Source organism: Paenibacillus sp. FSL L8-0340 (genome assembly GCF_038593145.1).
Lineage (GTDB): Bacteria > Bacillota > Bacilli > Paenibacillales > Paenibacillaceae > Paenibacillus_AQ.
Map to the genome: position 1 here is coordinate 576,717 of NZ_CP151967.1, position 56,801 is coordinate 633,517.

Consider the following 56,801-nt stretch of genomic DNA (forward strand, 5'->3'; position numbering starts at 1 on the left):
ATCTCATGGTACAGCAGGCTATAGAGCTGCGGAATGTAAGCAAGAAGCGGCGCAGCAGGACGATAGGGCCACTTAATCTGAATCTCCCGCAAGGCTATATTACCGCACTGGTGGGCCAGAACGGCTCCGGCAAAAGCACGTTACTTCATATGCTGCTGCAGCTGACCTTTCCGGAGGAAGGCGAGATCCTCTGGTTTGAACAGCAGCACAAGGCAGGTCTGCCGCTTGAACTGCGCCAGAGCATTGCTTATGTGCCGGAAACCTCGCTAACGGAGGAGAATTACTGGACCTCAGATGAGGCTGCCGAATTCCGCCGGCATTGGTACCCTTCCTGGGATCATGACTATTTTCAGGAGCTGCAGGATAAATTTGAAGTGCCGAGGGGAGCCAAGCTGGGCAAGATGTCCAAGGGTGAACGCCGTAAATTCGAGATTGCCGCTGCGCTGGCTTCCCGGCCCCGGCTGCTGCTGCTGGATGAGCCCTCCTCGGGTCTCGACCCCTTCGCCTGGAAGAGTATGATTGAGTCGATCCGCAAGTATATGGATGAGAGCGATGCGACCGTTGTTATCTCCACCCATATCGTCGAGGAGGTTCGGCGGCTGGCTGATTTTATTGTGCTGATGCATCGGGGACAGCTGCTTGGAATGGCGGAGAAGGACAGCCTGTTTGGTTCATGGAGCGAGGTGTGGGTGGGCGTGCAGGATGAGGAAGAGCTTAGGGAGCTGGCGGCTGAATTGCCGGGGGCTCAGCAGTTAGCACTGGAGACACCGGGAGTCGCTTCATTTATAACCCAGCAATTTAATCAGAATGAGAAACGCATTCAGGACTTGGGCGTAAAGGTTATCAAGAGCCGCAGTCTGGAGCTGGATGAGATTTTAAGCTTATGGACACAAGGACATCGTCCGATCCTGATCGACCAGAAGAGAGGGGACTAACGAATGGAAGCTTTGAAGCTTGAACAGGTAGTAAAGCAGTACGGAGACAAAACCGCAGTAAACAAAATCAGTCTAAAAGTAGAGCAAGGTGAGATTTACGGTCTGCTCGGAGCCAATGGCGCCGGCAAAACAACAACAATGCGCATGGTGCTTGGCCTGATCTATCCCGACGAGGGCAAGATTCTTTACAACGGCAAGTCCTATAGCAATGAACTGCAGCATCTGATGGGCTATCTGCCGGAAGAACGCGGACTGTACCCGAAGGTGAAGGTGAGCGACCAGATTATTTATCTGGGCCGCCTGCGCGGCATGGCAGCAGCCGATGCGGACAAGAGCCTGCGTTATTGGCTGGACCGCTTTGAAGTCCCGGAGTATTACAATAAGAAGATTGAAGAGCTCTCCAAGGGAAATCAGCAGAAAATGGGCTTTATCGCCGCGGTTGTTCATAAACCGCAAATTCTGATTCTCGATGAAGCCTTCAGCGGGCTTGATCCCGTCAATGTGGAACTGCTGAAGGATACCGTCCGCGAAATGCGGGATCAGGGCACCAGTATCCTGTTCTCTACACACCGGATGGAGCATGTTGAGGAATTATGCCGTAACATTACTATTCTTGACCGTTCCAATACAGTGGTCCAGGGAGATATCCGCGAGATTAAGAAAGGCTACCCGCGCGAGGAGGTTATACTCCGCACAACGGGCGAAGTGGCTGGCCTGGAAAGTATCGCCGGTGTAACTGCCGTCCAGCGGCAGGAACGGGGATATGTTCTTTCGATCCGCGAGATCGGTGCGGCCCAGCGCATTTTACAGCATGCTGTTGCACAGGGTGAGGTAGAGCATTTTGAGATCAAGGAACCGACGCTAAACCAAATCTTTATTAGAGCGGTAGGTGAATCCAATGAATAAGATGGGGACGATTATCGGTTTTACATTCAAGAATAAAGTAAGAACCAAGGCATTTCTGATTACTACGCTGATTCTGGTGGTTCTGCTGAGCATCGGGATGAATATTCCGTATATGGTGAAGCTGTTCCAGGGAGACGACGGGTCCGCAAAGAACCAAGTGCAGATCGGAGTCGTGGCAGAGGATGGCAACCGAGTAGCTGAGCTCCTCCAGGCTTATAGTCCGCCAGAGGGCGTGGCACCGGTAACGATCAGTCCATATGCTACTGCTGACGATGCAGCGCTCAAGAAAGGTCTGGATGAGGAAAACATTGAGGGCTATATCACATTGGGTGCACAGAGCGGTGAAGGCATTCCCGCGGTTACCTACTATAGCAAGAACGGTGAGATTGATTCGGATGTGCAGAGCTATCTGCAGAATGCACTGCAGCAAGCCAATACTCAGCTGATCGTAGGTGATAAGCTGACTGCGGAACAGGTAGCTGCGATGTACACCCCGGTATCCATCGGTACCCAGCAGATCAGCTCAGAAGGTGCCGGAAATGAAGGTGCGGCAAAGGAATCACCGCCAATTATCAACTACGTGATTGTATATGCCCTGCTTATGCTGTTCTTTATGTCGATTATGATGACAGGCAATATGATCTCCGCCGAAATCACTTCGGAGAAAAGCTCACGTATCATGGAGATCCTGATTACGAGCGCTGCACCGCTGACGCAAATGTTCGGCAAGGTAATCGGCATCTTCCTGGTCGGCATCCTGCAAATTGCGGTTATCTCCGCAAGCGTAGCTGCGAACCTTATGCTTCCGCATAATGCCAGTATCCTGACCGATTTTGATCTTGACCTGGGGCAGCTGGATATCAGCATTCTTTTATACGGACTGATATTCTATATTCTGGGATACTTCCTGTACGCCATGATGTACGCAGCTGTAGGTTCCATTGTCAGCCGTACCGAGGACCTGGGTCAGGCGATCATGCCGATTCTTATGCTGGGCTTCGTCAATTTATATCTTCCAATGTTCAGCATCTCTGTCCCGGATACCCTGCTGGTTAAAGTAGCAAGCTTTGTTCCGTTCACTTCTCCGCTCAGCATGCTGCTGCGCATTGGTGTTGGCGAGGTAGCGACCTGGGAGATTCTGGTCTCGCTTCTCATCTTACTGGCAACCACCTTACTGTTCGGCTGGCTTGCCGCCAAGATCTACCGCACGGGAGTGCTGATGTACGGCAAACGCCCAAGCATCAAGGAGATCAGAAAAGCAATGAAGGCCTACAAAATTTAATTGGAATCATCAATATATACCTTTTGAGGAGTGGCAAGGATGAATAAAAAGCATGAACAAACATTCGGGTTGCTGTTTGCAGTTTCTTCGTTAATCGTACTGGTCGCCAGGTTAATGCCGTCCAATGGATCGAATCTGCTTGATTTCATTCAAGGGCTTTTGACAGGAATGGGCATTGCCGGTATGATTGCGTCATTAATCATTTTTGGCAGACATTCTAAACGCGCACACTAAGAAGTGATCATAGGTTTTACTGAGGAAGCCGCGGTTCGGAAACCGCGGCTTTTTTGCGGCTCCCGGGGGAGTTCAGAGCCAAACTGGATCAGTGAAGGCTTATGGTGTATGTTATTGAATAAGGAGTGGTAATCTTGAAAAAAAACAATCAAATCCCCGCGATACTCGCAGCTTCAATTCTGCTGATTCTGCTCAGCAGCATGCTTAAGCCGGAGGGCTCTACCCTGCTGGGTGTGCTGCAGACGTTAATGCTCGGAGTGGGCTTGCTGGGCTGCTGTACAGCGGCCTGGAGATTCGCCAAAGGCGGCAAGGGCAAGAGCTGAGTATAAATAGAAAAGGCCGCGGCATTATGCTGCGGCTTTTTCATGCGCTTCGACAAGTTGCCCATTACATCAGCGGAGATAAGAGAGGGGCCCACAGTGCTTCTTTAATCTATGTGAGCAGCTATACAACAAATAAATTTGCTTCAGGCCGCAATGTTTCTAACCGGCACATTTGCTCGCGCACATGTCTCAGCCGGGTTTTCAGCACCGGCACGCTTTGCTCAAGAATGGTGCTGATTGCAGGCAGGGGCAGCAGCATGCCGTACCATAACACCTGGACAATCTGATCCTCCCAGGCTAATCCATTGGAAACAAAGAGGCTGCACTCCTCCGCAGCCCGGGAGCACTGCTGAATGCACTCCCGGTAGGCAACCAGCGAGAAAGGCTGCGGTATGAAATCATCATGAAGGTACCGGGTGTAAAGCTCAGTGAAGGTCTTCATCGCAGTCTTTTCCGCAACGGCACCCTCTCCCAGCAGCAGACTGGTGAGTGCATAAATATTTCCGGTGTTCTTTTGGACATATTCGGCAAACTCGCTGGCAGCTGTCCATTCCGGGGATAATGGGTCTGGCATGTCTTCACGTTCCTTTCTGAATAAGAAATTATAAGATGGAGAAATAAGCGATGGATCTGTCCATTAGCTCGGCTATGTCCGGTTCCTGCCAGCTGCCTTTATGCAGCAGGGAACTTGAAGGTTTATAGTACATCCGTCTGAAGGGGGGCGTACCGCCGGCCCCGGCTGTACGGGAATAGGGGACCATTTGCAGATGTGACGTGACGACCTTGCCTTGCAGCTTGGCTTTTAAATCCAGCAGGGCCGTTTGCACGATTTCTTGCTGATCTGGCTCCCACTGCGCACCTAGCTGCTGTACAATTTCTATGGCTTCTTCCAGCCTGTGATTGCGTATACTTCTCAGGAAGCTGCTCCATTTAATGACGTCAAAATGATCGCCTTCCGCAGACAGTATCCCCGCTCCCCAGCTGCACCCAGCCTTGCACGTAAGCTTCAGCACACCATACCGGCATTTGCCGGACGACTCCGTGGCCTGATGGAATGGCCAGGGGGCATCGAATACAAACACTTCTATACGTAACAGCCTGCGCTGGTTCATTTCGTTTTCCCTCCTACCCATTTATAAGCTGCAGCCTCAGCACAAAAAACCGCAGCAGAGGAGGACCTCTGCTGCGGTTTTGGTACAGGCTTAAATACACCTGGCGCAAAAACGTGGCGGATCAAGGTTCTCTCTAGTCGCTTACGGGGTTAGCTGTCGGATTCGGACGGTGAGAGTCGCCCTACCTAATGAGACCACAGTCTCCTTCGGATTCACCCCAAGAAAGATTCTTATCTTCCAGGTAAGGCCCCTGCGGGCCTGATGGTTCCCCCGTTTCCCGCATTGCGGGAATTCAGCGTTTATATCGCATTTCGTGCATTGGATTCAAACCGAATCATACTCTTTTCGCATGAGCTTTGTAAAAAGGAAAAAACATTCTTCTGAGCCGAATTTCAGGGAATTCTGGCAAAGGAAACGGTAGGATGTGCTAAAAGGGTGTTTATCAACGGTTTTCGGCTTTTTATCTCGTTCATACGACTGCTTTTGATTTAGGGTGATCAGAGCATAAAAGGCAATTTGCTCAACATCGGGTGAATATAATCACAATGCTGAATGCTTTTTCGCAAATCGCTGATAAGCCGAGTAAATAAGAGGAATGATGAGATTGAGGCTTAAGTAAGCGCTACCTGATCTGGTTTGGGTTTACTAAATACATTATTTTGGCAGGTTTGGCGGTTTACAAGGTCGTGATCGCCAGAGTATGATTACTTCTGTTTACTACACAATCGAATACGCAGTCCGCTTAATTTCCGTTATGGAAAGCGGGGGAACCAACAATCGGCAGCCGATGTGAGAGTCGGAGCCGGTTATGGGGTGAATCCTGTGAAAGTGCGAGAGAATGCTCGCATGGATACAGGTAGGGCGACTCTCACTGCCCGAATCCGACAGCTAACCTCGTAAGCGTATTAGAGAGGATGAGCACAATGTGACCGTTAATTGGACCACAGAGGGAATTCCTTTGTGGTTTTTTGCTGTGTTCGTATGGCAAATGAATGGAAGTCCTAAGCCGGAGGAGAGGAAGATATGGCGAATTCGGAAGAATATGTACTCATTAACGCTCCGACTAAAGCGGGGGAGCATTTTATCAAAATCTTAAAGTTTAGAGGCTATAAGATCGCAGGAATCGCCAACAATGCGGCGGAGAAGCGGCGTCTGGAGGAGCTGGGAATCGAGGTCAATCTCGTGGTGGATACACATCATCAGAATACATGGTTCCGCCCCTCTTTTCCGGTAGGCAGAGTATTTCTGTTCGAGAGCAGTGTGACCTTATGCTGCCGGTATATCCAGATGTGCCGGACCTGGACGACAAAGCCAATATACGTAATTACGACTTCGATGAATCCCAGACTGGTCTATAAAGGGCTTGGAGCGGATTCCGTCATCTATTCCCACAGCGGAAATGTCTCTTTTCTGGCGGATGTCTCAACGAATCCAGGATAAGGCCAAATAAAAGGGCAAATAAAAGGCATCCCCTGGACAGAGGTCCAAGGGGATGCCTTTTTCAAAATATAAGTATTCATATGCTTCATGCTATAAATTATTCAGCGGTTGCTCCAATAAGCTCCTTAAGCTCGGAAACATTGAAGCCCTTGACTGCGCGGCCTTCGTACACGGTAACAGGCACACCCATGAAGCCCAGCTTCTCGACTTCTTCCTGATACACTGTACTTGTCATAACATCACGCACCTCGAAGCTAACGTCTTGCTCGGTCAGCCACTGCTTCACTTGATTGCAGTCGCTGCACCCTGTGGTGGAATAGACAATTACCGGCTGGCTCATTGGCTCACAGCTGCCTTGATGGCGTCCCGGGTGATTTTCCAATGGGAGGTGTTCCAGCGGACTTCGCCGTCTTCCAGGAGGAAGATCTGCGGAGATTCATGTTTGATCCCGAAATCTTCGGCAATCTGATTGGACAACGGACGGTCTTCAATCACATGGACAATGGCAGCTGGAGTCTCGGAGCCTTGCGCATAGGCTGTGAATTCCTCGTTGGCCTTGGCGCTGATCGGGCAGGTAGTGCTATGCTTGAAAAGCAGTTTTTTACCTGGTTGCGCAACATATTGCTGCAGTTCTTCCAGAGTATGAAGTTGTTGGATAGACATCGGTATCTCACCTTCCTATAAGTACTTGTAACTACGATTGTAACATAGTTCAAAATTAAATCAAAAAGGAAGTTAGAGCACCCCTTTCAGCGGAATTACAGTCCCATGAAGGACGTTGAAAAAACGTGACTGCCATGCTAATGTGAGAGAGATGCCGCGTGTATCCTGAAGAATCGTAAAGGGTGTGTCCATAATCATGAAAAGGGTTGCTTTTGTTACCGGTGCTGACCGTGGTTTAGGTTTTTTTCTGGCAAGCTGGCTTCTAGAGAACAAATATTCCGTATTTGCCGGTCAGTATATGAAGGAGTCGGAATCGCTGGACGCACTGAAAAAGCAGTACCCGGACCGATTAACTCTGATCCCGCTGGATATCGGCGACCGTGAGAGTGTCAAGCAAGCGGCACGTAGTATTTCGGGCAGTACCGCTCATGTTGATATGATTATCAATAATGCCGGTATTATTCATAGAGCCGATGATGCCACGATGCTTGTTGATATGGACGATGAAGCCATGGCTCACATTTATAATGTAAACACGCTTGGTTCTTTGAGGGTCAGTAATGAACTGATGGGCCTGTTGATGCAGAGTAAGCAGAAATTGATTGTTAATATCTCCTCAGAAGCCGGAAGCATTGGCCGGAACAAACGGATTAATATGTACGGATACTGTATGTCCAAAGCAGCGCTTAATATGCAGTCCTCCCTGCTGCACAACCATTTGAAGGTGATGGGCGGGCAGGTTATGGTCTTTCACCCCGGCTGGCTGCAATCCTATATGAATGGTGAGAAGGCTCTGGAGGCACCTATTCCTCCTGAAGAGTCGGCGCGTAAGATTATGAATATCGTGCAGGGGCACAAGAAGTATATGGGTGAGGAGCCGGCTTATCTCGACCTGGACGGAAATGCCTGGCCCTGGTAACTATACACTAAGAGAAGCAGGAAGAGAGGCGGGAAGAACATGTCTGAATGGAAAGCACTAGCACTTGGCAGCTACAGTGAGGTGAAATACCATCCTTTTACCGGTGTGGATCACGAGATTAAGCGCATTCTGTCACCTGATCTGCAGGTGGAGGCTTCCGAAGATTACAGTCTCCTGAGCAAAGACAACCTTGAGGGCTTGAAGCTGGTTATCGCCTATACCGAATTTTCCGAACAGAAAATAGCCCCGGAGCAAAGTGCCGCTTTGCTGTCTTATGTAGCGGGGGGCGGAGGTCTGCTCGTTGTACATAACGGAATCTCCCTGCAGCGGAATCAGGAGCTGGGCGCTATGCTAGGCGCGCATTTCACCCACCATCCGGAATACACCTCCCTGCATATGAAAATACCGGCACACGGGCATCCCATTATGCAGGGGATTAGCGAGTTCGTCATTGAGGACGAGCCGTACTACTTTGAAATGCATCCTTATTTTGAGACGACTGTGCTGGCAGAGTACCTTCATGAAGGGGCCATGCGTCAGGCAGCCTGGTGCCATGCGTTCGGACTTGGCCGTGTAGTTTATCTGATGCCGGGGCATCATCTGCCTTCCTTCTCGGTAGAGCCGTTCCGCCAAATGATCCGCCAAGGCGGAATGTGGGCAGCGGGTCTGCTGTAACTCCTACCTTTGAATCGTTTTCGCACATCATAACAGCTGCACGTTCCCCAAGAGGAGCATGCAGCTGTTTTTTTTGATGTATGAATGTTCCAGCTTCGGTCAAAATAGGGTTACGAATAAAAAGGGGGGCGCATGGAATGTGGAAGATGCTATGGGATCTTGTGCCCGGCTGGAAGGTGCTGTTTCAAGGTTTTGTCATCTTCATCGTTCCGGTTGTCTTAACCCGCCTAATGATCTGGCTCCGAATGAAAGAGGGCAAGGCGAGCACCCGGGGAATGCGGGCTGAAGGCAAAAAAGGCGGGGGGGTTCCAAGTTCCGAAGATACTGGGGAGGCGGATCAGACCAGCATCGCTGTGCAGAATAAAAAATCCGCCGCACCCGCACCCCCTGCTCAAAACAACGCTTTACAGGCCACTCCTTCCCTGACCTATACCGGAGAGTTCCAACATGATGTTCAGTCCTTCAGGGAGATAAGTACCGATATGTCCGACGTTAATGTCAGAGAGCTGCGCATCGGAAGTCTGGAAATCAAGGCAGCGCTGTTTTTTGTGGATGGACTTACGGACAAAGAAGGCATGGATCAGAACATCCTGATGCCCTTGATGAACACGGTGAGGCCTTTTGAAGGCATGAATGCAGCCCCGCGAGCAGAGATATTGAAAGGGATTATCGTGCACCAGGTAGTACAGGTCTCGGAAATTGAATTTACCGACCAGTTGAGACTCTCGCTGCAAAAGGTATTGTTCGGCTCTGCGGTATTGTTAATTGACGGAATGTCGGAGGTTTTTATACTAGGTACCCCGAAAGGCAACACAAGAAGCGTGGAGGAGCCGATATCGGAGGCGCTTCTGCGCGGTCCGCGGCTGGGCTTCAATGAAACGCTCAGTGATAACACAGCGATGCTGCGCAGACACGGGCAGAGCACGGAGCTGGCCATGATTTCTTTTACGGTGGGAGAGCGAATTGAGAAGGAACTGGTGCTGACCTATTTGAAAGGCGTCGCCAACGATGAGCTGATTAAGGAAATCACCCGGAGAATCAAGACGATCAATATAGATGATGTGCAGGAATCGGGATATTTGGAACAACTCATGGAAGACAACTACCTCAGCCCCTTTCAGCAGATCCAGAACACAGAACGGCCGGACCGGGTCATGGCGGCGCTGCTGGAGGGAAGGGCGGCCATTCTTCTGGATGGCACACCGTTTGCGCTGATAATGCCGACTACCTTCGGAATGCTGCTGCAGTCACCGGAGGATTATTATGACCGCTGGTTTTCGGGTTCACTATTGCGGCTCCTGCGTTTTTTCAGCGCATCAGTTGCGCTGTTTGCTCCGGCGCTCTACATCTCTTTTCTCTCGTTTCATCCCGGACTGATTCCTACCAAACTGGCGATTTCAATCATCAGCTCCCGGCAGGGCGTCCCCTTTGCTACATTAATTGAAGCGCTGATTATGGAAATCTCTATCGAAATATTACGTGAGGCCGGCCTGCGCCTGCCCAAACCCATTGGACCGGCCATGGGCATTGTCGGAGGTCTGATTATCGGCCAGGCGGCGGTAGAGGCGGGGATTGTCAGTCCGATTCTAGTCATTGTCGTTGCGGTTACAGCGATCTCCTCTTTCTCGATTCCCATGTATAGTGCGGGGATTACCTTGCGCTTTCTCCGTTTCATAGCGATGTTTTTCGCAGCTGTATTCGGGCTTTACGGTGTTGTTATGTTTTTCCTCCTGCTCAGCAGCCATTTGATTAAATTGAAGAGCTTCGGGGTTCCCTACTTAAGCATGGTTACTCCCTACAGGATGAGCGATTTGCGCGATTTCATTATCCGCATCCCCCTGCAATTGATGAAGCGCCGTCCGGCACTGCTGCAGCCCAAGGATCCAATTCGTAAAAAATAAACTTGAATTCAGGAGACTGAGGTGAGAATCATGAATGCAAAAGTACAGGATAGCATCACGACGAGCCAAGCGACCATTATTATGGTCAATTACATCCTCGTAGCAGGCGTATTCACCCTTCCCCGGACAACTGTACAGGCCGCCGGCACTCCTGATGTATGGATATCACTTATTGTAAGCGCCCTGTTATCCATGGTGGCCGGGATGGTAATTGTGCTGCTTAGCCAGCGGTTTCCGGGCAAAACCGTTTATCAATACAGCAGGAGTATTATCGGCAAGCCGCTTGCGGCGATTCTGGGAGTGGTCATCGCCGCATTTTTTCTATGTATTTCCGGATATGAGCTGCGTTCGATGCAGGAGGTCACCGGATTCTTTCTGCTGGAGGGGACGCCCTATTGGGCGGTATCCTCTGTATTCCTATGGATTGCGCTTTATTTATGCAGAGGGGGAATCAATGCGCTGTCCCGGTTGTGCAGGCTGATTGCCCCTATGGCCGGGGCGATTTTTTTCGGTGTCTGTCTGCTTAGCCTGAAAATATTTGATATAGACAATCTCCGCCCTGTGCTCGGGGAAGGGCTGGGTCCGGTATGGAGAGGCGTTAAGCCGACAGCGCTGACTTATACGGCAGGTGAAGCACTGCTGTTCCTGGTAGCCTTTATGGAAAAACCAAAAAAAGCAGGGCGGGTGCTTGTTGCAGGGACATTGATCTCTATGATCTTTTATATTGTTGCTGTTGTCATGACGATAGGAGCATTCTCTGTAGAGGGTGTAGTCACCCGCACATGGCCCTTCATCGATCTGATACGCAGCTTTGAGGTGAACCTGCTGTTTGAACGTTTCGAATCTCTGCTCCTGGTCATCTGGATTATGCAAATTTTTTGTACCTTCTGCATTTCCTTCTATGGGGCAGCGCTGGGAATATCGCAAATCTTCAACAAAAAGCTCGACCATTGTCTATTCGCCTTGCTTCCGCTTGTTTTTTTTATTACGGAAACTCCTCCGAATATCAATGGCCTGTTCGCATTTGGTACCAGCCTTGGCAATTGGGCTATTCTGCTGTTCGGATTACTGCCGCTGCCGCTGCTGCTTATTGCTCATTTCAGGAGAGCCGGATCATGAAGCGAATTGTACTGCTTGCCGTGCTTCTAATTCAAAGCATAGGGTTATCCGGCTGCTGGAGCAGCACGCCCATTGAGAACCTAAATATGGAAGTGGCCGTTGCGCTCGACATAGCGGATGAAACACCAATTGAAGAGGATTTTGAGCAGAGGGGCGGGGGGTATCCGAAGAAAAAACGAATGTCCTGCACCTATCAGTTTATCGTACCCCAAGGTTCAGTGGGTTCAAAAAAAGAAGGCGCATCCTCCAGAAATTTCTATAATATGACTGAAACTGGAGACTCCGTTTTCGAAGCGATCCGTGAATTGTCGCTGCGTACAAACAATCCTCCCATTGGACATCATCTGAAGATCATCGTGATCGGCGAGCAGCTGGCACGTTCTACCAAGCTTTCAGAGCTGATCGATTTTTTCAGCCGGGATAATGATATCCGCCCCAGTGTGCTGCTTCTCGTCAGCAAGGGAAAGGCCAGTGATGTGCTGAACAACGTGCTGCCGGGCCAGACACCGGCGTTTGTGCTGGAGGGGATATTTGACAACCGGGACCGGAACCTGCGGATCTGGGATCCAGTGTCTATCGCCAAGGCTGCAGGTCCCCTGCATGGAAAAACCACCTTTATGTTGCAGAATGTAATTGCTGCTAAGAATGAGATGAAATTTGCCGGAGCCGGTGTGATCAAGGGGGAGACGGGCAAGCTGCAAGGCTTCTTAAACGAAGAGGAGCTGGAAGGTGTGGTCTGGCTTACGGGAAAAGGAAAGGGCGGCGTACTTAAGACCAATGAGGATGGCAGCGGCAGGCTGATTACTTATGAGATTAAGTCCATGGACAGCAAAATTAAAGCCAAGGTCGAGGAGGGCAATATCTCTTTCGCCGTGAAGATCGAGTCTACAGGCAGATATGCCGAGACTTTTGCGCGTGGAGGAGAAAAGCTGGACGCTGTTTATATGAAGCAGGATGAACTGGTGCTGCAGGATAAGGTAAAGGAAATGGTCGGAGCCTCTATGGAGACAATGCAGCAAAAGCTGCATGCTGACGCCGCAGGATTCGGCAAAATCCTGCGTATTCAGCATCCTACCGTATGGAGAAAGGTGAAGGAGAATTGGGATGATACCTTCAGCCGGGTTCCGATAACCATTGATGTCAAGCTGCATATAGAGGAATACGGAGCTTCCGGGACCTCCACCGAATAAAGCAAGGTTATTCAAGAAAGTCCTTGACCCTTACACTGGTGTCAGGGTTTATACTTGGAATAGAAGTTCTCATGAACCCCGGGGAGAATGAATGCTATGAAAATAGGTGAACTTGCAGCACAGACGGGCGTCAGTGTCCGATCACTGCGTTATTATGAGCGTCAGGGACTTATCGCTCCCCTCCGCCAGGCGAATGGATACCGGGAGTATTCAGCGCTTGCTGTCGAGACGGTGGAGACGATTAAGCTCTATTTAAATTTGGGCTTGTCCACGGAAGAGATTTCCGGTTTTCTGCACTGCGTGCTGAAGAATAAAGAAGCGTTCTGCGCGGAAGTGATGCCCCTATACCGCAGCAAGCTGGAGGAGATTGAGCGCCAGATTGTGCAGCTCAGCCAAATTAAGCTGAACCTGCAGCAGCGGATGGCTTCCATCCACCAGGAACGGCTGGAAGCGGAGGCACCCGATAACGTGCTGTCTGAATGAAGACGGGCCAAAGAATGCACTTTTGTATTATTCAAGATATATGGGAGGAACTAACGATGGCTATTATCAATGCAGAGAAAACTGAGGATCTGAGAGCCAAGCTAAGCGGCAGCGGGACTGTACTGGTTGATTACGGAGCACCGTGGTGCGCGCCCTGCAAGATGCTGCTGCCTGTTCTGGAGGAGCTGAATGACGAGTATGGAGACAGTGTGGCTATCGTTAAGGTGAACTGTGATGAACTGCCGGAGCTGGCGGGGGAGGCCGGAGTCATGGGCCTGCCTACGGTGATTGTGTATAGTGGAGGTCAACCAGTGGAGAAGCTGGTCGGCCTGCGTCCTAAATCGGCCTACCAGGGTGTATTGAACAAGTATGCGGCTGTAAACAACAGATAAGAGAATAAGAGGCAGGGAGCGGCATGCCTAGCATGCGCTTCCTGCCTCTTCCTATGTCTTATTATGAATTCAAAGTGACTTGGCTTTCTCTGTAAAGGGAACAACCTCATTATGATGCAATGCCTCCAGCACTTCGGTCCGAAGAGCATCTGTGAACTCATTCCACGTCTTTTTGCCAACACCCAGCTCATCGCGTCCGATAGAATTCAGTGTTTCCAGCCACACGCGTTTGTCATTAATTTCGCCAAGCTGCTCCTGGATCTGTCTGTAAATCTCCTCATGGGCATGGAATTTCTGGCTGAGTGCGAATGCGGCCGCATTAGCTGTATAGCGCAGTTCCTTGGCGGCGATCCGTAGCTCATGCAGTGCGTCGAAGGCTTCCTTGGATTCTGCCGCGGCACCTTTGAATAGGGTTTTGCATGTTTTTTTCTTCTGCTCAAAAGCTACTTCAAGTTCGCGCATGACGACGTTTACATCTCTTTTTGCTGCCAGCGGCTCAAGCGTGCTGCTCCTAAAAGCTTCCCATAACCCGTCCAATTCCTTGCCGGCCAGCTTTGGGAGCTCCGCCTCCAGCTTCTTGCGGTATTCTTTCCGCTTATCCTTCTGGTGTTTGATGACCGCCTTCAGCAGTTCGGCAGTTTTCGCCTCGCCGGCTTCCTTGGCGCTCTTGCGTCTTTCCTTGAAAGATTCAATAAGAACATCTGCATCCCTGACCTTGCCCAGCCTTTTCTGGGCCTGCTTGAATACGTTGTACAGCTCGGCTGCTGCGGAATGATCCGGATCGAGAATGGACAGCAGGGTCAGCAGCTTGCGGCTGTTGATTCTGGCTTGATGAATATCCTCGTCATCAAAGTTTTTGAGCGCGTCTTTGCTGTAGTCTCTAAAGTTGATATACAGCTTGTGCATCGCCTGTTCCCATTGCCTGGTCTTGCTTAACTGCCTGTCCTTCGCAAGTTGTTCGACTGTCATGCGGCATCACTCCTCAAGGTTGTGTATAGCATGAGCTTCAGCGCTTAATCTTGCCGCTGATTGAAACTTGTTATGGTATTAGGATAACGGTATCCAGCAACTATTTCAAATGCTGAACCCACGCTTTGCCTTCGCGCCAGGCTGCGGATCGGTTACAATATGACTATTGGTTCGGACAGCGGTTAACATTCAATAGGTACTCGGGGGATGAATGATGATTAATAAAGGAATTAACATAGTAGAACCGGGCGCGGAGCGCGCTCTTCCGAATGTAATGGTGTTGTTTGAGCATTTGTCAGATGATGACGGGAAGGCAGCAAAATATGGCGGAAGTGGGGCTGCTGAAGGTGGAGTGGTGGCGGAGCATGCTGTGATTGCCAGAGAAGCAGGAGAAGCGGAACATGTTACATTGGCAGGAGATGCCGGGAAGACGGAACATGCTGTGATGGCAGGAGATGCTGGAGAGGCGGAGCATGCTGTGATTGCCAGAGAAGCTGGAGAGGCGGAACATGTTACATTGGCAGGAGATGCCGGGAAGACGGAACATGCTGTGATGGCAGGAGATGCTGGGAAGACGGAACATGCTGTGATGGCAGGAGATGCTGGAGAGGCGGGAGGCATGCTGGTTCCCTTTGCATTTGAGGAGACGCTGTGCCGGGACATTGGAGCGGGACTGGCCCCTCCAGCCCTGCATCTCTGGAGTCATCCCGCAGGTGTTGCGCTGGGCTTGCGGGACAGCAAACTGCCCCGCGCAGATGAGGCGATGGCCGGGCTTGAGCGGCGCGGGTTTCGTACAGCGGTCCGTCACTCCGGGGGGGCTGCCGTGCCGCTGGATGCCGGGATCGTCAATGTGGCGCTGGTCCTTCCCAAAACTCCGGGCAAGCTGGATTTTCATGACGATTTCCGGCTGCTGGCTTCCCTGATTCAGGAAGCTGTAGCGGTAAGCCATCCGCAGGCTGCGGCGTTGATCCAGGCCGGAGAAATCACCGGTTCCTATTGTCCCGGTGATTTCGATCTGGCTATCGGCGGCCGCAAGTTCTGCGGCATTGCCCAGCGGCGGCAGAGCAGCGCGTATTTCGTTCACGCGTTCGTTGTGGTCTCCGGCTCCGGGCAGGAGCGCGGGGAGCTGATCCGCGGATTCTATGAGACTGCGTCCGGCGGGGACGAGTCTTTGGCTTATCCGCGGGTCCGCCCGGAGACCATCGCCGCGTTAAGCGAACTCGGCGGGCCGGCTTCGGCGGCGGTGTTCGTCTCAAGCATCCGGCAGGCGATATCCGGGCGCGGAGTGCAGCTTAAACCGGCTGCCCTCTTAAGGGAGGAGACAAGTTATGACCTGCAGTATGCGGATCAGCGTGTGCTGGAAGCAGCACGGGTGCTGCGGGAACGGTATGCCCGCTGAGATTTGTGCGTCTGCAGGGGTTGAGCTGGATTCTGAGCTAAAGCTTGAGTTTGAGTTGGAACTGGGGTTTGAGTTTGGGGTTTGGGTTGGGCGATTCCGGCTAAATCCCACAAAAGGTGCTGCAAGACAGCTGCTTTAAGCAGCTGCGGCAGCATCTTTTGTTATGAGGTGATAAGGAACCGCAATTTTACGGATATATGCAGAGCTGAACGCAAGTTTGCAACTAATCCCGTGCCCATGTTAACCCGCACAGTGTCCACGATAATAAGAGGCACTGCTAAGCGGATAGCTGCACTCCATACAACTAATCCCGTGCCCATGTTAACCCGCACAGTGTCCACGATAATAAGAGGCACTGCTAAGCGGATAGCTGCACTCCATACAACTAAAACCTGGCCTTTTAGGCCCTGCAAGGAGATAACTGCACTCTGTACACTTAAAAAGTGTCGAACCGGCCCAAACATAGCTTTCCGGCATTTTTAATTGCAGAAAATACACTTATTCCCAAGAAATCTCCATTTTGGACCTAATTAGTTGCAGTAAATACATCTATATGGTGCGGTGTAATGAGTATATGGTGCGGTGTAATGAGACCGCTGTTTTGTTCAAACTATATAGTTTTTGTTTCGGCTTTTCTGCAGGCAGCGGCTACGTATACAGCTCTGGCCGTCTGTCTGAGAAGATCGGAATCTGCTGTCTTACCTCCCGTACCTTCTGCAAATCAATAACGCCGCTCAGGATTTCCTCGCTTTCTCCGGCCTCACATATAATGTCGCCCCACGGATCAATGATCATGGAATGCCCTGCGAAAATGTTCGCCGGATCAGCCCCGGCGCGGTTGCAGGCAACGACGTAGCATTGGTTTTCGATTGCCCGGCTGATCAGCAGGGCACGCCAGTGGGACAGCCGGGGCAACGGCCATTCTGCGCTGATGAACAGCACCTCCGCCCCGAGTGCCGTATGGGCACGCACCCACTCCGGGAAGCGGATGTCATAGCAGATCAATCCGGCGCATAACGCGCTGTCCAGGCTGAACAGCCCCTTGGCTTCTCCTGGCTGGAGATACAGGTGTTCATCCATCAGGCGGAACAGATGCAGCTTGCTGTATTCCCCGGCAAGCCCGCCATTACGGCCAAAGACGAACATGCTGTTGGTGATCCCGCCAGCCTGCTTGTTGGCTACGGAACCGGCAACGATGTTGATGCCATATTCGCGGGCAAGGCCGGAAATAAAGTCCTTCGTAATCTGCCCCTCTGGATCGGCAATTTCATCAAGCCGCGTTAGATCGTATCCGGTCGTCCATAATTCGGGGAGAACGAGGCAGTCAGGACGAGTTGCCGCGGCCTGGCGTATTTTGTTTTCAGCCGCTACATAATTTGCCTTTGGTTTGCCAAATGCTATATCGAGCTGAATCAGGGAAATTTTCATATTTCCAGCCTCCTCTTTCATAATTATTGATAAATTAGTTGACGGGTCAAACATATCGGTGTAAACTACTTTTTATCAAAATGATTTTGCGCAATATATTTGCGTTAGTGTATTCTTTTTAAATCTAGTCTTGTACAAAGCAATCCACAGTAGTGTAGCTTATAAAACTTTAAGGGGGTTAATTTTGACTGAACATCTGCCTGAGGAAGAAGAGCGAATATTAGAACTGCTGCAGGCGCTGAACAAGGGAATCAGCCCCAAGTTTGAACGTTGTGCAGGCATCAGCCCTACGCGGCTCCGCCTGCTTCACGAGCTGTTTCAGGTTGCAGAAATTAGCCAGATTTCGCTGCAAAAGGAAGTCGACATTGATGCTGCAGCTGTCACCCGCCATTTGAAGGGGCTGGAGGAGAACGGCATGATCTCCCGCCGCAACAATCCTGCTGATAACAGGGTGACTTTGGTCTCGCTCACTGAACAAGGACGGGAGAAAATTCTCTCCTACAAGGAGGAGAAGATCCGGTTCCTCCGCTCATTGCTCACCGGATTTGAAGGGCAGGAGCTCAAAGTGCTTATAGATATGCTTACCCGGCTGCAGCAAAACATCGATTTACTGTAGCCTGACTTATATACCAATTATAAAGGAGATTATTACAAATGAATGCTACCAGAACCAACGATTTCAATTCTATTATTACAGGCCGCCGCTCGGTCCGCAAATATGATACCTCCGTCAAAATCAGCAAAGAGGAAATGACCGAGATTCTAACTGAGGCTACACTGGCTCCTTCCTCGGTCAACATGCAGCCTTGGCGCTTCCTCGTGATCGAAAGTGCGGAAGGCAAAGCCAAGTTGGCTCCTATCGCCCGCTTCAATCAGCTGCAGGTAGAAACCTCCGCAGCAGTTATTGCCGTATTCGGCGACTTGAACAATTTTGATTATGCTGAACAGATTTACAGTACGGCTGTTGAGCGCGGACTTATGCCTCAGGATGTCAAAGAGAATCAATTAACCCGTCTGGCCAGCCATTTCGCGACACTGCCAGCAGATGTGAACAGAGAGACTGTGATGATTGACGGTGCATTGGCTTCCATGCAGCTGATGCTGGCTGCCCGTGCCCACGGCTATGACACCAACCCTATCGGCGGATTCGAAAAGGACCAAATTGCTGAAGTCTTCGGTATGGACAAAGACCGTTACATCCCGGTTATGCTGATTTCGATCGGCAAAGCGGATGGAGAAGGATACGCATCCGTCCGCCTGCCGATTGACACTATCGCCGAGTGGAAATAAGAGCGTAAGCTCCCAATTTCAGAGTTATGAAGTTCATTCTGACAAAACCATTAGGAGGAACAAAATTATGATCATTATCCACGTTTTAATGCAAGTGAACCCTGAACGCGAGGAGCAGTTCCTGGCTGAAGCCAAGACGCTGCTTGCAGCAACTCATGAGGAAGAGGGCAACCTCTCTTATGAGCTGTACAAGCACGCCGCGCAAGAGAATGTATATATTATGGTCGAAACCTGGCGCGATGCAGCTGCTGTAGGCAGCCATAACACAAGCCCTCACTTCACGGGATTTGCCGCTAAAGCAGGCGAGTTTCTGACTGCGCCGCTGGATATGAAGGTATACAACGGTGAACTGTTGCAGCAGTAAGGGCAGTGTAACAAGTGGGGAGGGATAGGGAATCGTTCATGCAAAGGATGTTCTGGCAAATCAGTTACTAGCCAATGCCAATGATCCAAGCTGGTATTCTCCGTTCGCGCAGGCGGTTGAGGGTTTAACAGAGGAAGAGGCCTTTTGGAAGCCTGGCGGGAACAGCAACAGTATCGCTGAAATTACGCAGCATCTGCTGTATTGGAACAATGCCTGGCAAACCAGATACCATCTGGGCCGGGTAGATGCTGTTCCTCCGGTTGAGGATAACAACAGCAGTTTTGTTATACCGGAGGGCACAGCCTTTGATCAGTTAAGAACGAAGCTGCTGGAGGTGCTGCTTGGTTGGCAGCCGCTGCTGCAGGAAGACAGACTTGAGGCTAAAGCGGCAGGGTTTCCTGTGCCGGCGGAATGGTGGGAGATTATCAGCAACGCGGCAATGCACAATGCCTATCACATTGGTCAAATCGTATTTATCCGAAAGTTTATTGGCAGCAGGGAATAACTGTATCCAGGAAGAAAAGAGCACTCCACCAGGACATTGGGACTGACCCCCGTACATGAGACAGGGATCAAAACACCTTGCAAGTTTAAGCAGCCAGTCGCCGGAACTCCACTGGCGACTGGTTATTTAGTTTCGCTTGAATTCGAATTGAGTTATAGTAAGTAATGTAGTCTCGAACGGTCTGTTCAACGATTGCCGTCGTTGTACACGTGAGATCTTCGAGGTAGAACGTTTCAGACTTTAGGGTGGAATGAAACGATTCGATGGGGGCATTATCAGCGGGCGTTCCCTTGCGGGACATGCTCATGGTAATGCCTTTTCCTTTTACTGCAGCCTGGTACATCTGAGACGTGTACACGCTGCCCTGGTCGCTATGAAGCAGCATATTTGCCCGTTTTGGAAGTTGATTCAGCGTATCCAAAACCAAAGACGTGTCTTGCTTGTCCGCTATACTGTAAGCCACAATCTCCCCATTGTACAGGTCCAGAATGCTCGAGAGGTACAACATCTTGCCTCCAAACGGTAAATAGGTAATGTCCGTGACGAGCTTTTGCAGATGCCCCTCTGCATGGAATTGCCGCTTTAGCAGATTTTCTACTGGATGTGCGGGCTGCCCCGTGGTCTTGCGTTTCTTCATCCTTACGCGGCACTGTAGCCCTTCACGCTGCATAATCTGTTGAACACGTTTGTGGTTTATGGATTCTTCTGCCCGAAGGAGTGCAGTGATTTTCCGGTACCCATATCGGAATTTATGCTGTGCGCAAAGCTGCCTTATCTTCTCTACTGTAGCATCTGAACGCTCGGTTTCTACGGCTGCTTTCCAGCGGTAGTAGGTGGCTCTTGCAATCCCAAGCCATGCGCAGGCCTCAGTCACCGTTACTTCTTCTCGAATGGACTCGATCCAGGCAATGACGATTTGTGGTTCCACCCCCTTTCCAGTTCCCTGTACTTTTTTAGCACGTCCAATTGCTGCTTTAAGAATCGGTTCTCCGCCTTTACTTTTTCTAGCTCCGTAGAGTGTTCTGGACCTTTTCCGTAGCTGTACTGTTTACCCACGGGCTGCTCCAGACGATGTACTTCGCCTTTTCGATACCATCTCATCCATGTCTTTAACTGTGTCTTGTTCCGTATTCCGAGTTGCTCCATTACCTCTCTTACCGGAACTCCTGCCAATCTCATCTCGATGGCTTTCATCTTTAATTCTACCGGGTAACTCACTCTAGTTGCCAACGCAAAAACACCTCCAAGATTATCTCCCTATCCTACGACAGGGTTCCATTCTCTTGAAGGTGTTTTGATATGTCTCACGTTACGGGGTCAGTCCCATTGTCTACCAGGAGGCTCTTTTTTTTGTATTATAATATGAATGACGATTACAGCAAGTAACCTCTGAGGAAAGGGTGACCATTGCCAGTGAATATTTTTGAGCCTTCCGATGTGTTGAATGCTTTGCCCAAGCAGTTCTTCGCCGCGCTGGTTGCCAAGGCTGGCCTTGTCGCTGCCGCAGGACATGATGTGATCCATCTTGGACAGGGGAATCCTGATATGCCTACACCGGCCCACATTGTAGAAGCACTGCAGGCGGCAGCGGTTAACCCGCTGAACCACAGGTATCCGCCGTTTCGCGGCCACAGCTATCTCAAGGAAGCTGCAGCCAGCTTTTATAAGCGGGAGTACGGAGTGGAGCTGGATCCGCAGCAGGAGATCGCCATTCTGTTCGGCGGGAAAACCGGGCTGGTTGAAGTGGTGCAGTGTCTCCTCAATCCGGGGGATACAGCACTTGTGCCGGATCCCGGATATCCTGATTACTGGTCAGGCATCGAACTGGCCCGGGCGGTCATGGAGATGATGCCGTTGACTGCGGAACATGGATTTCTGCCAGCCTATGGGGACATCAGCCCGGAGCTAGCCGCCAAGGCTAAGCTGATGGGTTTTGGTGCTTATGGCGAAGGTTATGTGCGGGTTGGGCTGGTAAGCGATGAAGCGCGGCTTGCAGAAGCGGTGGAACGGATAGCGGGACTGAAGCTTTTTTGATCCGGTGCAACCATAACGATTTGACGGATGAAATAAGGCGATTTTGTATGAGGCATTTGCGTGTGCGGGTAGCGGCTGTTTATAAGTAAATCCTGAGGGGTATCTAACCTTAGCCCGATCAGAGACCTATGTGCACCTGAGAGGAAGGCAGTGGAATGGAGGACTTACATATGAACAACAAACTTCCGCAAGCGGAATGGGATAACAGGGTAGAGCAGGATATCATAAATGTTGTGAATTATTATTTATCCGGTGGCTCCCTGAAGGCTGCAAAGGAAATGGACAAGGCCCAGGAGCTGCTTGCCGATGTATTGAATGGCCGGGAGGCGCGTGCGCACCGGCAGGCTCTCGGCGGAGTGATTACAGAGATTCGCCAGTTGTCCGGCATACCGGGTATTAGCGGGGAGCTGCTTGAACGGCTTGCGCTTGAAGTCAGCGGACTGGACTCAGATAAGCTTCGAATATTGGCTCCGCAGACGACACGTCATAACCGGGTAGACCCTTATGTGAACGGACCGCAGTGCCTGGAAATGATCCTTGAGGAAATCGGGAAGGCGCGCCGTTATATTCATCTGTCCATAATGCTATTCTTTAACGACCATTCGGGAAATCTGATTGGGGCAGCGCTGCTGCAGGCACTAAAACGGGGTGTCGAAGTCCGCATCATGGTGAATTATACGGTTACCGCACTTGGCTATGGGAAGAATCTCGAGGTGGGTAAGTTCTCCAAGATCTCCACAATGCTGGAGAATGCAGGGGCCAGGCTGCTCGATACGTTCAACTCCTATTATTCTGCGGCAGAATGGAGTGAGAAACGGGCCGAGCTGAAGTCCCGTGGGGTATCCGAAAGTATTCTCTTCCTGCAGGATAAAGTACAGGAGGATGTGGAGATTACAGGACTCAATGTCATTGACCACCGGAAATTCATGGTCATTGACGGGATTACTTCGATTGTCGGCAGCCTGAACTTCGGGGATCAATATACGTATCAGACACCGATAGAGGCCTCTTCACCGGTAGAAGTAGACGGCCGGCCGCTGGGTATTCCAAGCGGTGAGGAGGAGTGGCATGATGGCTGCTTCCGGATTCAGGGCGCGGCGGCGTTGCCGCTGAATGCTGTTTTTCAATCAAGATGGCTGTTGCTTGGGGGCGATCATTTTGATCCGGAAGATGACTTCTACCATCCTGATATAAATTATGCATTCGGTGAGGAGGAGTGCACGCTCTTCGTGAGTTTTCCGGGCAACCCTGTTAATCTGATCCAGCAATATTATTTGGATTTAATTACTTATGCAGCCGAGGAGACGGTGATCGTGAACCCCTATCTGATTGATCAGGCCTTCTGGGACCGGCTGGGTGAGCTTGGCCCGGACTGTTCCTGCCATCTGGCCATATGCAATCCGCTGGAAGTCAATGACCACCCGACGAACCGGGCGGCTGTACGCAGCAATATGTATGAGCCTTTTCTTAACGGTGTTTCTTTTTATGACTACAGCTTTACGGGGCGCTTCTCCCACTGGAAAATCACCTATGACCACAGGTCGCGGGCCGTTTTTCACGGCTCCTATAATATCAATGAAAGAAGCGCCTGCCATGACTTTGAGCTGGGACTGCTGGTCAAGGGAGTAGGATTCGCGAAGAAAATTAAATCCATGATTGATTATGACCTTGGCGTTTCGAAAAAGATCAGCGACAAGAAAGAGTTCTTCAAGCATCCGTGGATGCATCCCAGCACTTATCTAAATAAGGCAACCCAGAACTACACCTGATCGTTAATGGGGTCACTATCCTGTATAATAAACGGTAACACTATGATGATGGAGCGGAAGAGATGAACATTACAATATTACGGAACGGCCCCCGTAAGAACGAAGTGTATTTTGCTGCGGAGTATGGCGAAGGCAAGGGGATATGGAATGGTAATCCTGTGAAAGCGGGTGAGGAGCTTGAGGTCGAATTTGAGCTCTCCCCGCTATTTATGCGCTGGGTGGATATTGTGCCTGTAAGCGGCGTGGAATACGGCATCCGAATGGATGGGGATAAGATGATCTTAACCGGGGTGCTGGAGAATATTGAGGCAGACGGAACAGGTTATCTGCGGATTGCCGGCGACCTGATCATGTTCGAATGCCTGGGTGAGCCGATGGCGCTGGGCGGCTATGTGGAGATCCGGACCGGAGAGCTGGGGATGTATCCCGTATTCTTGTAAGCGGGGCGGGGTGCTGCAGCCGTATACGGCATGCAATTTACTGCCGGCATAGCCACTGCACAAGAAATGAGCTAAGATAACAATAGATTTGAAGTAAAGCTATGAGGAGCAGAAGTCCAATGAACAGCGATATTCAGCAATTTAAGACGGAATTTTTCAAGGCGCTGGCTCATCCGATGCGGATCCGCATCCTGGAGCTGCTGAGCGAAGGCGAGAAGAATGTGAACGAACTGCAGGCGATTCTCGGCTCGGAAGGCTCCGCCGTATCCCAGCAGCTTGCTGTACTCCGCGCCAAGAATGTAGTAGCCAGTGTAAAAGAAGGAACCACCGTCATTTATTCTCTGCGCGACCCCCTGATTAAAGACCTGCTGGCGGTGGCCAGACAGATATTCGATAACCATCTCGTGAATGCCATTTCACTCCTGGAGGGCATCCGCAGCGAATAACCCCGGACCATCCGGGGGCGGATTTCCCGTTGACAAGAGCGGCAGGCAGGAGTAATGTTGCTCTTATATTCAAATAATCAGATATTCAAAGAAAAGAAGGTTAGATGATGACAGGGTGGGGCCGCTTTAAAGGCTACAGCATTGCTTCTCTGCGTAAGGATATCATTTCAGGGACGATCGTCGGCGTTATTGCCATCCCGCTTGGGATGGCTTTTGCTATTGCCTCGGGCGTGAAGCCGGAGTACGGGATTTATACAACCATTGTCGCAGGTATACTAATCTCCTTATTCGGAGGTTCGAAATTTCAGATTGGCGGACCTACGGGAGCCTTTATACCCATTTTGTTCGCGATCGCCATGGAGTACGGGTACGAGAACCTGCTGATTGCAGGAATGATGGCCGGAGTCATCCTCGTCGTTATGGGGCTGCTGAGGCTGGGAGTTCTGATCAAGTTTATCCCGAAGCCGGTAACCATCGGCTTTACGGCAGGGATTGCCGTCATTATCTTCAGCGGGCAGATTGCCAATTTCCTCGGCCTGAAGGATATGGAGCGGCATGAGAGCTTCGTGGACAACATGCAAGAGATCGGCCAGCATATCTCAACGGTCAATCTGTACAGTGTTCTGACAGCAGTCATTTGTCTGGCGGTTGTCGTGCTTGGCATGCGTTTTGCACCCAAGGTGCCGGGATCGCTGATCGGGTTGCTGTTCGCAACGTTAGTTGCGGTGCTGTTCTTCAGCGGCAAGGTGACTACGATCGGCTCTGCATACGGCGATATTCCAAACACGCTGCCGAGTTTTCACTTTCCGGTGATCACCTGGGAGCGGATCAGGCAGCTGCTTCGTCCGGCGTTTATCATCGCCATGCTGGGGGCGATTGAGTCGCTGCTGTCGGCGGTGGTAGCCGACGGGATGACTGGCAGCCGCCATGACAGCAACCGTGAGCTGATCGGCCAGGGTATCGCGAATATAGCCGCACCTATGTTTGGCGGCATCCCGGCCACAGGTGCAATTGCCAGAACCGCCACCAACATTCGCAGCGGGGCCGCATCCCCGCTGTCGGGAGTGATTCACGGTGTCGTAGTGTTCCTTATTCTTCTGCTGTTTGCGCCTTATGCTTCCAGCATTCCGCTTGCAGCCATGGCGCCGATCCTGATGGTGGTCGCCTGGAATATGAGCGAACGCAAGGAATTTCTGCACCTGCTGAAGCTCAAAACCGGGGATTCCCTGGTGTTGTTCCTTACCTTCCTCTTAACGATATTTGCGGATTTAACGATTGCGGTAGAGGCCGGGCTGGTGCTTGCCGTAGTCCTGTTTGTGAAACGGATGGGTGAAGGGCATCTGGTATCTAAGGTGTTGCCCGACCCCTCGTCGGTCAAGGTAGAGGCGCATATGGTAACGGAGAGCCATGACTGCCCGCAAATCGGAATTTATAATGTGGAAGGCCCGCTGTTTTTTGGAGCAGCCTATAGATTCGAGTCAACGATGCCGGAGCTTGGACCGGACCTTGCAAAAATTATATTGCTGCGTATGGGCAAGGTGCCGTTTATGGATACCACCGGGGAGGCCAATCTGTCTGGACTGGTGAAGCAGCTGCAGGCAGACGGAGGAAGGCTAATGATCTCCGGTATTCAGCCGCAGCCGCTTGATCTGCTGAAGAAGACGGGACTGTACGATAGAATTGGGGCTGCGCAGTTTTTTGACCATACTGGAGAAGCGATCAATGAAGCGCTGGAACTGATCAATCCGGTCCGCTGCGCCGGCTGCCGGCATGGGGCGTTTCGGGAATGCAGCGCGTTGTGCGGCCTTGAAGAATCGCCGGGCCGCAGCGTCTTTAGAGCCCGCAAACCGGCAGTGGCGGGTAAACTGGGCAGCGAAGTTTAAGCACGCACTGCCGAACCAGCGGGAACAGCATGGGCCCATCCCTGTGTTGCTAAATTTCACCATAATATAACAGCCCGGGTGCATTTTGCCCGGGCTGTTATATTATAATGGACTAATGACTGCCAGATTTGTACAATTAACGTAATGAATCTGTTCTATACTGGAACAGATCTCACTACGATTGATAAGGAGACCGCAACCTAATGAAGGAATTGAATTATCCTAAAGTATTCATGCTTTTGGCAGGACTGTCACTGGCGACGCTGGCTGTCTACCGTGTGGTCTCGCTGCGGACCGATACGTTTTTTGACTTTTTGCTCTGGAACTTCTTTCTGGCCTGGATTCCCTTTTTATTCTCCATGGCCGCTTACGGCCTGGATAAGCGTAAGGTTTCCGGGCTGCTGCTGCTGCCGCTTGGCATAGCATGGCTGCTGTTTTTTCCGAATGCGCCCTACCTGATGACCGACCTGCTGCATTTGACGATCAGAAAAAACATATATTTCGTAGACGGAGTTGTTCAGAGCCGGTATTGGTACGATTTAATTACCTTGCTGCTGTTCATCTGGAGTGGCTGGCTGACCGGTTTTTTCTCCCTGTACCAATTTCAAAGCGTCATCTTCCGCAGAAGCAATCTGCTGCTTTCCTGGATTTTTGTCCTCGCAGCCTGTGCGCTGGGCGGATATGGCGTATTGCTCGGCCGGGTATACCGGCTCAACAGCTGGGATGTTCTGACCGACCGGCATCAGCTCTACCAGCTGGTGGTTGACAGCCTGAACCGGCAATCGCTCTTCTTCAGCCTGTTCGTCGCAGCTGTTCTGCTGGTCATCTATGCCACGCTGTATTTCCTGCTGAATGGTCTGGGCTCAGGGAGTGTGCAGGCTTATTCCAAAGGCGGAAAAAGATAATCGTCCTGCTCCGGATGGAACTGAAACAACTCCAGGTCGATCACGCCATCATCATCAAAAAGAACGCCTTCTCCCAGCAGATACAATCTTTGTGTAGAGACTGCCTCATCTTCGGCAAGTGCAATTTTGCCCTGGGAATTAACAACTCTATGCCAAGGCAGCTTGTATTTGCGGCTCATGGAATGGAGAATGCGCACGACCTGCCGGGCCGCCCTGGGGCTTCCTGCTGCACGGGCGATCCCGCCATAGGTCATAACCTTCCCCTCGGGGATGGATTGAATAATACAAATAACCTTCTCTGTAAATGGTGTCATAACGGCTCCTTAAGCTTACGTAGGCAGTAGTATCTTCAGATCATTACAATGAATTATAACAGAGGGGGCATGTGGTTTGGGAACATTGATACCCGATAAACGCGGGATGAAGCTGATGTCCAATGAGCCGAAGGGGATTGGCGGCTGGCTGGTGCTTGTGCAGATTGGACTTTTTCTTACTATTTTTACTTTGATTTTATCTGTAATTCATTTTTTCTTCACAACGCTTGGCGGAGAGGTATGGGATATACTTACTTCACCGGATTCTAACGTTTATGACCCGCTATGGAAGCCGACATTGATTTTCGAATTGGCAGGCAACGTTGTCTTTCTTTTATTTGCTGCTTTTCTGGTCGTGTTGATGTACCGCAAAAAGGCTTCTTTTCCGCGTTGGATGATCCTTTTTTATGCCGCCAACACGCTGTTTCATATCGTTGATTACGTGCTGCTCACCAATATTCCGCTGCTTGCCGAGTTCGGAGAGGATCCGGACGTGCAAAGTATTGGCAGAAGCATGGTTCTACTCCTGGTATGGATTCCTTACTTTATACGGTCGCGCCGAGTGCGCAACACATTTATCAATTAACTACATAGCACACTCTTCAAGAAGGAGCCGCAGCCGCGGCTTCTTTTTTTGCAAATATAAGAATTTATAGGCTTCACGCTATAAATTATCCTTCTATTTCTCGCTGAAACGGAAACCCTCCTTTTGAGGACGGCGAAGCCGTTTCCACTTGTGAGAGACAAGCTCATAATTTCCTCTACAGCAAAAAGTTGGGGAATAGGAGTTAGAGTGTCGGGGGATAATCAGATCAAAAGAATAGTGACGGGAGTGAATACTGTGAAGAATACAGAGGCTGTGGAAACACGCGACCGTTCTTCCGGCAAAATAGCTTCTTCCCAGCCGCTCAGTCCCTCATTGGATGAGACGGTGGCTCTATTCCGGCGTATCTTCAGCAACGACGGGACACTGAGAGTGCGGATTATTGAGAATACAAATAACACGCGGATCCGCTGTGGTCTGATTTATGTGGATGGGATGACCGACCGGGATTTGATTCAGAATGGAATTACCAAACCGCTGATGACTCATCAATTCCCGGACAAGGATCTGGGAACCCCGGCAGAGCTTATGGAACTAATCCGCCTTCAGATTATAAATATCAGTGACATCATGGTTTCTACAGATTTGGATGAATTAATAGGGGCGATAGTCGGAGGGAAAACGGTATTTCTGCTGGACGGATACGCCGGTGCGCTGAATATTAATGCCCAAGGCTGGCAGACCCGCGCTATTGAAGAACCTACGACCGACAAAGCGGTCCGGGGCCCAAGGGAAGGCTTCAATGAATCGCTGATGACCAACCTGACCCTGATCCGCCGCAGAGTGCAGAATTCCGATTTGAAGTTTGTATTTACCGACATTGGTACCCGTTCTAAAACCCAGGTCTGTATCTGCTATATGGAAAGCCTTGCTTCACCGGATATTCTCAAGGAGCTGCATGTAAGGCTTGCGGGGGTGCAGCTCGACCATTTGCTGGATACCGGCTATCTGGCCGAGCTGATTCGTGATGAACCGTATTCGCCTTTTGAGATGATCGGCAGTACAGAACGGCCGGATTCGGTGGTGGGCAAGATCATGGAGGGCAGAATTGCCCTGCTGATTGAAGGAAGTCCGTTTGCCCTGACGCTGCCCTATGTTTTTGTAGAGAATTTTCAGGCCAGTGAGGATTATTATATCGGTTATATGTTTTCTACGTTCAACCGTTTGCTCAGAGTGATGGGAGCCTTCATGTCCATCAGTATTCCTGCGCTTTATGTCGCACTTGTTACTTACAGCCAGGAGATGGTTCCTACATTGCTGCTGCTAAGCATTGCCACCGCACGATTATCAGTACCCTTTCCCACAATAGTTGAGGCAATTCTTATGCTGACCATCTTTGAGATTCTGCGTGAAGCGGGGGCGCGGATTCCCAATTCCATTGGCCAGGCGGTCAGCATTGTAGGCGCGCTGGTGCTGGGCCAGGCAGCGGTGGATGCGCGGATCGTCAGTGCCCCGATGGTCATTGTTGTGGGCCTTACGGGGATTACCACCCTGCTGAATCCCCGGCTCACCGGACCGTTAATCGTAGTCCGGGTCCTTTTGCTGCTGATGAGTTTCCTTTTTGGAATCTACGGCTATTTCTTCGGCTTGCTCGGTTTGGTCATCCATTTGATGAGCCTGCGCTCCTTCGGAGTTCCCTATATGCTCGGGGTGGGCTCGATCCGGCCGCAGGATATCAAGGACACCGCCATCCGTGCACCCTGGTGGGACATGTATTTGCGTCCGGCAATCATCGGGGCGCGCAACATGAAGCGGAAGCCACCCAAGAAATCGGTTAAGCGTTTATGAACAGGGGAAAAAAAATGCTGTTAGCGCTGCTCTCTGCAATGCTCCTGCTTGTCATGCCGGGCTGCTGGAATTATACCGAAATTGATGATATGTCCATCGTAGCCGGTGTTGCCATCGACAAGAACAAGGCGGACGGCAAGCTGCAGATGACAGTGGAAATGGTGGACACCCAGGGTGGGCTTCAGCAGAATCAGGCAGGCTTCAAGACGCTTAGTTTCACAGGAAATACTATATTTGAAATTGCCCGCGATATGATATCGACGACTGGCAAGAAGCTGTTATGGAGTCACGCCAAGGTGATTATTTTCAGTGAAGAAGTTGCGCGGGAAGGCTTGATCAAAGCGATAGACTGGTACAGCAGGGATACAGAGACCCGGTCCGATGTCTTTATTTTTGTATCCGAACAGAAAAATGCACGGGATGTAATTAACCAGAACAGTACAACAGAAGCGATTATGTCCTTTGAACTGGCACAGATGATGCGTGATGAAAAGTATGTCAGCAGCGCTCCGGTTGTGGAAATCTGGGATTTCATCGACAAGCTTGAGACCTCAGGGTATAGTGCCGTCGCACCGCTGGTGTATATCAATGAGAAGAACGGGCAGAAAAATGAGCGTGTGGATGGAACTGCAGTATTTGTAAAGGATAAAATGGTCGGGAAACTGAACGGGAAAGAGACAAAAAGCATGCTTTTCGCCAAAAATGATATAAAAGGTGGTGTACTGGAGGTGAATAATATGCAGGGGACACCGGCTTATTCCCTTGAAATTTTATCAAGCAGGACGAAAGTCAGGCCTACAATGATAGATGGTAAAGTTCATATACAGATCAATACAGTGACGCATACCGGGCTGGATGAGGTGATGACTGCAGAGGGTTTATCCGGCAACGAAAGCATAGCGGCCATTGAAAAACGTGCAGGCGAGAATTTGCAAAAGGAGATACTCTCGGTAATTCATAAGGCGCAGCAGAAATACCATGCCGATATCTTTGGCTTTGGCGAAGCTGTTCATGAGCATCTGCCTAAGACTTGGACTAAGCTTCGCAAGCAATGGCCGGATGAATTTGTCAATCTGGATGTCGACGTCAGCTCCAAGGTGATCATTCAGAGCACTGCCAAAACAACACGGGCGATTAAGCTGGGGGATTAGCATGGTCATTTATGTAGTGCTTATGTATGCTGTTGTCGTGCTGGTTGACCCCTATGGTCTGCTCAAGCAAGGGAAGAGGCGGGATTTGTACGTTTGCTCCGCGCTGTGCCTGATCTCCTTCTCCCTTGCTTTTGCCTTGTCGATGCATTGGGAAATTCCCAGTCCCTCAGAGCCGATCGTTTATTTGATTAAAAAGCTGTTCTAGAATGCACTCCTGAAAGGAGGGGGAAGACATGAGCAAGGAAATCGTACCGGCGGGACAGTCGATCAGCATAGCGATCCTGTTTATTATCGGCAGTTCGCTGTTCATGGGAGTCTCGGGGCAATCCGGCAACAGCAGTTGGATCGGGCTGATTTTTGCCATTGTGCTGGCGGTCCCGCTTATGCTTCTCTACGCGAGGCTCCATAAACTTTTCCCGGGCAAGGATCTGTATGACATGCTGCATGCGGTGTTCGGCTCTATATTCGGGAGGTTGTTTTCCTGCCTGTATATCTGGTATTCCTTGCATTTGGGATCGCTTGTGCTGCGGAATTTCGGGGAATTCAGCAAGACGGTAGCCTTAACCTCGACACCAATGTTAGCACCGATGCTGATCATCGTCCTCCTCTGCATTTGGGTGGTGAACGCGGGACTTGAGGTGCTTGGGAGAAGCGCCAAATTTCTGCTGCTGTTTACAATAATGGCGACTGCCTTAGCACAGCTGCTTTCCATTCCCAAGTATGAGTTCCATTATTTGAAACCGCTGCTGGAAAGCGGCTGGGGACCTGTCTTTACAGATGCAATAGGCTCTTTTACCTTTCCGTTTGGCGAAATTGTTATTTTTCTCGGCGCGTTTAGTGTGCTCCCGAAGAAAGGTTCAGCGTTTCGCGTGCTGCTCAGCAGCCTGCTGATTGCAGGAATCATTATGCTCTTCGTTACTTTGCGGAATTTGCTGGTGCTGGGTCCCGAGATTTTATCCAGCCTGTATTTCCCCTCTTATGTCGCGGTGAGCAGAATTAATGTGGGGGATTTTCTCACCAGAATCGAAGGCTCCTCCTCCATTACTTTTGTAACTGCGCTGTTCATTAAAACGAGTTTGTGTCTGTATGTAGCCAGTAATGGGGTAGCTAAAGTTTTTAAGCTGAAGAGCTACCGTTCCGTTGTGATGCAGATGGGCCTGATCATGGTCTATATGTCTGTCTTTATCTACAAGGATATTCTTCAAATGCAATACTTTGCCTACCATATTTACAAAATTTATGCCCTGCCGTTTCAGGTGGTCATTCCGCTGCTCTTATGGATTGTTGCCGAGTTTATGTCCAGAAAAGCGAGCCGCAAGCAGACAGCCCCGCAGCCGTAGTGCCGGATCTGAAAAGCTTGAAATCCACCTCCTCCCGGGCCGGGTTTTTTTTGTGATTTCCCAGCTGCAGGGAAGATAGCTATAATGATAGTCATAGAGAATAGGATGTTTGCGACCGTAAAGGTGGAAGGGGCTGTTAGCTTAACGATGAATACATATGTACTTGTATATAACAGCTTTGTTCAGTTTGAGGTAGTTTTGGCTGCTTATTTTATGAAGACACAGAGCGAGGTCCACACCTTGGGGCTGAACAGTATGCCCGTTATTTCCTGTGAGGGCTTCTCTATTAACCCGTCAGCGGTACTCGGGAATATGGATGTGAACGCTATAGATCTGCTGGTTATCCCTGGGGGTGAAGTGGGAGAGCTTGCTGCGAATGAGAGTCTGCTTGCCTTGATCCGCAGCATGAACGCTTCAGGTAAAACGGTCGCGGGTATTTGCGGCGGGGTTACGGTGCTGAAAGCTGCCGGGGTTCTGGAAGGCAGATCCTATGTGGACAATCAGGAGGGCAGGGAAGCTGCGGAGAATGCCAAAGGATTGCCGGACGCGGAAACATCAGACGAGGTCAATGTAATCAGGGACGGGAATATTCTTACGGCTAAGCCCAACGGGTATGTTGATTTTGCGCTTGAACTCGGCAGGATGATGGACATTTATCAGGACGAGGCTGATCTGCAGGAAACGATTGATTTCTTTAAATATTTCAAATCCGTTTAGAACGGCTGATGACGGATAACGGGAAGGAGAAGGCATTATGAGTGTATCACGTATCGTTATGTCCTCACATTGGGGCAGGGAAGTCAGACATAAATATGTGGCCCAAGGCGAAGCGAAGGCACTGGCTGTCGTCTTTCCGGGGAAGGATTATTCCGTGGAGCGCTCCCTGCTCGATTATGCGGCCAAGGTGGCCCGGGAACATGGCTGTGATCTGCTGCTGTTGGAGTACGGCTATCAGAGTGCACGGGCGGACTTTAAGCGCGAAGACATGGATATCGTTATAGAGGAATGCAAGGCGGCGATTGCTGCGCTTCCTGCACTTCCCGAATATGAACAGCTGCTGTTCATCAGTAAAAGCATGGGTACCGTCATAGCCGGAAGAGTGGCGGCTGAAATGGGTGTCCAGCAGAAAACCTCCCATCTTTATTTGACACCGCTTGTAGACTCCATTCCCTGGATAAAGCAGAGCCGGGGCAGCATGATCTACGGCGGCAGCGATCCGCTGTTCAATGAACAGCATTCCGCTGAGATCACCGGACTGCAGAACATCAGGGTATACAGGATCGACGATGCCAATCATGCGCTGGAGGTAGGCAGCGTCAATGAGTCACTGGCGGTGCTTCTGGTGATTATTAATTTCTATCATGAATTTTTCCGCGATGCATTGTAGCATTGAATAGCCATCTAATCTATCTCAAGGAGTGGATCGAATGATACTAGAAGCGGCAATGCTTCAGGTGAAACCGGGAATGACAAGTCAATTTGAAGCAAGCTTTAAGGAGGCGTCTCCGTTAATTGCTTCTATAGAAGGCTATTTGGGGCATGAGCTGCAGCACCGTCTGGAGGATGACCACAAATATCTGCTGCTGGTCAAATGGCGCAAGCTTGAGGACCACACCGTCGGCTTCAGGGAATCCGGGCAATATCAGCAATGGAAGGCGCTGCTGCACCATTATTACAGCCCATTCCCGGCCGTAGAGCATTTTGAACGTATCCATTTGGAATAAACGGGAGGCGTAACATAAGATGCAGGGGAAGCAGGTTGGAAAAGGGCGCACGGCAGAGGTGTGGGAGCATGGCGAAGGAAGAATCATTAAACTCTACAACGGGGATATCCCGGAGCCGTATGTGGAACGGGAATATCTGGTCAGTAAATATGTATTTGAACAGGGTTTCTGCACTCCTGAGCCGCTGGAGCTTGTCGGGATTGACGGACGTAAAGGAATCGTATTTCAGCAAATTCAGGGCCGTTCCCTGCTGGGGATGATCAGCGGACAGCCCTGGCAGCTTGGCAAATATGCCAAGCAGATGGCTAGACTGCATAATAACCTGCATCAGTTGGAGGGAACAGAAGACTTTGGCCGGCAAAAGGCGGAGCTGAGAAAAAGCATTATTGCAGCACCCATGCTCACCATGGAGGAGAAGTCGGCAGTGCTGGACCACCTGGAAGGACTTCCAGAGGGGAATAAGCTGTGCCATGGAGACTTTCACCCCGACAATGTGCTTATCAATGAACAAGTCTGGATCATCGACTGGATGACCGGTATCATGGGGAATCCTGCCGGTGATGCGGCGCGTTCGGTGCTTCTCTTTAGTATGGGCGCTATGCCACCAGGAGCCTCCCAGATGGCTAAATTCGTTATAGGTTTTATGAGACAAAGGCTTACCAAAGGATATATCCGGGAATACCTCGCATTGTCGGGGCAATCCTATGCCGCAATAGACGGTTGGATTCTGCCCGTAGCGGCGGCGCGCCTTGTTGAGGGTGTTCCTGTGCAGGAGAAGGAGCAGCTTGTCCGGGAAATCCGCAAACGTCTGAGCAAGAGTTCGGCCATTTGAATTACCTATGGAAGAGGTGTGCTATGACTACATATATTGCGCTGCTGCGCGGCATTAATGTCGGCGGCAACAAAATCATTAAAATGCAGGATTTGAAAAGCATGTTCCAGGCACTGCACTTTGAGCATGTCCGCACCTATATCCAGAGCGGCAATGTTGTATTTGAAAGCGCGGAGGGGTCAGGCCACCAGCTTGCTGCAGTGATCGGAGAGCAGATCCGGGAGACCTTTGGTTTTGACGTATCCGTAATTATCCGCAGTCTGGAAGAGCTGGAAGCAGCGATTGCGGGCAACCCATTTCAGCTTACGGAAGCTGACGAGTTCAAGCGGCTGTATGTCTCCTTTCTGGCTGATGAACCTACGGCAGAGGCACTGGAGAAGCTGCGTCCCTACGAGGATGGAGCGGATAAGGTGCGGGTAACAGGCAAGGAGATGTACACGCTGTATGAGGTGAGTGTGAGCCAATCGCCGCTGTTTAAGGTTCAGCTGGACAAGCTTCTCGGGACGCCTATTACTGCCCGCAATTGGAATACGGTAAACAAGCTGGCTGCATTAGGACGTTCGGTTTAGAATACAAATCACGTAATTATGGTTTTGCGGTTTATGCAATCTGCTGCATTTATGTACATAGCAGTCTTTAGACGAAGCCCTGGATTCCGGGGCTTTTTTTGTATTACTCGCAGAAAAGAATCCTTCGGCGCGATACCAAGTACAGCCAGCACCCGGAAGCCTGCGTTATTAGGAAGGCTATGCCGCTCTCCTGGCTTTCAGCAAACATTCAGCCACATTTCATTATGAGTTAAGGTACGGATGCAATAATACAGCTAATCAAAGATTGGGCCGGGGGGCAGAGCACTGCCGGAATGATTGAGTTATAGAGGAATGGGAGTGGAGAAAGATGAGACTGCTTAAGAAGCTGGGTTCAGATGTTGTGCTGCTGTGCATCTTGCTGCTTGCAGCGTTTCTGTACGGCTATGGAATCTGGAATGATCAATATGTAAATACGTACTATACCACTGCGGTGGGCAGCATGATGCAGAGCTTTCACAATTTCTTCTTCGCATCGCTTGACTCAGCAGGTTCAGTAACGGTGGATAAGCCGCCGGTTACATTCTGGATTCAGACGGTCAGCGCCCTGATCTTCGGGCTGCATGGCTGGAGCGTCATCCTGCCTCAGGCACTTGGCGGTGTAGGGTCAGTGCTTCTCGTATACCTGATGGTCAAGCCAACCTTCGGCAGAACCGCAGCACGGTTGGCGGCACTGGCCATGGCTTCCACGCCGGTAGCCGCTGCTGTCAGCCGGACGAACAATATTGATGCCATGCTGGTGTTCACGCTGCTGCTGGCAGCATGGTTTTTGTTCAAAGGAACAAAGACGAATAGAATCGGCAGTCTTCTCGCTGCATTTGGGCTAATTGGAGTTGCCTTCAATGAGAAGATGCTGCAGGCATATATGGTTTTACCGGCATTTTATCTCTTTTATATTCTGGCCGGCAAAGTGAACTGGAAGAAAAAAACCGGGGTTTTGGCAGCCTGCACCGCAGTACTTCTGGCGGTTTCACTCTCCTGGGCCGTCATTGTCGATTCCATTCCAGCGAGTAAACGGCCCTATATGGGCAGCAGCGGTACCAACTCTGTATTAAATCTGGCCTTTGGATATAACGGGGTATCCCGTTTAACCGGCGACCGCAGTACTGGCGGCGGAATGTTCGGCAGTGGCGGTGAGATGCCGGCAATGAACGGTGGGATGCCTGGGATGAACGGTGAGATGCCGGCGATGAATGGAGCTGACGGCGAACAAATTGACGGCCGGGGAACAGCTCCGGGCCAAACCGACGGCTCAGCCACCGGAGGCCAATCCTCCGAGGATGGAGGAATGCCAGGGCAGGCACCGGGAAGTCGAACGGATGATGGAGGACGGCAGTTCGGCGGCGACGGGGACCAAGGCAATCGCGGCGGCATGAACGGCGGAGGTGGCGGAATGTTCAATACGGGGACAGCTGGTCCCCTGCGGCTGTTCCAGTCCGCTCTGTCTGGTCAAGCCAGTTGGCTACTGCCATTCGTATTGTTCGGGTGCATCGGTATCTTTGCCAGCCTGCGCAGAACAAACTTCACGCAGAAGCATAGGGAAGCACTGTTCTGGCTGGCTTGGCTGGTGCCGGTCATGGGATTCTTTAGCATCGCCGGATTCTTCCATCAATATTACCTGATTATGATGGCACCGCCGATTGCTACGCTGGCTGGAGCAGGCTGGTCCCAGCTCTGGAGCTATTACAAGGAACGTTCAACCTGGCTTTCCTGGCTGCTGCCGCCGGCAGTTCTCACAACAGCGGTTTTTGAATGGTACATTATTCATCCTTATGACGACACCATCGGCAAGGGCTGGGCGATTGGGGTTCTGGCAGCAGGAATGATTGCCGCCCTTCTGCTCTTGATTCTTCGAATAGTTAAAGATAACAGAAGGCCATTTGCCCAAGCTGCAGCCATCGCCGGTCTGCTCGTACTGTTGATCGGTCCGCTTTATTGGGCATTTACACCGATCACCTATGGCTTGAACAGCATGACCCCGGCAGCAGGACCTGACAGCAGTGAAAGCCGCGGAGGCATGGGCCCAGGTGGAGCTGGAGCTGGAGGCGGCAGAAACAGTACCGCCGGTGTGAACGAGACTCTGCTGACCTACCTGAAGGAGCATAATACCGGCGAGGAGTATTTGTTCGCCGCTATGGATTACGGAACGGCAGGCCCTTACATTATCGACGAAGGTGAATCGGTTGTGATCCTGAACGGGTTCAACAGTTCGGATGTGCCTTATACGACCGACACCCTGAAGGCCCTGGTAGAGAGCGGCAAAGTGAAATACTTCCTCGTTACCAGCGGCGGTATGGGCGGCGGACGCGGCGGCAATTCCGATATCACTAGATGGATTACCGAGAACGGTACAGAGGTGCCGTCAGCCGATTGGCAAGGTACAGTAACAGGCAGCAATGGCGGAACCTTGTACGAGATCACCCTGAACTAGTTCTGTTTGCCGGATATACGTGAAGCGCGCCGCATTATTTGTCCGGCGCGCTTCATCACTACAATTTGAGGAGGAGCTGCTCATGGGCTACAACGTGCGCTATTCCATAATTATACCGATGTTTAATGAAGAGGCAGTGATTCAGGAGACATACCGCCGGATCAAAAAAGTGATGGGAACGACAGGTGAGCCGTATGAACTGCTCTTCGTCAATGACGGCAGTACTGACAACTGTGCGCAAATGATTGAAGAATACAGCTACTGGGATGAAAGTGTGAAGCTGATCGACCTTTCGCGGAATTTCGGGCATCAGATCGCGATAACCGCGGGTATGGATTATGCACTGGGCGATGCGGTGGTCATTATCGACGCCGATTTGCAGGACCCGCCGGAGCTGATTCTGGACATGATCACAGAATGGAAGCAAGGTTATGAGGTTGTATACGCCAAGCGCATCAAACGCCGCGGCGAGTCCTTGTTCAAAAAGTGGACGGCAAGCGCCTTTTACAGAGTGCTGCGCTACTCAACGGACATCTCGATCCCGGTGGATACCGGAGATTTCCGGCTCATTGACCGCAAGGTCTGCGATGAGCTGAAACGTCTGCCGGAGAAAAACCGTTTTGTACGCGGCCTCGTCAGCTGGGTGGGCTTTCGTCAAAAGGCGATTGAATATGAACGCGATGAACGGCTGGCGGGAGAAACCAAATACCCCCTCAAGCGGATGCTAAAGCTGTCTCTGGACGGCATCACATCCTTTTCCTACAAACCGCTGAAGCTGGCGGGATACTTGGGAGCGTTGCTGTCCGCTTCCGGGTTTCTCTACCTTATGTATGTGCTGTACCTGGTGCTCTTTACGGACGAGGCCGTTAAGGGCTGGGCGTCGATGATCGGGATTACTTTGACCTTTAACGGATTCGTTCTTATTATGCTGGGCATTCTCGGTGAATATGTCGGCCGGATTTATGATGAGTCCAAGGGCCGTCCACTCTATATCGTCCAGGAGTGCTATGGCGGCAAAAAGCAGCAGGATGTGCGGGAGCGCAGAATGGCTCCTCTTAACAAATAACGAAGGGAGCGATCCAACGTGAAAATCAGAAAAGCTGTGATACCCGCCGCCGGTCTGGGCACGCGCTTCCTGCCGGCTACCAAGGCCCAGCCGAAGGAAATGCTGCCCATTGTGGATAAGCCGGCGATTCAATACATCGTAGAGGAAGCGGTCCGCTCCGGTATTGAGAGTATTATTATCGTAACCGGCCGTAACAAAAAATCGATTGAGGATCATTTTGACAAATCGGTGGAGCTGGAGCAGACCTTGCTGGAGAAAGGAAAACTGGACCTGCTCCGCGAGGTGCAGGGAATCAGCGAGCTGGCAAGCATTCATTACATCCGGCAAAAAGAACCGCTGGGGCTGGGTCATGCCATTCATTGTGCAGAGCAATTTATCGGAGATGAGCCGTTCGCGGTGCTGCTCGGTGATGACATTATGGTGTCCGAGCCCCTGGCACTCTCGCAGATGATGAAGCTGTATGAGCAGGCGGAGAAGACGATTGTCGGTGTTCAGCGGGTGCCAAGGCAGGAAGTCAGCAAATACGGGATCATTGCTTCAGGAGGTTCCATAGACGGTGTGCATGCCGTAAGCGGACTGGTGGAGAAGCCTGTGCCGCAGGCCGCGCCTTCGGAATATGCGATTATGGGCCGGTACATTTTGCAGCCTTCGATCTTTTCGGTGCTGGCTAGACTTGAGCGCGGAGCTGGCGGTGAATATCAACTGACGGATGCTTTGCATGAAGTGTGCCGGAATGAAGGGCTGTTAGCCTTAGATCTGCAGGGCAAACGTTATGATATTGGCGACAAGTTCGGGTACATTCAGGCCACCATGGAAATAGGGCTGCAGCGTGAAGAGTTGCGGCCGCAGCTTTTGGCGTATTTACGAAAGCTGCTCGGCAGCCTGGAGAGCAGTGAGGAAGCTCAGGCTGTATTGGGGAGTAAGGCATCAGGCAGAAGCAGCCGCATCCTTTGATGCTGAAGCCGGGGCAAATATCAGGCAGACCTCGTGTAAACTTAATAGGCTGTTCCGGATAATGATTGGCGTACAGCCATCCCTAATTTGGAGCAGCCTTTTGTGCAGGCCCGCCAATCGAAACTGTACATATTACAAATTTAGAGTTGTCACGTGCGCCCTTTGCTGCTAAAGAGCATCCCTTAAATTTGCTTTCAAAAGTGGGTTGTTCCCCCCGCTATCACGCCGCAGTGCAGAGAACGGGCAGGTGATCCGCATGGAGATTATTATTTGAACGCTTGAATTGAACGTAGTTGTATTTACTACAGCTATTTGGTGCGTTAAGGGCCGATTCTAGAGTATAAGTGTATTGAGTACAATTAAAAATTGTGAACCGTGGCGGTTCAGTGGAATTTCGTGAAAATAAATGTACAGAGTGCAACTACCTCTTCGTAGGCCGCTAAAAGTGGAGAAATAGCTGTACAAACTGCAATTATCGGATGAAAAAGGCCAACCGCAATCGCGGCTGGCCTCAATTCAGCTAAGAGAGGGACTCTTGAAGCGAAGTATCCGCCCGGAGTCCCTCTCGTATGAATATAATTATGCCTTCAGCAGATCGTGATCGACATATCTTGCACCGTTCAATTCGCTTATGACATTAATGGCGACCTTCGCGCCGTCACCTGCGGTAATAATAGCGTGCACGCTTACTCCGGCAACGGTTCCGGCGGCCCAGATGCCTTCGACATTTGTTTTACCTTCGGCGTTGACGGCTACCACAGTCTTGATTCTTGGCTCCGTGCCATCCTTGGTTTCCACACCGGCTTTAGCAGCCAAATCGGTCAGGACGCCTGTAGCCAGAATCACATGTTTCGCTTCATAAGTGGCACCACTCTCGCTTTCAATGACAAAACCTTCACTGCCCGCGGTAAGACCCACAGCTTGATCAGCTACTAATTCCGCCCCGAATTTGACGGCTTGCTTGTGTCCGGTTTCCACGAGGTCGGGACCGCCGATTTCGGAGATTCCATAAAAATTCTCATACCACCCTCTGCGGGTCATTCCTTTGTCATTGTCAATCAGCAGCGTTTTTTTGCCCGCTTTGGCGGCGAACAGGGCTGCACTGGCACCGGCTGGTCCCGCTCCGATCACGGCGATTTCGTACATGAATTCGACCTCCTAAAAGTTTTGTAAGCATAACATCCTTGAATCGACTTCGTACAAAACTCACTTCGAAAGCATAAACTTAAGTTTTGTGAGCATAGCATACTTTTCACACACTATTATAACGTTGATTACACTACATAAGCTAATCCAGCAAGCATGGAAGAGAGACTTTAAAGACAGTGCCTCCACCGGGAGTACTCTCCACGCTGATGTTCCCGTTATGTGCATCCACAATAGACTTTGTAATGGACAATCCAAGGCCCGAACCGCCGTATTTGCGCGTGCGCGAGGAATCGCTGCGGTAGAACCGGTCGAACACATGGGGGAGATGATCAGCAGAGATGCCGGAGCCGTTGTCCCTGACAGTCAGCGTTGCTCCGGTGTCCCGGGCGTGCAGGGCGATATGGATCGTCCCCTGGTCTGCATCCGTATGCTGCACGGCATTGTGGAACAAGTTGAGAATGACCTGTTTGATTTTGTCGGGATCATACATGCCGCGGATGCCGTAAGAAATGTCGAAGTTGACCTTGCGGTTCGCGGCCAGCACCAGGAGCTGCGGCTGCATCTCATCGATGACTTTACCCAGCAGCAGGTTCTTGACCCTTAGCTGAGGCGCGCCGTCCATACGGGCCAGCAGGAGCAAGTCTTCGACCAGCTTATTAATCCGTTTGGATTCACCGTGCATGCTGTTCAGGGCGCCGTAAAGCTGGTCTTTATTATCCGCAGCTCCCCGCAGCAGCACCTCCAGGAAGCCGTGAATCGAAGTGAGGGGAGTCCGCAGCTCATGGGAAGCATCGGCGGCGAAACGCCGCATCTGTTCCTTGGCTTCACGTTCATTATGGAACGAAATTTCCAGACGCTCCAGCATCCCGTTGAAGGACTGGGACAGCTTGTCGATTTCTGTCTGTCCCTGGTTGACGGGGAAACGTACGTCCAAATTGCCTGCGTCGATGATTTGCGCGGCTTCGCCCATATTGGATAAGGGAACCAGTGTTTTGCGCAGTGCAGGCAAATACAGGAACAGCCCGGCCAGCAAAGCAATTACCGCCAAGCCGGCAAAGATCATCAGCTGCTGCATGATTACATCTCTCAGCGGGCCGGTGGCTACGCTCATTTGCAGCAGCATTTTGGGTGCACCCGGCTTGCGCAGATTCATGAACACGGCCAGGTGTTCACTGCCATCCTCAGCGGTTATCAGCCGGTATTTTCCCGTTTGTTTGTCCGCAGTATATTTGAGCCGCTCATCATACTCTTTGTTCGTCATTCTTGGAGCGGCAGAATCGGAAAGCGTATCCTCCTGGAAGTCCTTGAAGGTGCCGTCCGGGCTATAGATGGCGATAGTTGTATGGGCATCCAGCAGGAGAGGACGCCTGTCACCGCCCATCCGCTGCCCGTCCGGGCTGGTGTTCTGGTTCTCCCCGGGTGCTGCGTTACCGCCGCTCGTGGCGGGGCTGGCACCAGGCAGTTCCGGCTTCCCGGAATTAAGAAACGTAAAATAGAACTCACGCGGCACGGACCGCAGCTGCGTTTCCATGGATTCCGCCCGGTTGGTGTAGATGAAGTTCCGCATCAGCACATACTGCAGCACACCGATCAGCAGCAGCAGCACAGACAAAATGATGAGTGAGATGGCCAGCAGCTGCTTGCGCAGGGAACGCGGAGACGGAAGCCTGCTGATGAAGCCCGAGAGGCGGGCAATCATACCAGGTCCACGCGGTATCCCGCGCCGCGCAGCGTGCGGATAATCTTATGCTCCTTATCTCCAAGCTTCTCGCGGAGAGAACGGATATAGACCTCCACGATATTTTCCTCTCCGCCAAAATCATATCCCCATACCTTGTCCAGAATCATCGGCTTGCTCAGTACCAGGCCATGATTGATGACCAGGTATTGCAGCAGCTCATATTCGGTAGGGGACAGCTCCAGAACCTCTTCCTTGTGGCGGATTTCCTTGCGGCGGCCGTCAATCCGGAAGGGGCCGCAGCGCACTTCCCCAAGCAATCCCGGGAACTGATTGCGCAGCCGGGCCTGAATCCGGGCCAGCAGCTCGTCGAAGCTGAACGGCTTGACCATATAGTCGTCAGCCCCGATGGAGAGGCCCTTGACCCGGTCGTCCACTTCGTCTTTTGCAGTCAGCATGATGACAGCAATCTCCGCTTCTTCTGAACGCAGGTAACGGCAGACCTCAAAGCCGTCCATGCCCGGCATCATCACATCCAGAATGGCCACATGCGGTTTGAAATCGGCAGCCATTGCGATCGCGCTGACACCGTCAGGTGCAGTCATTACTTCAAATCCTTCGTTCATCAGACCCAGTTCCAGAAACTGCAGGATATGAGGCTCGTCATCTACGAGCAGTAGTCGCACGCCTTGGGCAGCTTTCATGAGTAGTACCTCCGTTTACAGTAAAAGATAGTTCATTATGACCCATTACGTTGAATGTTTGCTGAAAGAAGCGTCTCCTTAAGTTCAATATCAGATTAGAATTTTTAGTTCATGGTTAATCATTCTGGTTAATCTAATTATAAGAAATATAAGTGTTATTAATAAGGAATATAATTACAATCTAAGGTTTTTGGAATTCAATAAAGGGTTTTGACGGCGACTCTAGAACACTTTACAATAAGGATACAAACCCGGTTTTTGGAGAGCTTTTCTCATGAATCCGGCAACTTGTCCCGATATCAGGTGTCCCCCCGTTTGTTAACCTTATCCAAATTTCCTATCAAGCACATTTCTTTCATTTTACTTCTTGCTGGTTCACTTCTTTTTGAATTCTATCTTGGGTCTATTTCGCACCACCAAACTTCATTCAACCTTATTTATTACATGTTTTACTACCCATATGTCAAGGAGGCTCTTCCATGAAGAAAAAAGAAATGGTAGCCATGCTATTGGCGGGAGGCCAAGGGAAAAGGTTGAAGGGATTGACCAAAACGCTTGCCAAGCCCGCTGTTTATTTTGGGGGAACTTACAGAATCATCGACTTCCCCTTAAGCAATTGCTCCAATTCAGGTATTGATACAGTTGGTGTGCTCACTCAATATGAGCCGCTTGTACTGCATTCATACATTGGGGTAGGCAGTGACTGGGATTTGAACCGTAAGGATGGCGGTGTATTTGTATTGCCGCCGCATGAACGGGAGAATGGAAGCAGCTGGTACCGGGGAACGGCTGATGCAATTTACCGCAATCTGAAATTTGTTGATCAATTTGATCCGGAACATGTGCTTATACTTTCCGGCGACCATATTTACAAAATGGATTACAATGCTATGCTGCAATATCACAAATCTAGAAATGCTGACTGCACCATCTCGGTCATTGATGTTCCGCTCGAGGAGGCCAGCCGCTTTGGCATTCTTAACACAGATGAAGATTTGAAGATTTATGAGTTTGACGAGAAGCCGGTGAAGCCGAAGAGCACGCTGGCGTCGATGGGCGTTTATATTTTTAAATGGGAGGTCCTCCGCAAGCATCTGCTGGAAGACGGGGAGAATGCAGACTCCTCCCATGATTTCGGCAAAGATATTATTCCTCTGATGCTGGAGGACGATAAATCCCTTTTTGCCTATCCATTTGAAGGCTACTGGAGAGATGTAGGTACAGTGGCCAGCCTGTGGGAGGCCAATATGGATTTGTTAAGTGATCATCCGCCGCTGAATCTGAATGATCCCAATTGGCGCATTTTCACCCGCAATCCGAATCAGCCGGCACAATATGTAGCTCCAGGAGCAAAGGTATCGAGCTGCATTATTAATGAGGGCTGCATCGTGTACGGAGAGGTGAAGCATTCGGTGCTCTTTTACGGCGTGGAAGTGGGAGAAGGCAGCGTCATTACCGACTCCGTCATTATGCCCAAGGTTAAGATCGGCAAGAATGTACGGATCCATAAGGCTATCATCAGCGAAAATACGGTAATCGAGGATTATATGGAGATCGGAGTCGATCGGGAGAATGAGGACGAAATCCTGCTGATCGATAATCGGAGCAAGAAACGTAAATCAGTTGCAGCCAAAACCATATAACCATTAGAGGACGGTGAACCGGGATGAAAAAGCTTATGGGTGTAATCAATCTTGATCATGAACTGGATAAATTAAATGAGTTGACCTATTTCCGCTGCGGTGCTGCCGTGCCTTTTGCCAGCCGCTACCGGCTGATCGATTTCGTTCTTTCCAATATGATGCGGGCAGAGCTGGAAAGCGTTGGACTGTTTGTCCGCCGTAAATACCGTTCGCTGATGGATCATCTCGGCGACGGCAAGTCCTGGGATATGAACCGCAAGCATGGAGGACTGTTTATTCTGCCGCCTGACTGGAATGATCCGACAGACACCTCGCTTGGGGATTTACAGCATTATCATAACAATCTGGATTTCTTCAAACGGGCCTCGGCCAAATATATTGTGTTCTCCGGCAGTCAGCATATCAACACTGTGGATTTCCAGGAGGTATTCCAGTACCATCTGGAGAAGGGCGCGGATGTAACACTTGTCTACAAAACGATAGACCAGCTGCAGCCTGAGCATGATCCCTGCCTGCGTGTTGAGGTAGACGAAGAGAATGCGGTTACGAATATTCATCATGAGAAGGACCATCACAATGTGTATCTGGATATCTTCATCATGGAGAAAAAAATGTTCCTGGAGCAGGTAGAACATTGCATCGCCCATGGCGAAAGCTTCTTCTTCCGCGATGTGATCCAGAAGAACCGGCACAAATTCAAAATTTCCGCCTACGAGTACAAAGGTTACCATGCGGTGATCAATTCGCTGGAAAGCTATTACAAAAATAGTCTGGAGCTGCTCCGCCAGGATAATTATTTCAGCCTGTTCAAGGAGAATCCGGTGCAGACCAAGATTAAATATGAAGCGCCAACCCGTTATCTGGACAGCGCAGAGGTTAGCAACTCGCTGGTGGCCAACGGCTGTATCATTGCCGGAACCGTGGAGAACAGCGTGATCTTCCGGGGCGTGCAGATCAAAGAAGGGGCCAGAATCATCAATTCTGTCATCATGCAGAAATGTGTAATTGAAGAAAATGCCGTGATTGAAAATGTCATTATGGATAAAGATGTACACTTAAGCAGAGACCGGATTCTGGTCGGAGATAACAAACGTCCATTTGTTATAGCCAAGAGCAGCAAAATTTAACCTCAGGATCAGTTGAACACCGGGCAGCACCCAGTTCAGCTGATCCTGAGTTTTCATAAATACGCCATTCACAAAATAAGGATCTGTCAGGAGGAACCCGCTGTTGTTCAACGATAAAGAAACCTTTAAACAAGCGTTCCGCGAGGCACTCATCAGGAAATTGGGCAAGCCGCTTGAAGAAGCTTCGAATGCTGATGTGTATAACATCATCGGCAATATGATCCGTGAGAATGCAGGTAAAAACTGGGCGGATACCAACCAGAAATTTAAGGCTGATAAGGAAAAGCAGGTTTACTATTTTTCCATGGAATTTCTGATTGGCAGGCTTCTGGGCAATAATCTGCTCAACATGGGCGTACTGGAGGTAGTACGCGAAGGACTTGCAGAACTGGGCTTTTGTCTTCAGGATATTGAAGAGGAAGAAGCAGATGCAGGCCTCGGCAACGGAGGTCTGGGGCGTTTGGCCGCCTGCTTCATGGATTCGCTGGCCTCCCTGCAGTATGCAGGGCATGGCTGCGGCATCCGTTATAAATACGGCCTGTTTGAGCAAAAGATTGTTGACGGATATCAGGTGGAGCTGCCCGATTATTGGCTGCAGAACGATAATGTGTGGGAATTGCGCCGGGAAGACAAGCAGGTGGAAGTACGGTTCTGGGGACATGTGGAGACCCGTGAGGAGAACGGTGAGCTGGCCTTCGAGCATAAGGATTATGAAGCGGTGCGGGCGGTTCCTTATGATATTCCGATTATTGGGGCGGACCGCAAGCATGTGAATACACTGCGGAACTGGAGTGCCGAATCGATCAACCCGTCCTCGAGAATAACCGGCTCCCTGGCTGGAACGGATTATCACAAGTTTCTGGAATACAAACGTTCAGTGGAATCAATTTCTGAATTCCTGTACCCGGATGATTCACAGTATGAAGGCAAGCTGCTCCGTCTGAAGCAGCAGTATTTCTTGTGCAGCGCAGGTCTGCAGAGCATTCTGCGGACGTACAGCAAGACGGGCCTGCCGATTGAACTGCTCCCGGACAAAGTGGCTCTGCACATCAATGATACGCATCCAACACTGGTTATCCCCGAATTGATGCGGATTCTGATGGATGAACACAGCATCGGCTGGAATCAGGCCTGGAGCATGACGACCCGGATGGTGTCCTATACCAACCATACCATTCTCAGCGAGGCACTGGAGAAATGGCCGATGGGGATGGTCCGGGAGCTGCTGCCGCGTATTTTCCTCATTATTGAGGAAATCAATGCCCGGTTCTGCGGTGAGCTGATGAGCAAATATCCCGGCGATCAGGACCGGATCAACCAGATGGCAATTATTCATGATGATCAGGTGCGGATGGCCCATCTGGCGATAGTAGCCAGCCATAGCGTGAATGGAGTGGCTGCGCTGCATACAGAGATTTTGCAGAAACGCGAGATGCGGCTGTTCAATGAGATGTATCCGCACCGCTTCAATAATAAGACGAACGGTATCACACACCGCCGCTGGCTGCTGCATGCCAATCCCGAGCTGGCCGGATTGATCAATGATTCCATTGGTACACGCTGGATTCACCATCCGCAGGAGATGATCGGGCTAATTAAATATTGTGAGGATGCTTCATTCCAGGAACAGGTGGCTGGCATCAAACGCCGTAACAAGCAGCGCCTGGCGGAATACATCGGCAAGAAGCATGGGGTGCAGGTAGACCCGGATTCCATCTTCGATGTACAGGTCAAACGGCTGCATGCCTACAAACGCCAGCTGCTGAACATTCTGCATATTATGCATATGTACAATCAGCTTAAAGATAATCCATCTATGGACATGGTGCCGCGCACCTTTATATTCGGGGCCAAGGCTGCACCCAGCTATCATTTGGCCAAACGGATTATTAAACTGATTAATACAGTGGCTGATGTCGTCAACAAGGATCCGGATATCAAAGGCAAGATCCGCATCTTTTTCCTGGAGAATTATTCGGTCTCTTTGGCGGAGAAGATTATTCCCGCAGCTGACGTAAGCGAACAAATCTCTACAGCAAGCAAGGAGGCTTCCGGCACCGGCAACATGAAGTTTATGATGAACGGTGCGCTGACCATCGGCACGATGGACGGGGCCAACGTGGAAATGCACGAAATGCTGGGTGACAACAACATGTTCCTGTTCGGACTGCGGGCAGAGCAGGTGCTTGATTACTACCAGTATGGAGGCTATCATTCCCGTGATATCTATAATGGCGATGGACGAGTCAAGGAAGTGCTGGATCAGCTCATCACACCGGGTCCAATCTGCTGCCATACCCAGGAGTTCGATTCGCTCTATCAGTCATTGCTCGACAATAATGATGAATTTTTTGTGCTTAAGGATTTTGCCAGCTATGTGGAGACTCATGTCAAAATCGATCTCGCCTACCGCAACCAGAAGGAATGGCTGAAAAAGTCGATTATCAATATCGGCCATTCCGGCAAATTTTCCAGTGACAACACGATCAGCCGCTACGCCTCTGAAATCTGGAATATTAGTCCGGTCCGGCAGTAATCGGGCGTTGTCCTCAGCATAAAAACGATCAACAGCAAAAAGGCCGTCACAAACGCAGGTACTCCTGCGAATGTGGCGGCCTTTTACATGCAGCCGGGAAAATTAGATTACGTCCGAAACCATAGCCGCGAACCGCTCCAGGAAGCGGCGTTCCTCATCATCGAAGCGGTGCTTGAGCGGGCTGTCGATATCCAGCACACCCAGCAGCCGGTCCTCCTTAATCAGCGGCACGACGATTTCGCTGTTCGAAGCGGCATCGCAGGCAATATGTCCCGGGAAGGCATGCACATCATCCACGACGAGTGTCCGGCGCTCGCTTGCGGCCGTTCCGCATACTCCGCGGCCCAGTGGAATGCGGATACAGGCAGGCAGTCCCTGAAAGGGTCCAAGCACAAGCTCCTTGCCGTCAAATAAATAGAAACCGGCCCAATTGGTATCCGGTAGAGAGAACTTAAGCAGTGCCGAGGCATTCGCCAGATTGGCAACGGCATTTGGCTCCCCTTCCATCAGCGCTCCCAGCTGGGATAGAACCGCTTCAAAACGCTCGCTGCGCGTTCCGTCGTAGGGCATAGCCTGAAACATGAAGCATCACCTTCCTGTACCTTGAGTCAGTATGAATCCATAACTGTAACTAACAACATAGTACAGCAACGTTCAATACGTCAAGCATTACCGGATTTATGCAGATTGCAGAGCTTACCCCCTTACCGTAACAGTCCCTCGTGTTTCCACAAGCCATCACTAGGGTAATGCTTTTATAAGAATAAGCAGTGATTGAATTTACTAAAACTGGAGGCTTTTGGCCGGAAGGAGTGGAATATGCGCGCCGATGTACAGAACTTGTTCGTAGGGATTCATATGCTTTATTTTGCACATGAGAGGGACCTTACAGTATCAGAAATGCAGCCGGAACTCGAGAATCTGGGATACCGGGTGGCGGAACGTGAAGTGAAGCAGGAACTGGAGCGGCTCTCTCAGGAGAACTTCCTGACTGCCCATGGCGAGGGATTCAGCATTACCGGGACGGGGATTGAAGAATTCAAGGCGATCCAGGAAAAGCTTCAGGTTCTCTGCACCGAGGTGCTTAAGCCGGTCAAGGCAGCAGGGGCCTCAGGTTAATCCTGAAGATTATGCCCATTTCCACTATACAACGGCATGAGCGAACCTTATGCACAAAAACAAACGTCTGCATCAGGGTGGGACCAAGCCGCCCTGATAAAGGCGTTTTTCAAACGGTTTCTCACTGAAACGGTACCGTCCCGGTTAAGGACAGTACCGTTTCTATGTGTGTGAAATTTATGTTTCTATTCAGGACATCCTTACATATGTTGTATACTTATAAGGTTGGAAGGGGACGAGAGCGTTGTACGTGTGCAATGGGATGGTACCGGCTTTGAGCGGAGAAAGAGTGGAATTGCGTGTTATGACCGAAGATCATGCCGCCGCATTATATGACCTCTGGTGTCATCCTGAGGTGGCGCTCTGGCTGGACATGCCCCCTCTGTCTTCGGCTGCTGATGCAGAGCATCTAATTGGATTACTGCGGCAGATGGCGCGGGAAGAAGCGAGTCTGCGCTGGAGCATCATAGGACCGGAGGGTGACGTAATCGGCAGCTGCGGCTATAACTACTGGCAGCTGCCGGGAGCGTACCGGGGGGAAATCGGCTGTGAGCTGTCACCGTCCCATTGGGGGCAGGGATATATGCAGGAAGCGCTGGAGCTTGTAATGGATTTCGGCTTCGGCACCATGGGGCTGAACCGGATTGAAGTATTATGCCATCCGGACAATGTCCGGGCGCAGAGGCTGTTTTCAGCACTGGGCTTCCGGGAGGAAGGGCTGTTGCGGGAATACCGTCATACGTCCTCAGGCTTTCAGGACGTTATTCTGTATGCGCTGCTGCGCAGTGAGGCTAGACGCTAATATATAGTGAGAGGATTTGGATTCATTGAAGTCTCCAGGAGAAACAGAACGCAAGCTTATTTTGATAGGGGTGCTGCTGGCTACATTTTTGGCTGCAATTGAAGGGACAGTAACCGGGCCTGCCGGACCGGCGATTGTTGGGGATTTTCAGGGGATGCAGTGGCTGAGCTGGATATTTACCGCCTATCTGCTGGCCATGGCGGTCACGACCCCGATATTTGGCAAGCTGAGCGATCTGATTGGCCGCAAGCCTGTATTCATCGGTGGAGCTGTGGTATTCTTGCTTGGCTCGCTGCTGTGCGGCATATCGCAGAGCATGGAACAGCTTATTATATTCCGCGGCATCCAAGGAATCGGAGCGGGAGCACTGATTCCGATGACCTTTACGATAATCGGTGACATCTACAGCATTAAAGAACGGGCAAAGACACAGGGGCTGCTGAGTTCGGTATGGGGGATCTCCTCTCTGGTTGGACCGCTGCTCGGCGGCTATGTTGTAGATTACTTAAGCTGGCGCTGGGTGTTTGTGTTTAATCTGCCTTTTGGCCTGTTATCTATTATATTTATTTCCCGCTATCTGAAGGAAGAACGGGTAAGACGCAAGACGAAGATTGATGTAGCCGGTGTGCTGCTGTTCGCGGCAGGGATGGGGGCTCTGCTCTTCGGACTGACGACAGGAGGGCAGAATCTGCCCTGGACGTCTCCGCTCCTGCTGGCGATATTGGGGGCGGCAATTCTGCTGCTGATAGTATTTCTGTTTGTGGAGCGCCGTGCTCCTGAACCGATGCTGCCGCTCACGCTGTTCTCTGTTCGTAATATTGCTGTATCCACCGGGGCCAATCTGCTGGTCAGTACCTTGATCATTGGCTTGTCCACCTATGTACCGCTGTGGGTACAAGGAGTGTTCGGAAAAAGTGCTGCCCTCTCAGGCCTGCTGCTCGCTCCGATGTCTGTAGGCTGGATGCTGGGCTCCATTGCCGGAGGACGGATGATCCTGCGCTCCGGCTCCCGCCGGACGGGCATGCTTGGTCTGGCGCTGATTTCCATAGGGGCCATCGGCCTTGCGTTTATGAACGGGGATTCCTCACAATTGCTGCTTCTATGTCTTATGCTGTTCTGCGGAGTCGGGTTTGGCTATGCCTCTACCGTCTTTACCATTATCGCCCAGTCCTCTGTGGAGCATGAGCAGCGCGGGGCCTCAACGGCACTCAATACGTTTACCCGTTCACTCGGGCAGACGGTTGGGGTGGCAATTTTCGGTTCCTGGCTGAACCTTACGATTGACAGACGGCTGGCGGAGCAGCCCGGCAGTGCAGTTACAGGGGATGACATCAATACACTACTTAATCCGCATGGCGGCAGCACACTGACCGGGGAGGCCTTGAGCAGTCTGCATGGTGCGCTGGAAGGCGGCCTGCATTCACTTTTTATTGTAATGGCGGTATTCGCAGTCTTGTCCCTGATTATTTCTTCAGGTCTGCGGAGTGGCGTTCCTTCCATTGCGGAGGAGAATCCGGCGCTTAAGAAGGCTTAGTGAATAACACTTGTGTCAGAACCCATCTATTGCTGCAACAAACTAGAAACGGCTGAGTCATCCTTAACAGGACGGCTCAGCCGTTTCTACTTGTTCTGGAGCTATTCTAAGAAGTGAATAGATTCACAATCTTGTTGACCCGAACCCTATTTGCGCGGGAGCGGGGAGAGTTTCTCAGCCTGGAGACCCATCTTCTTCAAAAGAGTAATCATTTGTTCCTTTTCTTCATCACTCAGGCCACTGAAAGCGAGGTGCAGGCGCTCCGAATACTTCGGATACATTTCGTTCATCAGATGTTCGCCTTCCGAAGTCAGCTCGGCGAAAATAACCCGGCGGTCGTTTGCGCAAGGCTTACGCTGCAGGTAGCCGCGTTCCTCAAGCTTGTCGATCACGTAAGTAACATTGCCGCTCTGTAAGAGCAGTTTGGCACCGATCTGCTGAATGGGTTGCGGCCCCTTATAGTAGAGGACCTCCATAACAGCAAAAGCAGTAGGATTGAAACCTTCAATCTTGCTTCCGGTAACGGCATGCTCGTTGATGCTCTTGAAAGACTTGGCAAAAACCCGGTACAAATGCAATGTCAGTTGAGTATCGCGTTCATAGGATTGTATCATGCTTCTCCACCCTCTATCGTTAATCGTACGGGTTGCCCCGTACGGTACTAAATCACGGCTTGAATTGCACGGTTTAGCTGTGCAATGACTTGATATAGCTTTACAATACGTCAAACAATGGATCAAGAACATGTGATTTGTCACAATGAGCACACTTTTAATTATTAAAAATCAAACAATTTTTTTAGAGCACGCAAAAGGTGCATATTGAATTGGTTTTTTTGGTGTACATCTCCGGTGGGAGGGCATTTTCAGCCTCTGGCGCGGTGGAGATTTACTCCCGGGGATTGATGAACAAACCTTTGGCTTCCCTTACTATAAATTACAAAGAAGCAAAGATTAGCATGGGAAGTGTTGCCTGATCATAGTGCAATCTGGTGCAATCTGGGGGTCTTTCCTTAAGCCGGAGAAGTCTCTTTCTGCACTTCGGGGAAGTAATGTTTGATGATTCTTCCCATTTGTCCGTATAATGGATAAAAAAGAACGGTAAAAGCAGCCGGGACACTTGTGAATTGATACTTAGGAGATGGAAGCCGTATGAAAGAGACAGAGTTTGAAGATGATTCTGCAGAGGGGTTCAAAGCTGAGGGCGAATGGGAAGAGGAAGATATCGTGCTCGATGTTTCCATTGAGGAAGCCGGTTACGAAGCGGGCGACAAACGGATTTCAGATATTTCTTTCCAGGTGCGGCGCGGCCAGCTGCTGGGATTGATCGGACCAAACGGAGCAGGGAAAAGCACTACCATCAAGACGCTGCTCGGCTTGTTGAAATATGCCAAGGCTAAAGTGGTTATCGGCGGAGAGAGTCAATCGTATGCATACGTACCGGAACAGCCGGTATTTTACGAGGACCTGACACTGTGGGAGCATCTCGATTTGGCAGCCGCTGCCTACGGTTTGAGCTACGAGACTTTTGTGGCCACCGCCGAGAAGCTTCTGGTGCAGTTTGGTATGGGAAATGTGCGGGATGACCTGCCTGCAGGCTTCTCCAAAGGTATGAAGCAAAAGATGATGCTGATGCTTGGCTTCCTGGTCCAGCCTGACGTCTACATTGTGGACGAGCCGTTTATCGGGCTTGACCCCCGTGCCACGAAGGATTTCCTGCGTCTCCTGGAGGCCGAGCGGAAGCGCGGTGCGGGCGTTCTGATGTCCACGCATGTACTGGATACTGCGGAGAAAATCTGCGATAGCTTCGTGCTGATCTCCAGCGGGGAAGTAACAGCAACAGGCACTTTGGAGGAAATCCGCGACATTGCCGGATTGCCGGAGGGGTCGTTGTTTGATTGCTTCGACGAATTGACATGAGCAGTCAGGAACAGGCTGTTCTTAACCCTAAAACCTCCGGCAAAAAAGCCGGGTATGCGTTTCCTACGGCTCCGCAGCTGTTCCGGCGGCGCCTGATCTCCCATTGGCGTGAGCAATCGGCGATTATCCGCACGGCGGCCGACTGGACGGTCCTGCTCTACCTAGTTATTCCCGGCGGCCTGCTGGGCGGACGGTTCTATTTCGGGTTCTGGAGCGGGGAAATGCCAACATGGACGACCGCGACCCCCTTTATGCTGCTTCCGCTGCTGCTGGCGGCTCTAATTGCTACCGGAGGTATGGTGCTGCTGCTCCAGGAAGGGGATTCGTTGTTTCTCAGGCAGCGGCAAAACTGGATCAGAAGCATTATGCTGCGGGGGCTTCTGTATAGTCTTACCGTAACTGCCCTCAAGATGGCAGCGGTATTTGCTATTCTGCTGCCCTTCATCGTCCGGGGGTATGGACTCAGCGGGGCAGCTGCCGCATCGCTTCTTGCAATGACCATAACCTGCAGCTGGTGCGTCAAACTGCTGGGACACCTCGTTAAGGTACAACGCCAGGGCTTCCGCCGCTGGCTGTGGCTCATTCCGGCCGTGACCGTCCCCTGTGCCGCTTATGTCAGGGCTGCTATTTATTGGGACAGCCAGCCTCTGTTGCTGCTGGCCGCTGCCGCCGTATATGGTGCTGTGGTTGTATGGGCGATACGCTTCCGCTTACGGCTGCACGCAACCTTTATGAGCGATGTGCGGGAAGACTACAAGCAGCGAATGAGAATTGCCGGTTTATTGCTGCGGGGCGTGCTTGATAAACCGCGTCCCACACGCTATAAACCTTGGATTTTCCGCAAATCCGAGCCGCTCCTGGCTTCGAAGCAGCCGGAGAGCCGCTTCGCGGCGGCTGGCATTAAAGCACTTGTGCGCAATCCGGCACACCTGAAGCTCTATTTTGCGTTCACGGGCGTTTCTATGATAGCTATTTTTATCGTTCCAGGGGTTTTGAAATGGGGGTTGCTCATTATTCTGGCGTTATTAATGGCCTACTGGCTGACTTCTTTCTGGTTATTGTTTGCAGGGGACGACTATATCGGGATCCTGCCCTTTACCAAAGCTCAGAAAGCCGATGCCGGTTCCGCAGCAATACCGATTCTGCTAGTTCCATATACAGCAATCTGTTCTGGTGTGGTGTGCATTCCTTTGTATGGATGGTGGGGGCTGCTGCTGTTTATTCCACTCGGTTATTTAACCGGGGCTTTCATTGCCAGAATGTTCAGCACAATGCGGTTTCAGAGATAGCTGCCGCAGACCCGCTAAATACAAAACAGCGTTACTTGCCGATTTACGCAAGTAACGCTGTTTTTAATTAGAGGGGACGCTATTTGGGCGGGCTTTGTAGTCCTAGACGGTGGATGCCCCCTTGCTTCTAATGCTGTCCAGCTGCATGTTTGCCCGCTGTGTAACCTGTGGAGAAAGCAGCGGTAATATTGTAGCCGCCGGTATAGCCGTGAATATCCAGCACCTCACCGCAGAAATAAAGTCCCTGCATAAGCTTAGACTCCATCGTCTTGGGATCGATTTCCTTCAGATTGACACCTCCGCCGGTAACAAAAGCTTCAGCCAGAGACCGGGTGCCGTGAACATAGACCGGCATCCGTTTCAGAAGGGCGGCCAGCGCTTGCAAGGCGCTTTTGGGAAGATGATAGCCGGTGATGTCTCCGTCCACCCCGGCTTTGGCCAGCAGCAGCGGAATGAGGCGCTCCGGAATCAAACCTTTCAAGGAATTGCGGATGGCCTTCTTAGGCTCCAATTCCAGCTTGTTCTGCAGCTGGGACTCCACCTCCTGCGGGTGATGGTCGGGAAAAAGGTCAATGGACAGCTCAACTGTGTCCGTTCCGGATTTACGCTGGATCTGGCGCAGGAACTGGCTGCACCGCAGCGCAATCGGGCCGGACAGCCCGAAATGAGTGAAGATCATATCTCCCCGGTGGGAGATCACCCTCTTGCCTTTGGGATTCCAGACGCTCAGCGTCACATCCCGCAGGGACAACCCCTGAAGTTCCCCTGACTTGATCCATTCCTCCCTAGAAATAATGGGCACTTCCGTCGGGAACAGCTCCGTAATTGTATGTCCGGCGGTGATCGCCCAAGGATAGCCGTCGCCGGTTGAACCGGTCTGAGGCACTGATTTGCCTCCCGTGGCGATTACGACAGCGCCAGCCGCAACCCCCTTGCCTGATTTCAGGCGGATTCCTTCTACTTTACCGTCTCCGTACAGGACCTCCTGCACCGGGCTATCTGTCATAATCTGCACACCCAGGCTGCGAACTTTGCCGATTAGAGCGGAAACGACGCTGGAGGCCTTGTCCGACACGGGAAACATCCGCCCGTTGTCTTCCTCTTTCAGGGCGATGCCCAAATTTTCAAAGAAATCGACAATATCCCGATTATTAAAATGATCAAATGCGCTGTATAAAAAGCGGCCGTTGCCCGGGATATGGGCAATAAGCTCGGAGGTTTCCTTGACGTTGGTTACATTGCAGCGCCCGCCGCCCGAGATTCCCAGCTTCCGGCCCAGCTTAGCCCCTTTATCAATCAGTAATACGGAGGCGCCGTGCTCCGCAGCGGCCACGCTGGCCATCAGCCCGGAGGGGCCGCCCCCAATGACGATTACATCATAGTTGCTCATGAATCTGCTCCTTTACATGCTTAAGGTATAGCGAATTTCAGCATTTTCGGTATTCTACTAACGGCATCATACCATTCCGGCCGCGGTGTAGCCAGACCTGTGGAACCGGCTTGT

Annotated in this window: 58 protein-coding genes, 1 pseudogene and 2 riboswitches; of the genes and pseudogenes, 45 read left to right on the top strand and 14 right to left on the bottom strand. The window is 51.0% G+C overall.

Translation table 11 applies throughout. From position 1 onward, the window contains the following. Window positions 1-5: 5 nt before the first annotated feature. The 5 genes from NST07_RS02645 to NST07_RS02665 all read left to right on the top strand — a co-directional run bounded on the left by NST07_RS02645 (window position 6) and on the right by NST07_RS02665 (window position 3,680). The gene (locus NST07_RS02645) at window positions 6-935 is read left to right on the top strand and encodes an ABC transporter ATP-binding protein (protein WP_341089536.1); all 930 of its coding nucleotides are present in this window, start codon (window positions 6-8) and stop codon (window positions 933-935) included. A gap of 3 nt (window positions 936-938) precedes the next feature. After that, entirely contained in the window at window positions 939-1,841 is a 903-nt protein-coding gene (locus NST07_RS02650; protein ID WP_341089538.1) for an ATP-binding cassette domain-containing protein, read from the top strand. After that, window positions 1,834-3,123: an ABC transporter permease gene (locus NST07_RS02655; protein ID WP_341097528.1), complete on the top strand. Its 1,290-nt coding sequence runs from the start codon at window positions 1,834-1,836 to the stop codon at window positions 3,121-3,123. Before NST07_RS02650 ends, NST07_RS02655 begins: the two co-directional genes overlap by 8 nt. A 39-nt stretch (window positions 3,124-3,162) precedes the next feature. Then, entirely contained in the window at window positions 3,163-3,357 is a 195-nt protein-coding gene (locus NST07_RS02660) for a hypothetical protein (protein ID WP_341377176.1), read from the top strand. A gap of 134 nt (window positions 3,358-3,491) precedes the next feature. After that, a complete protein-coding gene (locus NST07_RS02665) occupies window positions 3,492-3,680 on the top strand; it encodes a hypothetical protein (RefSeq protein ID WP_038585425.1) in 189 nt (62 codons plus the stop codon). Window positions 3,681-3,801: 121 nt separating this feature from the next. Here the strand turns inward: NST07_RS02665 and NST07_RS02670 are convergent, their stop codons facing one another. Further along, the gene (locus NST07_RS02670) at window positions 3,802-4,254 is read right to left on the bottom strand and encodes a hypothetical protein (RefSeq protein WP_341089542.1); all 453 of its coding nucleotides are present in this window, start codon (window positions 4,252-4,254) and stop codon (window positions 3,802-3,804) included. A gap of 28 nt (window positions 4,255-4,282) precedes the next feature. Then, window positions 4,283-4,792 carry a hypothetical protein gene (locus tag NST07_RS02675; RefSeq protein WP_342481007.1) on the bottom strand — a complete coding sequence of 170 codons (510 nt, stop codon included), beginning with the start codon at window positions 4,790-4,792 and terminating at the stop codon, window positions 4,283-4,285. A gap of 124 nt (window positions 4,793-4,916) precedes the next feature. Continuing rightward, window positions 4,917-5,100: riboswitch (cyclic di-AMP (ydaO/yuaA leader) on the bottom strand. A 421-nt stretch (window positions 5,101-5,521) separates the two neighbouring features. Beyond that, window positions 5,522-5,710, top strand: a riboswitch (cyclic di-AMP (ydaO/yuaA leader). Between the two features lie 105 nt (window positions 5,711-5,815). Here NST07_RS02675 and NST07_RS02680 point away from each other — a divergent pair. Continuing rightward, the gene (locus NST07_RS02680; protein WP_038585433.1) at window positions 5,816-6,232 is read left to right on the top strand and encodes a hypothetical protein; all 417 of its coding nucleotides are present in this window, start codon (window positions 5,816-5,818) and stop codon (window positions 6,230-6,232) included. A gap of 97 nt (window positions 6,233-6,329) precedes the next feature. Here the strand turns inward: NST07_RS02680 and NST07_RS02685 are convergent, their stop codons facing one another. Together NST07_RS02685 and ytxJ are read right to left on the bottom strand one after the other, a co-directional pair. Next, window positions 6,330-6,572 (bottom strand): glutaredoxin family protein, encoded by a 243-nt coding sequence (locus NST07_RS02685; protein ID WP_038585436.1) that lies wholly within the window; start codon window positions 6,570-6,572, stop codon window positions 6,330-6,332. Continuing rightward, window positions 6,569-6,895, bottom strand: coding sequence for a bacillithiol system redox-active protein YtxJ (gene ytxJ / locus NST07_RS02690; RefSeq protein ID WP_341089544.1), 327 nt, complete (start codon window positions 6,893-6,895; stop codon window positions 6,569-6,571). The genes NST07_RS02685 and ytxJ overlap by 4 nt, the downstream gene beginning before the upstream one ends. Before the next feature lie 184 nt (window positions 6,896-7,079). On the opposite strand from ytxJ, the gene NST07_RS02695 reads away from it, so the two are divergent. The 7 genes from NST07_RS02695 (at window position 7,080) to NST07_RS02725 (ending at window position 13,574) form a co-directional block, all read left to right on the top strand. Then, complete coding sequence (locus tag NST07_RS02695) at window positions 7,080-7,814, top strand: SDR family NAD(P)-dependent oxidoreductase (RefSeq protein WP_342481008.1); 735 nt, start codon at window positions 7,080-7,082, stop codon at window positions 7,812-7,814. A gap of 39 nt (window positions 7,815-7,853) precedes the next feature. Continuing rightward, complete coding sequence (locus NST07_RS02700) at window positions 7,854-8,489, top strand: ThuA domain-containing protein (RefSeq protein WP_341089546.1); 636 nt, start codon at window positions 7,854-7,856, stop codon at window positions 8,487-8,489. A gap of 137 nt (window positions 8,490-8,626) precedes the next feature. Then, entirely contained in the window at window positions 8,627-10,390 is a 1,764-nt protein-coding gene (locus NST07_RS02705; RefSeq protein WP_342481009.1) for a spore germination protein, read from the top strand. A gap of 30 nt (window positions 10,391-10,420) precedes the next feature. Next, a complete protein-coding gene (locus NST07_RS02710) occupies window positions 10,421-11,509 on the top strand; it encodes a spore germination protein (protein ID WP_341089550.1) in 1,089 nt (362 codons plus the stop codon). Continuing rightward, entirely contained in the window at window positions 11,506-12,699 is a 1,194-nt protein-coding gene (locus NST07_RS02715) for a Ger(x)C family spore germination protein (RefSeq protein WP_341089552.1), read from the top strand. Before NST07_RS02710 ends, NST07_RS02715 begins: the two co-directional genes overlap by 4 nt. Window positions 12,700-12,795: 96 nt before the next feature. Further along, window positions 12,796-13,182: a MerR family transcriptional regulator gene (locus NST07_RS02720; RefSeq protein ID WP_341089553.1), complete on the top strand. Its 387-nt coding sequence runs from the start codon at window positions 12,796-12,798 to the stop codon at window positions 13,180-13,182. Window positions 13,183-13,238: 56 nt separating this feature from the next. Continuing rightward, window positions 13,239-13,574: a thioredoxin domain-containing protein gene (locus tag NST07_RS02725; protein WP_341089555.1), complete on the top strand. Its 336-nt coding sequence runs from the start codon at window positions 13,239-13,241 to the stop codon at window positions 13,572-13,574. A 69-nt stretch (window positions 13,575-13,643) separates the two neighbouring features. Here the strand turns inward: NST07_RS02725 and NST07_RS02730 are convergent, their stop codons facing one another. Then, entirely contained in the window at window positions 13,644-14,543 is a 900-nt protein-coding gene (locus NST07_RS02730; RefSeq protein WP_342481010.1) for a CHAD domain-containing protein, read from the bottom strand. Window positions 14,544-14,757: 214 nt separating this feature from the next. Between NST07_RS02730 and NST07_RS02735 the strand changes: the two genes are divergently transcribed. Continuing rightward, window positions 14,758-15,942: a hypothetical protein gene (locus NST07_RS02735; RefSeq protein WP_342481011.1), complete on the top strand. Its 1,185-nt coding sequence runs from the start codon at window positions 14,758-14,760 to the stop codon at window positions 15,940-15,942. A 648-nt stretch (window positions 15,943-16,590) separates the two neighbouring features. Here NST07_RS02735 and NST07_RS02740 read toward each other — a convergent pair. Then, a complete protein-coding gene (locus NST07_RS02740; RefSeq protein ID WP_342481012.1) occupies window positions 16,591-17,370 on the bottom strand; it encodes a carbon-nitrogen family hydrolase in 780 nt (259 codons plus the stop codon). A 184-nt stretch (window positions 17,371-17,554) separates the two neighbouring features. On the opposite strand from NST07_RS02740, the gene NST07_RS02745 reads away from it, so the two are divergent. The 4 genes from NST07_RS02745 to NST07_RS02760 all read left to right on the top strand — a co-directional run bounded on the left by NST07_RS02745 (window position 17,555) and on the right by NST07_RS02760 (window position 19,529). Then, window positions 17,555-17,986, top strand: a complete 432-nt coding sequence (locus NST07_RS02745) for a MarR family transcriptional regulator (RefSeq protein WP_341089562.1) — start codon at window positions 17,555-17,557, stop codon at window positions 17,984-17,986. 38 nt (window positions 17,987-18,024) lie between these two features. Next, entirely contained in the window at window positions 18,025-18,660 is a 636-nt protein-coding gene (locus NST07_RS02750; protein WP_341089564.1) for a nitroreductase family protein, read from the top strand. A 67-nt stretch (window positions 18,661-18,727) separates the two neighbouring features. Further along, on the top strand, window positions 18,728-19,024 hold the full coding sequence (locus NST07_RS02755) for a putative quinol monooxygenase (protein WP_341377184.1): 297 nt from the start codon (window positions 18,728-18,730) through the stop codon (window positions 19,022-19,024). Between the two features lie 31 nt (window positions 19,025-19,055). Continuing rightward, window positions 19,056-19,529, top strand: a complete 474-nt coding sequence (locus tag NST07_RS02760) for a DinB family protein (protein ID WP_342481920.1) — start codon at window positions 19,056-19,058, stop codon at window positions 19,527-19,529. 85 nt (window positions 19,530-19,614) lie between these two features. On the opposite strand, the gene NST07_RS02765 is transcribed toward NST07_RS02760, so the two are convergent. Then, window positions 19,615-20,759 (bottom strand): IS3 family transposase gene (locus tag NST07_RS02765; protein WP_342481013.1). Its coding sequence is split into 2 segments (ribosomal slippage): window positions 19,615-20,486 and window positions 20,486-20,759, totalling 1,146 coding nucleotides; the frame shifts between segments, so codons are not numbered across the junction. A gap of 183 nt (window positions 20,760-20,942) precedes the next feature. On the opposite strand from NST07_RS02765, the pseudogene NST07_RS02770 reads away from it, so the two are divergent. From NST07_RS02770 to NST07_RS02795, 6 genes and pseudogenes are all read left to right on the top strand, one after another. Further along, window positions 20,943-21,458, top strand: a pseudogene (locus NST07_RS02770) (aminotransferase class I/II-fold pyridoxal phosphate-dependent enzyme); the annotation flags it as partial. A gap of 275 nt (window positions 21,459-21,733) precedes the next feature. Continuing rightward, entirely contained in the window at window positions 21,734-23,332 is a 1,599-nt protein-coding gene (locus tag NST07_RS02775; protein ID WP_341089569.1) for a phosphatidylserine/phosphatidylglycerophosphate/cardiolipin synthase family protein, read from the top strand. Window positions 23,333-23,394: 62 nt separating this feature from the next. Beyond that, the gene (locus NST07_RS02780; protein ID WP_341089571.1) at window positions 23,395-23,772 is read left to right on the top strand and encodes a hypothetical protein; all 378 of its coding nucleotides are present in this window, start codon (window positions 23,395-23,397) and stop codon (window positions 23,770-23,772) included. A 119-nt stretch (window positions 23,773-23,891) separates the two neighbouring features. Next, window positions 23,892-24,218 carry a metalloregulator ArsR/SmtB family transcription factor gene (locus NST07_RS02785; RefSeq protein WP_038585474.1) on the top strand — a complete coding sequence of 109 codons (327 nt, stop codon included), beginning with the start codon at window positions 23,892-23,894 and terminating at the stop codon, window positions 24,216-24,218. Between the two features lie 107 nt (window positions 24,219-24,325). After that, a complete protein-coding gene (gene sulP / locus NST07_RS02790; RefSeq protein WP_341089572.1) occupies window positions 24,326-26,101 on the top strand; it encodes a sulfate permease in 1,776 nt (591 codons plus the stop codon). A 203-nt stretch (window positions 26,102-26,304) separates the two neighbouring features. Next, window positions 26,305-27,006 carry a DUF1361 domain-containing protein gene (locus tag NST07_RS02795; RefSeq protein WP_341377185.1) on the top strand — a complete coding sequence of 234 codons (702 nt, stop codon included), beginning with the start codon at window positions 26,305-26,307 and terminating at the stop codon, window positions 27,004-27,006. Here the strand turns inward: NST07_RS02795 and NST07_RS02800 are convergent. Beyond that, entirely contained in the window at window positions 26,982-27,320 is a 339-nt protein-coding gene (locus NST07_RS02800; protein ID WP_341089575.1) for an MGMT family protein, read from the bottom strand. The genes NST07_RS02795 and NST07_RS02800 overlap by 25 nt on opposite strands. 76 nt (window positions 27,321-27,396) lie before the next feature. On the opposite strand from NST07_RS02800, the gene NST07_RS02805 reads away from it, so the two are divergent. The 13 genes from NST07_RS02805 to galU all read left to right on the top strand — a co-directional run bounded on the left by NST07_RS02805 (window position 27,397) and on the right by galU (window position 39,797). Further along, window positions 27,397-27,906 carry a DUF2569 domain-containing protein gene (locus tag NST07_RS02805; RefSeq protein WP_076112829.1) on the top strand — a complete coding sequence of 170 codons (510 nt, stop codon included), beginning with the start codon at window positions 27,397-27,399 and terminating at the stop codon, window positions 27,904-27,906. A gap of 255 nt (window positions 27,907-28,161) precedes the next feature. Beyond that, window positions 28,162-29,712 carry a spore germination protein gene (locus NST07_RS02810; RefSeq protein ID WP_341377186.1) on the top strand — a complete coding sequence of 517 codons (1,551 nt, stop codon included), beginning with the start codon at window positions 28,162-28,164 and terminating at the stop codon, window positions 29,710-29,712. A gap of 14 nt (window positions 29,713-29,726) precedes the next feature. After that, entirely contained in the window at window positions 29,727-30,863 is a 1,137-nt protein-coding gene (locus tag NST07_RS02815; RefSeq protein WP_342481014.1) for a Ger(x)C family spore germination protein, read from the top strand. Between the two features lies 1 nt (window position 30,864). Further along, a complete protein-coding gene (locus tag NST07_RS02820; RefSeq protein ID WP_341089580.1) occupies window positions 30,865-31,068 on the top strand; it encodes a hypothetical protein in 204 nt (67 codons plus the stop codon). Window positions 31,069-31,096: 28 nt separating this feature from the next. Beyond that, a complete protein-coding gene (locus tag NST07_RS02825) occupies window positions 31,097-32,203 on the top strand; it encodes an endospore germination permease (RefSeq protein ID WP_341089581.1) in 1,107 nt (368 codons plus the stop codon). Window positions 32,204-32,350: 147 nt separating this feature from the next. Continuing rightward, window positions 32,351-32,920, top strand: a complete 570-nt coding sequence (locus tag NST07_RS02830; protein ID WP_341089583.1) for a DJ-1/PfpI family protein — start codon at window positions 32,351-32,353, stop codon at window positions 32,918-32,920. A 37-nt stretch (window positions 32,921-32,957) separates the two neighbouring features. Further along, window positions 32,958-33,590, top strand: a complete 633-nt coding sequence (locus tag NST07_RS02835) for a hypothetical protein (RefSeq protein WP_076112825.1) — start codon at window positions 32,958-32,960, stop codon at window positions 33,588-33,590. Between the two features lie 40 nt (window positions 33,591-33,630). Further along, on the top strand, window positions 33,631-33,927 hold the full coding sequence (locus NST07_RS02840; protein ID WP_341089584.1) for an antibiotic biosynthesis monooxygenase: 297 nt from the start codon (window positions 33,631-33,633) through the stop codon (window positions 33,925-33,927). A gap of 19 nt (window positions 33,928-33,946) precedes the next feature. Then, on the top strand, window positions 33,947-34,759 hold the full coding sequence (locus tag NST07_RS02845) for an aminoglycoside phosphotransferase family protein (RefSeq protein WP_341089585.1): 813 nt from the start codon (window positions 33,947-33,949) through the stop codon (window positions 34,757-34,759). A gap of 23 nt (window positions 34,760-34,782) precedes the next feature. After that, the gene (locus NST07_RS02850) at window positions 34,783-35,328 is read left to right on the top strand and encodes a DUF1697 domain-containing protein (RefSeq protein WP_341089588.1); all 546 of its coding nucleotides are present in this window, start codon (window positions 34,783-34,785) and stop codon (window positions 35,326-35,328) included. A 328-nt stretch (window positions 35,329-35,656) separates the two neighbouring features. Beyond that, on the top strand, window positions 35,657-37,777 hold the full coding sequence (locus NST07_RS02855; RefSeq protein WP_342481015.1) for a glycosyltransferase family 39 protein: 2,121 nt from the start codon (window positions 35,657-35,659) through the stop codon (window positions 37,775-37,777). An 82-nt stretch (window positions 37,778-37,859) separates the two neighbouring features. Continuing rightward, window positions 37,860-38,843 (top strand): glycosyltransferase family 2 protein, encoded by a 984-nt coding sequence (locus NST07_RS02860; RefSeq protein WP_341377195.1) that lies wholly within the window; start codon window positions 37,860-37,862, stop codon window positions 38,841-38,843. Between the two features lie 18 nt (window positions 38,844-38,861). Further along, on the top strand, window positions 38,862-39,797 hold the full coding sequence (galU, locus tag NST07_RS02865) for a UTP--glucose-1-phosphate uridylyltransferase GalU (RefSeq protein WP_342481016.1): 936 nt from the start codon (window positions 38,862-38,864) through the stop codon (window positions 39,795-39,797). Between the two features lie 579 nt (window positions 39,798-40,376). On the opposite strand, the gene NST07_RS02870 is transcribed toward galU, so the two are convergent. The 3 genes from NST07_RS02870 to NST07_RS02880 form a co-directional block, all read right to left on the bottom strand. After that, window positions 40,377-40,943 (bottom strand): FAD-dependent oxidoreductase, encoded by a 567-nt coding sequence (locus NST07_RS02870; RefSeq protein ID WP_342481017.1) that lies wholly within the window; start codon window positions 40,941-40,943, stop codon window positions 40,377-40,379. Window positions 40,944-41,085: 142 nt separating this feature from the next. Then, the gene (locus NST07_RS02875) at window positions 41,086-42,645 is read right to left on the bottom strand and encodes a HAMP domain-containing sensor histidine kinase (RefSeq protein ID WP_342481018.1); all 1,560 of its coding nucleotides are present in this window, start codon (window positions 42,643-42,645) and stop codon (window positions 41,086-41,088) included. After that, window positions 42,642-43,328, bottom strand: coding sequence for a response regulator transcription factor (locus tag NST07_RS02880; RefSeq protein WP_341089599.1), 687 nt, complete (start codon window positions 43,326-43,328; stop codon window positions 42,642-42,644). Before NST07_RS02880 ends, NST07_RS02875 begins: the two co-directional genes overlap by 4 nt. Before the next feature lie 479 nt (window positions 43,329-43,807). Here NST07_RS02880 and NST07_RS02885 point away from each other — a divergent pair, with 479 nt between their 5' ends. The 3 genes from NST07_RS02885 to NST07_RS02895 all read left to right on the top strand — a co-directional run bounded on the left by NST07_RS02885 (window position 43,808) and on the right by NST07_RS02895 (window position 48,634). Further along, window positions 43,808-44,971, top strand: a complete 1,164-nt coding sequence (locus tag NST07_RS02885; protein WP_038585522.1) for a glucose-1-phosphate adenylyltransferase — start codon at window positions 43,808-43,810, stop codon at window positions 44,969-44,971. Between the two features lie 23 nt (window positions 44,972-44,994). Next, window positions 44,995-46,098, top strand: coding sequence for a glucose-1-phosphate adenylyltransferase subunit GlgD (glgD, locus tag NST07_RS02890; RefSeq protein WP_341089600.1), 1,104 nt, complete (start codon window positions 44,995-44,997; stop codon window positions 46,096-46,098). A gap of 103 nt (window positions 46,099-46,201) precedes the next feature. Then, window positions 46,202-48,634 (top strand): glycogen/starch/alpha-glucan phosphorylase, encoded by a 2,433-nt coding sequence (locus tag NST07_RS02895; RefSeq protein WP_341089601.1) that lies wholly within the window; start codon window positions 46,202-46,204, stop codon window positions 48,632-48,634. A 102-nt stretch (window positions 48,635-48,736) separates the two neighbouring features. On the opposite strand, the gene NST07_RS02900 is transcribed toward NST07_RS02895, so the two are convergent. Next, window positions 48,737-49,216, bottom strand: a complete 480-nt coding sequence (locus NST07_RS02900) for a GAF domain-containing protein (RefSeq protein WP_076112815.1) — start codon at window positions 49,214-49,216, stop codon at window positions 48,737-48,739. A 237-nt stretch (window positions 49,217-49,453) separates the two neighbouring features. Here NST07_RS02900 and NST07_RS02905 point away from each other — a divergent pair, with 237 nt between their 5' ends. From NST07_RS02905 to NST07_RS02915, 3 genes are all read left to right on the top strand, one after another. Then, complete coding sequence (locus NST07_RS02905; protein WP_038585534.1) at window positions 49,454-49,753, top strand: hypothetical protein; 300 nt, start codon at window positions 49,454-49,456, stop codon at window positions 49,751-49,753. A 274-nt stretch (window positions 49,754-50,027) separates the two neighbouring features. Then, window positions 50,028-50,555 (top strand): GNAT family protein, encoded by a 528-nt coding sequence (locus NST07_RS02910; protein ID WP_341089602.1) that lies wholly within the window; start codon window positions 50,028-50,030, stop codon window positions 50,553-50,555. Window positions 50,556-50,571: 16 nt separating this feature from the next. Beyond that, the gene (locus NST07_RS02915; RefSeq protein ID WP_341089603.1) at window positions 50,572-52,089 is read left to right on the top strand and encodes an MDR family MFS transporter; all 1,518 of its coding nucleotides are present in this window, start codon (window positions 50,572-50,574) and stop codon (window positions 52,087-52,089) included. Between the two features lie 146 nt (window positions 52,090-52,235). On the opposite strand, the gene NST07_RS02920 is transcribed toward NST07_RS02915, so the two are convergent. Then, on the bottom strand, window positions 52,236-52,703 hold the full coding sequence (locus tag NST07_RS02920) for a MarR family transcriptional regulator (protein ID WP_038585538.1): 468 nt from the start codon (window positions 52,701-52,703) through the stop codon (window positions 52,236-52,238). Window positions 52,704-53,240: 537 nt separating this feature from the next. Between NST07_RS02920 and NST07_RS02925 the strand changes: the two genes are divergently transcribed. Together NST07_RS02925 and NST07_RS02930 are read left to right on the top strand one after the other, a co-directional pair. Beyond that, window positions 53,241-54,008: an ABC transporter ATP-binding protein gene (locus NST07_RS02925; RefSeq protein WP_341089604.1), complete on the top strand. Its 768-nt coding sequence runs from the start codon at window positions 53,241-53,243 to the stop codon at window positions 54,006-54,008. Next, window positions 54,005-55,297: an ABC transporter permease gene (locus tag NST07_RS02930; RefSeq protein WP_342481019.1), complete on the top strand. Its 1,293-nt coding sequence runs from the start codon at window positions 54,005-54,007 to the stop codon at window positions 55,295-55,297. The genes NST07_RS02925 and NST07_RS02930 overlap by 4 nt, the downstream gene beginning before the upstream one ends. Window positions 55,298-55,424: 127 nt before the next feature. Here the strand turns inward: NST07_RS02930 and NST07_RS02935 are convergent, their stop codons facing one another. Next, window positions 55,425-56,687, bottom strand: coding sequence for an NAD(P)/FAD-dependent oxidoreductase (locus NST07_RS02935; RefSeq protein WP_341089607.1), 1,263 nt, complete (start codon window positions 56,685-56,687; stop codon window positions 55,425-55,427). Between the last annotated feature and the right edge of the window lie 114 nt (window positions 56,688-56,801).

Coding starts and splice junctions, on each gene's coding strand:
- NST07_RS02830 (WP_341089583.1), top strand. CDS start 32,351: ATGAATACATATGTACTTGTATATAACAGCTTTGTTCAGTTTGAGGTA.
- NST07_RS02820 (WP_341089580.1), top strand. CDS start 30,865: ATGGTCATTTATGTAGTGCTTATGTATGCTGTTGTCGTGCTGGTTGAC.
- NST07_RS02740 (WP_342481012.1), bottom strand. CDS start 17,370: ATGAAAATTTCCCTGATTCAGCTCGATATAGCATTTGGCAAACCAAAG.
- NST07_RS02835 (WP_076112825.1), top strand. CDS start 32,958: ATGAGTGTATCACGTATCGTTATGTCCTCACATTGGGGCAGGGAAGTC.
- NST07_RS02715 (WP_341089552.1), top strand. CDS start 11,506: ATGAAGCGAATTGTACTGCTTGCCGTGCTTCTAATTCAAAGCATAGGG.
- NST07_RS02725 (WP_341089555.1), top strand. CDS start 13,239: ATGGCTATTATCAATGCAGAGAAAACTGAGGATCTGAGAGCCAAGCTA.
- NST07_RS02840 (WP_341089584.1), top strand. CDS start 33,631: ATGATACTAGAAGCGGCAATGCTTCAGGTGAAACCGGGAATGACAAGT.
- glgD (WP_341089600.1), top strand. CDS start 44,995: ATGAAAAAGCTTATGGGTGTAATCAATCTTGATCATGAACTGGATAAA.
- NST07_RS02645 (WP_341089536.1), top strand. CDS start 6: ATGGTACAGCAGGCTATAGAGCTGCGGAATGTAAGCAAGAAGCGGCGC.
- NST07_RS02660 (WP_341377176.1), top strand. CDS start 3,163: ATGAATAAAAAGCATGAACAAACATTCGGGTTGCTGTTTGCAGTTTCT.
- NST07_RS02670 (WP_341089542.1), bottom strand. CDS start 4,254: ATGCCAGACCCATTATCCCCGGAATGGACAGCTGCCAGCGAGTTTGCC.
- NST07_RS02930 (WP_342481019.1), top strand. CDS start 54,005: ATGAGCAGTCAGGAACAGGCTGTTCTTAACCCTAAAACCTCCGGCAAA.
- NST07_RS02815 (WP_342481014.1), top strand. CDS start 29,727: ATGCTGTTAGCGCTGCTCTCTGCAATGCTCCTGCTTGTCATGCCGGGC.
- NST07_RS02780 (WP_341089571.1), top strand. CDS start 23,395: ATGAACATTACAATATTACGGAACGGCCCCCGTAAGAACGAAGTGTAT.
- NST07_RS02710 (WP_341089550.1), top strand. CDS start 10,421: ATGAATGCAAAAGTACAGGATAGCATCACGACGAGCCAAGCGACCATT.
- NST07_RS02705 (WP_342481009.1), top strand. CDS start 8,627: ATGTGGAAGATGCTATGGGATCTTGTGCCCGGCTGGAAGGTGCTGTTT.
- NST07_RS02750 (WP_341089564.1), top strand. CDS start 18,025: ATGAATGCTACCAGAACCAACGATTTCAATTCTATTATTACAGGCCGC.
- NST07_RS02795 (WP_341377185.1), top strand. CDS start 26,305: ATGAAGGAATTGAATTATCCTAAAGTATTCATGCTTTTGGCAGGACTG.
- NST07_RS02755 (WP_341377184.1), top strand. CDS start 18,728: ATGATCATTATCCACGTTTTAATGCAAGTGAACCCTGAACGCGAGGAG.
- NST07_RS02685 (WP_038585436.1), bottom strand. CDS start 6,572: ATGAGCCAGCCGGTAATTGTCTATTCCACCACAGGGTGCAGCGACTGC.
- NST07_RS02885 (WP_038585522.1), top strand. CDS start 43,808: ATGAAGAAAAAAGAAATGGTAGCCATGCTATTGGCGGGAGGCCAAGGG.
- NST07_RS02700 (WP_341089546.1), top strand. CDS start 7,854: ATGTCTGAATGGAAAGCACTAGCACTTGGCAGCTACAGTGAGGTGAAA.
- NST07_RS02860 (WP_341377195.1), top strand. CDS start 37,860: ATGGGCTACAACGTGCGCTATTCCATAATTATACCGATGTTTAATGAA.
- NST07_RS02870 (WP_342481017.1), bottom strand. CDS start 40,943: ATGTACGAAATCGCCGTGATCGGAGCGGGACCAGCCGGTGCCAGTGCA.
- NST07_RS02785 (WP_038585474.1), top strand. CDS start 23,892: ATGAACAGCGATATTCAGCAATTTAAGACGGAATTTTTCAAGGCGCTG.
- ytxJ (WP_341089544.1), bottom strand. CDS start 6,895: ATGTCTATCCAACAACTTCATACTCTGGAAGAACTGCAGCAATATGTT.
- NST07_RS02825 (WP_341089581.1), top strand. CDS start 31,097: ATGAGCAAGGAAATCGTACCGGCGGGACAGTCGATCAGCATAGCGATC.
- sulP (WP_341089572.1), top strand. CDS start 24,326: ATGACAGGGTGGGGCCGCTTTAAAGGCTACAGCATTGCTTCTCTGCGT.
- NST07_RS02920 (WP_038585538.1), bottom strand. CDS start 52,703: ATGATACAATCCTATGAACGCGATACTCAACTGACATTGCATTTGTAC.
- NST07_RS02680 (WP_038585433.1), top strand. CDS start 5,816: ATGGCGAATTCGGAAGAATATGTACTCATTAACGCTCCGACTAAAGCG.
- NST07_RS02655 (WP_341097528.1), top strand. CDS start 1,834: ATGAATAAGATGGGGACGATTATCGGTTTTACATTCAAGAATAAAGTA.
- NST07_RS02850 (WP_341089588.1), top strand. CDS start 34,783: ATGACTACATATATTGCGCTGCTGCGCGGCATTAATGTCGGCGGCAAC.
- NST07_RS02935 (WP_341089607.1), bottom strand. CDS start 56,687: ATGAGCAACTATGATGTAATCGTCATTGGGGGCGGCCCCTCCGGGCTG.
- NST07_RS02845 (WP_341089585.1), top strand. CDS start 33,947: ATGCAGGGGAAGCAGGTTGGAAAAGGGCGCACGGCAGAGGTGTGGGAG.
- NST07_RS02925 (WP_341089604.1), top strand. CDS start 53,241: ATGAAAGAGACAGAGTTTGAAGATGATTCTGCAGAGGGGTTCAAAGCT.
- NST07_RS02650 (WP_341089538.1), top strand. CDS start 939: ATGGAAGCTTTGAAGCTTGAACAGGTAGTAAAGCAGTACGGAGACAAA.
- NST07_RS02875 (WP_342481018.1), bottom strand. CDS start 42,645: ATGATTGCCCGCCTCTCGGGCTTCATCAGCAGGCTTCCGTCTCCGCGT.
- NST07_RS02730 (WP_342481010.1), bottom strand. CDS start 14,543: ATGACAGTCGAACAACTTGCGAAGGACAGGCAGTTAAGCAAGACCAGG.
- NST07_RS02905 (WP_038585534.1), top strand. CDS start 49,454: ATGCGCGCCGATGTACAGAACTTGTTCGTAGGGATTCATATGCTTTAT.
- NST07_RS02800 (WP_341089575.1), bottom strand. CDS start 27,320: ATGACACCATTTACAGAGAAGGTTATTTGTATTATTCAATCCATCCCC.
- NST07_RS02775 (WP_341089569.1), top strand. CDS start 21,734: ATGAACAACAAACTTCCGCAAGCGGAATGGGATAACAGGGTAGAGCAG.
- NST07_RS02880 (WP_341089599.1), bottom strand. CDS start 43,328: ATGAAAGCTGCCCAAGGCGTGCGACTACTGCTCGTAGATGACGAGCCT.
- NST07_RS02735 (WP_342481011.1), top strand. CDS start 14,758: ATGATTAATAAAGGAATTAACATAGTAGAACCGGGCGCGGAGCGCGCT.
- NST07_RS02720 (WP_341089553.1), top strand. CDS start 12,796: ATGAAAATAGGTGAACTTGCAGCACAGACGGGCGTCAGTGTCCGATCA.
- NST07_RS02855 (WP_342481015.1), top strand. CDS start 35,657: ATGAGACTGCTTAAGAAGCTGGGTTCAGATGTTGTGCTGCTGTGCATC.
- NST07_RS02675 (WP_342481007.1), bottom strand. CDS start 4,792: ATGAACCAGCGCAGGCTGTTACGTATAGAAGTGTTTGTATTCGATGCC.
- NST07_RS02900 (WP_076112815.1), bottom strand. CDS start 49,216: ATGTTTCAGGCTATGCCCTACGACGGAACGCGCAGCGAGCGTTTTGAA.